The sequence below is a fragment of the Rhodobacter maris genome, assembly GCF_900217815.1.
GTDB classification, from domain to species: Bacteria; Pseudomonadota; Alphaproteobacteria; order Rhodobacterales; family Rhodobacteraceae; genus Rhodobacter; species Rhodobacter maris.
Genome location: NZ_OBMT01000015.1, coordinates 1 through 53,524 on the forward strand (window position 1 = coordinate 1; position 53,524 = coordinate 53,524).

At 65.4% G+C, this 53,524-nt stretch carries 59 protein-coding genes (1 of these 59 cut by a window edge); 46 read left to right on the forward strand and 13 right to left on the reverse strand.

The genetic code is table 11. The features are described from left to right. The 3 genes from CRO22_RS15450 to CRO22_RS15460 all read right to left on the reverse strand — a co-directional run. A partial coding sequence (locus tag CRO22_RS15450) for a ParB/RepB/Spo0J family partition protein (protein WP_176518664.1) occupies positions 1–926 on the reverse strand: 926 nt, incomplete at its 3' end. A gap of 188 nt (positions 927–1,114) precedes the next feature. Further along, on the reverse strand, positions 1,115–2,221 hold the full coding sequence (locus tag CRO22_RS15455) for a ParB/RepB/Spo0J family partition protein (protein WP_097071064.1): 1,107 nt from the start codon (positions 2,219–2,221) through the stop codon (positions 1,115–1,117). Beyond that, a complete protein-coding gene (locus CRO22_RS15460; protein WP_097071065.1) occupies positions 2,218–3,525 on the reverse strand; it encodes an AAA family ATPase in 1,308 nt (435 codons plus the stop codon). The genes CRO22_RS15455 and CRO22_RS15460 overlap by 4 nt, the downstream gene beginning before the upstream one ends. Positions 3,526–4,054: 529 nt before the next feature. On the opposite strand from CRO22_RS15460, the gene CRO22_RS15465 reads away from it, so the two are divergent. From CRO22_RS15465 to CRO22_RS15485, 5 genes are all read left to right on the forward strand, one after another. Further along, entirely contained in the window at positions 4,055–4,714 is a 660-nt protein-coding gene (locus CRO22_RS15465) for a DnaA N-terminal domain-containing protein (RefSeq protein WP_342745182.1), read from the forward strand. Positions 4,715–4,795: 81 nt separating this feature from the next. Beyond that, positions 4,796–5,038, forward strand: a complete 243-nt coding sequence (locus CRO22_RS15470) for a type II toxin-antitoxin system Phd/YefM family antitoxin (protein WP_097071145.1) — start codon at positions 4,796–4,798, stop codon at positions 5,036–5,038. Continuing rightward, positions 5,038–5,439: a type II toxin-antitoxin system VapC family toxin gene (locus CRO22_RS15475; protein ID WP_097071067.1), complete on the forward strand. Its 402-nt coding sequence runs from the start codon at positions 5,038–5,040 to the stop codon at positions 5,437–5,439. Before CRO22_RS15470 ends, CRO22_RS15475 begins: the two co-directional genes overlap by 1 nt. A gap of 542 nt (positions 5,440–5,981) precedes the next feature. Further along, entirely contained in the window at positions 5,982–6,209 is a 228-nt protein-coding gene (locus tag CRO22_RS15480; protein WP_097071068.1) for an AbrB/MazE/SpoVT family DNA-binding domain-containing protein, read from the forward strand. Continuing rightward, positions 6,199–6,594, forward strand: a complete 396-nt coding sequence (locus CRO22_RS15485) for a PIN domain-containing protein (protein WP_076367677.1) — start codon at positions 6,199–6,201, stop codon at positions 6,592–6,594. The genes CRO22_RS15480 and CRO22_RS15485 overlap by 11 nt, the downstream gene beginning before the upstream one ends. Before the next feature lie 121 nt (positions 6,595–6,715). On the opposite strand, the gene CRO22_RS15490 is transcribed toward CRO22_RS15485, so the two are convergent. Both CRO22_RS15490 and CRO22_RS15495 read right to left on the reverse strand, forming a co-directional pair. Beyond that, complete coding sequence (locus CRO22_RS15490) at positions 6,716–7,558, reverse strand: hypothetical protein (RefSeq protein ID WP_097071069.1); 843 nt, start codon at positions 7,556–7,558, stop codon at positions 6,716–6,718. Between the two features lie 238 nt (positions 7,559–7,796). Further along, positions 7,797–8,438: a hypothetical protein gene (locus CRO22_RS15495; RefSeq protein WP_097071146.1), complete on the reverse strand. Its 642-nt coding sequence runs from the start codon at positions 8,436–8,438 to the stop codon at positions 7,797–7,799. Positions 8,439–8,652: 214 nt separating this feature from the next. Between CRO22_RS15495 and CRO22_RS15500 the strand changes: the two genes are divergently transcribed. Beyond that, complete coding sequence (locus CRO22_RS15500; protein ID WP_097071070.1) at positions 8,653–9,906, forward strand: hypothetical protein; 1,254 nt, start codon at positions 8,653–8,655, stop codon at positions 9,904–9,906. A gap of 104 nt (positions 9,907–10,010) precedes the next feature. Continuing rightward, a protein-coding gene (locus CRO22_RS15505; RefSeq protein WP_097071071.1) for an IS5 family transposase occupies positions 10,011–10,762 on the forward strand; the annotation gives its coding sequence in 2 pieces (ribosomal slippage) (positions 10,011–10,341 and positions 10,341–10,762; 753 coding nt in all). A 519-nt stretch (positions 10,763–11,281) separates the two neighbouring features. Here CRO22_RS15505 and CRO22_RS15510 read toward each other — a convergent pair. Beyond that, positions 11,282–11,563: a hypothetical protein gene (locus CRO22_RS15510; protein WP_097071072.1), complete on the reverse strand. Its 282-nt coding sequence runs from the start codon at positions 11,561–11,563 to the stop codon at positions 11,282–11,284. A gap of 123 nt (positions 11,564–11,686) precedes the next feature. On the opposite strand from CRO22_RS15510, the gene CRO22_RS15515 reads away from it, so the two are divergent. The 7 genes from CRO22_RS15515 (at position 11,687) to CRO22_RS15545 (ending at position 18,334) form a co-directional block, all read left to right on the forward strand. Further along, positions 11,687–12,910 carry an NnrS family protein gene (locus tag CRO22_RS15515; protein WP_097071073.1) on the forward strand — a complete coding sequence of 408 codons (1,224 nt, stop codon included), beginning with the start codon at positions 11,687–11,689 and terminating at the stop codon, positions 12,908–12,910. A gap of 77 nt (positions 12,911–12,987) precedes the next feature. Next, entirely contained in the window at positions 12,988–13,443 is a 456-nt protein-coding gene (locus CRO22_RS15520; RefSeq protein WP_097071074.1) for a c-type cytochrome, read from the forward strand. Between the two features lie 12 nt (positions 13,444–13,455). Further along, positions 13,456–14,814 (forward strand): cbb3-type cytochrome c oxidase subunit I, encoded by a 1,359-nt coding sequence (locus CRO22_RS15525; protein ID WP_097071075.1) that lies wholly within the window; start codon positions 13,456–13,458, stop codon positions 14,812–14,814. Between the two features lie 5 nt (positions 14,815–14,819). Next, complete coding sequence (locus tag CRO22_RS15530; protein WP_097071147.1) at positions 14,820–15,629, forward strand: CbbQ/NirQ/NorQ/GpvN family protein; 810 nt, start codon at positions 14,820–14,822, stop codon at positions 15,627–15,629. 4 nt (positions 15,630–15,633) lie between these two features. Beyond that, positions 15,634–17,550, forward strand: coding sequence for a nitric oxide reductase activation protein NorD (locus tag CRO22_RS15535; RefSeq protein WP_097071076.1), 1,917 nt, complete (start codon positions 15,634–15,636; stop codon positions 17,548–17,550). Continuing rightward, on the forward strand, positions 17,547–18,092 hold the full coding sequence (locus CRO22_RS15540) for a cytochrome c oxidase subunit 3 family protein (RefSeq protein ID WP_097071077.1): 546 nt from the start codon (positions 17,547–17,549) through the stop codon (positions 18,090–18,092). Before CRO22_RS15535 ends, CRO22_RS15540 begins: the two co-directional genes overlap by 4 nt. Further along, entirely contained in the window at positions 18,089–18,334 is a 246-nt protein-coding gene (locus tag CRO22_RS15545; RefSeq protein ID WP_097071078.1) for a cytochrome C oxidase subunit IV family protein, read from the forward strand. The genes CRO22_RS15540 and CRO22_RS15545 overlap by 4 nt, the downstream gene beginning before the upstream one ends. Here CRO22_RS15545 and CRO22_RS15550 read toward each other — a convergent pair. Continuing rightward, a complete protein-coding gene (locus tag CRO22_RS15550) occupies positions 18,331–19,029 on the reverse strand; it encodes a Crp/Fnr family transcriptional regulator (RefSeq protein WP_097071079.1) in 699 nt (232 codons plus the stop codon). The two genes, CRO22_RS15545 and CRO22_RS15550, sit on opposite strands and share 4 nt — an antisense overlap. A 144-nt stretch (positions 19,030–19,173) precedes the next feature. On the opposite strand from CRO22_RS15550, the gene CRO22_RS15555 reads away from it, so the two are divergent. From CRO22_RS15555 to moaA, 9 genes are read left to right on the forward strand one after another with little or no spacing between them, the layout of a single operon-like run. Further along, positions 19,174–19,728 (forward strand): ferredoxin-type protein NapF, encoded by a 555-nt coding sequence (locus CRO22_RS15555; RefSeq protein WP_097071080.1) that lies wholly within the window; start codon positions 19,174–19,176, stop codon positions 19,726–19,728. Next, complete coding sequence (locus CRO22_RS15560; RefSeq protein WP_097071081.1) at positions 19,704–19,967, forward strand: chaperone NapD; 264 nt, start codon at positions 19,704–19,706, stop codon at positions 19,965–19,967. The genes CRO22_RS15555 and CRO22_RS15560 overlap by 25 nt, the downstream gene beginning before the upstream one ends. Before the next feature lie 15 nt (positions 19,968–19,982). Next, on the forward strand, positions 19,983–22,466 hold the full coding sequence (napA, locus tag CRO22_RS15565; protein WP_097071082.1) for a nitrate reductase catalytic subunit NapA: 2,484 nt from the start codon (positions 19,983–19,985) through the stop codon (positions 22,464–22,466). A gap of 30 nt (positions 22,467–22,496) precedes the next feature. Further along, entirely contained in the window at positions 22,497–23,336 is an 840-nt protein-coding gene (gene napG, locus CRO22_RS15570) for a ferredoxin-type protein NapG (protein WP_097071083.1), read from the forward strand. Continuing rightward, positions 23,333–24,208: a quinol dehydrogenase ferredoxin subunit NapH gene (gene napH, locus CRO22_RS15575; protein ID WP_097071084.1), complete on the forward strand. Its 876-nt coding sequence runs from the start codon at positions 23,333–23,335 to the stop codon at positions 24,206–24,208. Before napG ends, napH begins: the two co-directional genes overlap by 4 nt. Beyond that, a complete protein-coding gene (locus CRO22_RS15580) occupies positions 24,205–24,663 on the forward strand; it encodes a nitrate reductase cytochrome c-type subunit (RefSeq protein ID WP_097071085.1) in 459 nt (152 codons plus the stop codon). The genes napH and CRO22_RS15580 overlap by 4 nt, the downstream gene beginning before the upstream one ends. Positions 24,664–24,683: 20 nt before the next feature. Further along, the gene (locus CRO22_RS15585) at positions 24,684–25,385 is read left to right on the forward strand and encodes a NapC/NirT family cytochrome c (protein ID WP_097071086.1); all 702 of its coding nucleotides are present in this window, start codon (positions 24,684–24,686) and stop codon (positions 25,383–25,385) included. A 9-nt stretch (positions 25,386–25,394) separates the two neighbouring features. Next, the gene (locus CRO22_RS15590; protein WP_097071087.1) at positions 25,395–25,913 is read left to right on the forward strand and encodes a DUF2478 domain-containing protein; all 519 of its coding nucleotides are present in this window, start codon (positions 25,395–25,397) and stop codon (positions 25,911–25,913) included. Beyond that, positions 25,894–26,898 (forward strand): GTP 3',8-cyclase MoaA, encoded by a 1,005-nt coding sequence (gene moaA / locus CRO22_RS15595; protein ID WP_097071088.1) that lies wholly within the window; start codon positions 25,894–25,896, stop codon positions 26,896–26,898. Before CRO22_RS15590 ends, moaA begins: the two co-directional genes overlap by 20 nt. 580 nt (positions 26,899–27,478) lie before the next feature. Here the strand turns inward: moaA and CRO22_RS15600 are convergent. The 3 genes from CRO22_RS15600 to CRO22_RS15610 all read right to left on the reverse strand — a co-directional run bounded on the left by CRO22_RS15600 (position 27,479) and on the right by CRO22_RS15610 (position 29,641). Continuing rightward, complete coding sequence (locus CRO22_RS15600) at positions 27,479–28,228, reverse strand: hypothetical protein (RefSeq protein ID WP_097071089.1); 750 nt, start codon at positions 28,226–28,228, stop codon at positions 27,479–27,481. After that, positions 28,225–28,851 carry an RNA ligase family protein gene (locus CRO22_RS15605; protein ID WP_097071090.1) on the reverse strand — a complete coding sequence of 209 codons (627 nt, stop codon included), beginning with the start codon at positions 28,849–28,851 and terminating at the stop codon, positions 28,225–28,227. Before CRO22_RS15605 ends, CRO22_RS15600 begins: the two co-directional genes overlap by 4 nt. A gap of 274 nt (positions 28,852–29,125) precedes the next feature. Beyond that, on the reverse strand, positions 29,126–29,641 hold the full coding sequence (locus CRO22_RS15610; RefSeq protein WP_097071091.1) for an RrF2 family transcriptional regulator: 516 nt from the start codon (positions 29,639–29,641) through the stop codon (positions 29,126–29,128). A 126-nt stretch (positions 29,642–29,767) separates the two neighbouring features. Here CRO22_RS15610 and CRO22_RS18925 point away from each other — a divergent pair, with 126 nt between their 5' ends. The 9 genes from CRO22_RS18925 to CRO22_RS15655 all read left to right on the forward strand — a co-directional run bounded on the left by CRO22_RS18925 (position 29,768) and on the right by CRO22_RS15655 (position 40,328). Next, positions 29,768–30,211, forward strand: coding sequence for a hypothetical protein (locus CRO22_RS18925; RefSeq protein WP_097071092.1), 444 nt, complete (start codon positions 29,768–29,770; stop codon positions 30,209–30,211). After that, entirely contained in the window at positions 30,211–32,400 is a 2,190-nt protein-coding gene (locus CRO22_RS15620; protein WP_394341500.1) for a NosR/NirI family protein, read from the forward strand. Before CRO22_RS18925 ends, CRO22_RS15620 begins: the two co-directional genes overlap by 1 nt. Before the next feature lie 21 nt (positions 32,401–32,421). After that, positions 32,422–34,374 (forward strand): TAT-dependent nitrous-oxide reductase, encoded by a 1,953-nt coding sequence (gene nosZ, locus CRO22_RS15625; protein ID WP_097071094.1) that lies wholly within the window; start codon positions 32,422–32,424, stop codon positions 34,372–34,374. Between the two features lie 3 nt (positions 34,375–34,377). Further along, complete coding sequence (locus CRO22_RS15630; protein WP_097071095.1) at positions 34,378–35,697, forward strand: nitrous oxide reductase family maturation protein NosD; 1,320 nt, start codon at positions 34,378–34,380, stop codon at positions 35,695–35,697. Next, positions 35,672–36,559 (forward strand): ABC transporter ATP-binding protein, encoded by an 888-nt coding sequence (locus CRO22_RS15635; RefSeq protein ID WP_097071148.1) that lies wholly within the window; start codon positions 35,672–35,674, stop codon positions 36,557–36,559. The genes CRO22_RS15630 and CRO22_RS15635 overlap by 26 nt, the downstream gene beginning before the upstream one ends. Beyond that, positions 36,556–37,407, forward strand: a complete 852-nt coding sequence (locus tag CRO22_RS15640) for an ABC transporter permease (RefSeq protein WP_097071096.1) — start codon at positions 36,556–36,558, stop codon at positions 37,405–37,407. The genes CRO22_RS15635 and CRO22_RS15640 overlap by 4 nt, the downstream gene beginning before the upstream one ends. Next, entirely contained in the window at positions 37,404–38,054 is a 651-nt protein-coding gene (locus CRO22_RS15645; protein ID WP_097071097.1) for a nitrous oxide reductase accessory protein NosL, read from the forward strand. The genes CRO22_RS15640 and CRO22_RS15645 overlap by 4 nt, the downstream gene beginning before the upstream one ends. Continuing rightward, on the forward strand, positions 38,054–38,962 hold the full coding sequence (locus CRO22_RS15650) for an FAD:protein FMN transferase (protein ID WP_097071098.1): 909 nt from the start codon (positions 38,054–38,056) through the stop codon (positions 38,960–38,962). The genes CRO22_RS15645 and CRO22_RS15650 overlap by 1 nt, the downstream gene beginning before the upstream one ends. A gap of 160 nt (positions 38,963–39,122) precedes the next feature. Continuing rightward, entirely contained in the window at positions 39,123–40,328 is a 1,206-nt protein-coding gene (locus CRO22_RS15655) for an NnrS family protein (protein ID WP_097071099.1), read from the forward strand. A 7-nt stretch (positions 40,329–40,335) separates the two neighbouring features. Here CRO22_RS15655 and CRO22_RS15660 read toward each other — a convergent pair whose 3' ends face one another. Further along, positions 40,336–41,034, reverse strand: coding sequence for a Crp/Fnr family transcriptional regulator (locus CRO22_RS15660; RefSeq protein ID WP_097071100.1), 699 nt, complete (start codon positions 41,032–41,034; stop codon positions 40,336–40,338). Between the two features lie 177 nt (positions 41,035–41,211). On the opposite strand from CRO22_RS15660, the gene CRO22_RS15665 reads away from it, so the two are divergent. From CRO22_RS15665 to CRO22_RS15680, 4 genes are all read left to right on the forward strand, one after another. Continuing rightward, a complete protein-coding gene (locus CRO22_RS15665; RefSeq protein ID WP_097071101.1) occupies positions 41,212–41,655 on the forward strand; it encodes a hypothetical protein in 444 nt (147 codons plus the stop codon). 107 nt (positions 41,656–41,762) lie between these two features. Beyond that, positions 41,763–42,857, forward strand: a complete 1,095-nt coding sequence (locus tag CRO22_RS15670) for an ABC transporter substrate-binding protein (RefSeq protein ID WP_097071102.1) — start codon at positions 41,763–41,765, stop codon at positions 42,855–42,857. Further along, entirely contained in the window at positions 42,854–43,942 is a 1,089-nt protein-coding gene (locus CRO22_RS15675; protein ID WP_097071103.1) for a FecCD family ABC transporter permease, read from the forward strand. The genes CRO22_RS15670 and CRO22_RS15675 overlap by 4 nt, the downstream gene beginning before the upstream one ends. Before the next feature lies 1 nt (position 43,943). Beyond that, positions 43,944–44,714 carry an ABC transporter ATP-binding protein gene (locus CRO22_RS15680; protein ID WP_097071104.1) on the forward strand — a complete coding sequence of 257 codons (771 nt, stop codon included), beginning with the start codon at positions 43,944–43,946 and terminating at the stop codon, positions 44,712–44,714. A 47-nt stretch (positions 44,715–44,761) separates the two neighbouring features. On the opposite strand, the gene CRO22_RS15685 is transcribed toward CRO22_RS15680, so the two are convergent. Continuing rightward, the gene (locus CRO22_RS15685) at positions 44,762–45,187 is read right to left on the reverse strand and encodes a VOC family protein (RefSeq protein WP_097071105.1); all 426 of its coding nucleotides are present in this window, start codon (positions 45,185–45,187) and stop codon (positions 44,762–44,764) included. A 512-nt stretch (positions 45,188–45,699) separates the two neighbouring features. Then, entirely contained in the window at positions 45,700–45,975 is a 276-nt protein-coding gene (locus CRO22_RS15690; protein ID WP_245861004.1) for a hypothetical protein, read from the reverse strand. Positions 45,976–46,170: 195 nt separating this feature from the next. Between CRO22_RS15690 and CRO22_RS15695 the strand changes: the two genes are divergently transcribed. From CRO22_RS15695 to CRO22_RS15740, 10 genes are all read left to right on the forward strand, one after another. After that, positions 46,171–46,530, forward strand: coding sequence for a hypothetical protein (locus CRO22_RS15695; protein ID WP_097071106.1), 360 nt, complete (start codon positions 46,171–46,173; stop codon positions 46,528–46,530). A 130-nt stretch (positions 46,531–46,660) separates the two neighbouring features. Beyond that, positions 46,661–47,230 (forward strand): lytic transglycosylase domain-containing protein, encoded by a 570-nt coding sequence (locus tag CRO22_RS15700; protein ID WP_394341501.1) that lies wholly within the window; start codon positions 46,661–46,663, stop codon positions 47,228–47,230. After that, positions 47,227–47,517: a TrbC/VirB2 family protein gene (locus tag CRO22_RS15705; RefSeq protein ID WP_076367620.1), complete on the forward strand. Its 291-nt coding sequence runs from the start codon at positions 47,227–47,229 to the stop codon at positions 47,515–47,517. Before CRO22_RS15700 ends, CRO22_RS15705 begins: the two co-directional genes overlap by 4 nt. A gap of 24 nt (positions 47,518–47,541) precedes the next feature. Continuing rightward, positions 47,542–47,820 carry a type IV secretion system protein VirB3 gene (locus CRO22_RS15710; RefSeq protein WP_097071108.1) on the forward strand — a complete coding sequence of 93 codons (279 nt, stop codon included), beginning with the start codon at positions 47,542–47,544 and terminating at the stop codon, positions 47,818–47,820. After that, positions 47,810–50,194 carry a VirB4 family type IV secretion/conjugal transfer ATPase gene (locus tag CRO22_RS15715; protein ID WP_097071109.1) on the forward strand — a complete coding sequence of 795 codons (2,385 nt, stop codon included), beginning with the start codon at positions 47,810–47,812 and terminating at the stop codon, positions 50,192–50,194. Before CRO22_RS15710 ends, CRO22_RS15715 begins: the two co-directional genes overlap by 11 nt. Continuing rightward, positions 50,191–50,406: a hypothetical protein gene (locus CRO22_RS15720; RefSeq protein ID WP_076367614.1), complete on the forward strand. Its 216-nt coding sequence runs from the start codon at positions 50,191–50,193 to the stop codon at positions 50,404–50,406. The genes CRO22_RS15715 and CRO22_RS15720 overlap by 4 nt, the downstream gene beginning before the upstream one ends. A gap of 4 nt (positions 50,407–50,410) precedes the next feature. Further along, a complete protein-coding gene (locus tag CRO22_RS15725; protein ID WP_097071110.1) occupies positions 50,411–51,577 on the forward strand; it encodes a lytic transglycosylase domain-containing protein in 1,167 nt (388 codons plus the stop codon). Next, complete coding sequence (locus tag CRO22_RS15730; protein WP_097071111.1) at positions 51,574–52,371, forward strand: type IV secretion system protein; 798 nt, start codon at positions 51,574–51,576, stop codon at positions 52,369–52,371. The genes CRO22_RS15725 and CRO22_RS15730 overlap by 4 nt, the downstream gene beginning before the upstream one ends. 14 nt (positions 52,372–52,385) lie before the next feature. Further along, positions 52,386–53,033: a virB8 family protein gene (locus CRO22_RS15735; protein ID WP_097071112.1), complete on the forward strand. Its 648-nt coding sequence runs from the start codon at positions 52,386–52,388 to the stop codon at positions 53,031–53,033. Between the two features lie 11 nt (positions 53,034–53,044). Continuing rightward, positions 53,045–53,524: the 5' portion of a TrbG/VirB9 family P-type conjugative transfer protein gene (locus CRO22_RS15740; protein WP_097071113.1), read on the forward strand. The gene runs 219 nt beyond the window's last position; 480 of the gene's 699 nt are visible here — the first part of the coding sequence; the start codon lies at positions 53,045–53,047; its stop codon lies off the right edge, out of view.

Genomic DNA, 53,524 nt, shown 5'->3' on the forward strand with positions numbered 1-53,524 from the left:
GGCGCCGGATCGCCCGCCAGACGCCGCAGCCCGTGGCTGTAGCCATAGGGCAGATCGGTCGCCACCTCGATCCACTTCCAGCCCTCGGCGGCAAGAGCCTCGGCCTCGGCCTGAAGTTTCTCGGCGACCAGCCGGTCGAGCAGGGCAGGGGCCTCGAACCAGCCACCATCATCGCCTTGGAAGAGATCGCGCATCACGACACCGCCAGCGGCTTCATAGGCTTCGACGCCGACGAAGATCGCGCGACGATCCGAGGCGCGCACCGAAGTCTCGGTCAGCATGCGCCGGATCGTGTAGGGCTCCTTGTTCCAGGTGTTCTTCACCGCATCCCAGACCTGGACCTGACGCGCAGGATCGGGGTTCACCGTGAAGGCCATCAGCTGTTCGAGCGTCATGCCATCATCGGCGTAGACCTCGAGCAGGGCAGGGGCCACGGAGGCGAGTTTCAGGCGCTGCTTCACGATCTGCGGCGTGACGAAGAAGGCCGCCGCGATCGCCTCCTCCCCCTGACCTTTCTCGCGCAGAGCCTGAAACGCGCGGAACTGGTCGAGCGGGTGCAGGGCAACACGCTGCATGTTCTCGGCGAGCGAGTCATCCTCGGCAAGGATGTCGGAGGCGGCGTCGCGCAGGATGCAGGGGATCGGCGCGGTCTTCGCCAGCCGCTTTTGCTTGACCAGCAGCGACAGGGCCTGGAACCGGCGACCCCCGGCCGGGATCTCGAACATGCCGGTTTCGACACCTTCGGCATCGAGCACGGGGCGGACATTCAAGCCCTGCAGAAGCCCGCGGCGGGCGATATCTTCCGCCAGTTCCTCGACCGAAACACCCGCCTTGATGCGCCGGACATTGGACTGGCTCAACACGAGCTTGTCGAAGGGGATATCCCGCGAGGGGGACAGGGTGATTTTCTGGGCAGCTTTCGCCATCAGATCTTCTCCGCGACGGGCGCCGGAAGCCTCTCTCCCGATCTCACTTCCCGTCACCCCTCAAACAGCCCCTCTCTCACTTTCAACCCAGGTTGGAGCGGATCGTGAAACGAGATCGCCCGCGCGGATGCCAAAGAGATCGGCATTCGCGCGGGCGAAAAGGGTTGCGATCTTCCCCGCGGGGAAGATCAGGCGATGTCCCCGAGAAGACGGATCAGCGCCGCTTCCAGCTTGCGCCGATCAAGCGCCGAGAAATCACGGTCGAGCTTGATTTCAAGACGCCCATTCGCCGCCGTGCACTTTGCGGCCCCGAGCGGCGAGGCCACCTGAAACGTGGTCTTGGCGCGCGCCGCGGGCCGGGCCTTGGCGGCGCCGGTGCCCACCGGCAAAGCCCCCTGCCCTTCTGCATCGGCCTCCTGCCCCGCGGCCTTGCGCAGAACCTCCAGCTCGTCGGCCACCGAGCGGTTCTCCCAATCGCGCAGCACCGCGCTGATCTGCGCGACCAGTTCGGGCCGCTCCTCGATCGCCGCCGCGAGTTTCAACCCAAGCGCGCGCGGAATATGCGGCGCGAAGCGCAGATCGTCGCCCAGCCGATCCATCACCCGGATGAACTGCCGGATATAGCTGCGCTTCTGATAGCCCGCCGATTTGAACAACTCGGCCACGGCGCGATCTGCATCGCTCTCGGCCGTCTGCGGGTCGCGCGCATAGTTCAGCGCCAGCATCGCCATTTCAGCGAATGAAATGTCCTTGCGCACGAGGTTCTCGTCGACCATGCGCCGATAAAGCCCCTCCAGATCTTCCCCGCGGGGAAGAATGCCGGCGGGAATCCGGCCCCACCGCTCTGCGTCGCCGGTCTCGGCGAGAAGCGCCCTGTAGGCGGCCAGACGACGGAAGCCCTGCACCAGTTCGAACCGGCCATCCTCGCGCGCCTCGACGCGGATCGGGTTCGACAGGCCGATGTCGCGGATCGAGGCCACCAGCTCTGCCAGTTCGAGATCATCGCCCTTGGCCCGGTCGCGCACCAGCTTCCAGCAGTCGATCGCCTCGAGCGCCACCATGTCGACAATCAGACCGAGTCGCTTCATGCGCACATGCTCGGCGGCCAGCGCATCATTCTCCGCGCGGATCCGGTCTTCGAGCGCGCGCCGGTCGCGCAGCGCCTCGGCATTTTCGGAAATGGCAGCGGCCATGGGCGAGCGGCGCGGGGCAGGGGAGGGGGGCTGATCCTTCCCCGCGGGGAAGGTCTGCTCCTCCTCGGGCAGATCGATGTCGAAGGTGCGGCGCTTCTTCATTGCTCATCCTCCATCTTGTCCCATGCCGCCAGCATGCAGGATTTGAATTCCTCGTAAGCGCGATCAAAGGAGGCACGCGCCCGGCGCCAAGTCTCGCGGGTCATGGTGCGATAGTCGATCTCGTAGACCGACGAGAGGAACCGGCCCGATTGCTCGACCGCCCGCGTCATCTCGATCGGCTCCTTGCAGACGGTGTCGCCGAAAACCTTGCAGAAAGCCTCATACATCGCGCGGTGCAATTCGTTTCCCGGCTCGTAGCGCGTCATCAGGAAGCGCATGTCGATGAACGCCTTCGGCAGGCGCATCTTCCCCGCGGGGAAGGTGCCGTCGAACCCATGCGCAAGATCCTCGAGCGCCTCGGCCAACTGCCCGATGAACGAGGTGGTGCTGTCATATTCCCAATAGCCGGGGCCTGAGGGGATATAGAGCACATCGGCCGCAAAGACCGCGTTCATCGATTGATAGCCGATCGCAGGGGGGCAATCGAACAGGATGATGTCATAGGCGTCGCTCGACAGAGCATCGAGGTAGCGCGAGACGGCAGCGAAGAAGGACCAGTCCGGGTTCAGGTGTCGATACTGGGCGCTGGCGAATTCGACGAAGGCGGCGTTGGCGCAGCTGGGAACGATATCGATGGTCGGCCAGGCGGTGGGCCTGATGAAGTCGGTCACCCGAAGATCGCCCAGGCCCAGATCACGCACCGAAGCCGGCAGGCGGCGCTGGGGCAGGGCGGTGCCGCTCTCGGCGGCGCGGGGCGCGGCGTTCATCCGGTCGGTCTCATGCACGAGATCGCGCGCGATGATCCCCCAGACCGTCAGCTCTTCACTGACGTCATGCAGCCCCATCGAATGGGTCAGCGTGGCTTGCGGGTCGAAGTCCACGACCAGCACACGATAGCCATCCAGCGCCGCAGCATGTGCCAAATGCAGCGCCACGGTCGATTTGCCCGCACCTCCCTTGAAGTTCGAGATCGCCGCACGGATCGCACGCTTGCCGGCGGGACGTTTGGGCATGAGCGAGCTGCGGTTGATTTTCATCTTGCGCCGCAGCTCGTTGATCTCGGTCAGCGAGAACCAGCGCTGGCGCCCATCCTCCTCGACTTCCCCGCCGGGAAGGTCGGGGTCGGCGGCGAAGCGCCCGCGAAAGGTCGACTGGTTGATCTTGAAGATCAGCTCCGACACCTCCCACGACGAGAAGCGGCGCAGGGTCTTTTCATGCTCGGGCGAAAAGGTCTGGCGTCGAATAAAGCCCTGCATTTTCAGTGACTGCGCCTGAAGAGCGGCGAGATCTTCGTGGGTGTACATGCTCGGCTCCATTGTCTGGACGTAGATTGTTTGTGCTTTCTGAAATACGATGGATTTGCCAAAACATCAAAACCTAAGTTATGCTCGGATCACGTTTTGTCTCGACGCCGAAATCTCCTTGGTTTTTCGAGCCCTGAGCGATTCGGCATCGGTGCCCGAAGCCCCCAGGCAGGTTGGGTCAGGACCAGAGCGCGGGGGCAAATATTGGGGGGACATTCGGCGCCCCCATCCAAAGATTGAGGGGACATCCATACCCCGATAGGGGGACACTCTGGATGTCCCTCTATACCATTAAGAACCCTTTCTTTTTGATTTTGATCGCGGGTTCGAGACGTCCAAGCTGTGGACTGCGCAAGCCCCTCTTGACAGAATCGCCCGACAGGACGCTAATGCCGACAACGAAATGAAAAACGCTTGGCAGTGGCGTAGAGAGTGGAGAAGCAACGTTCTTCCGAACTCTTTGCAGGATAACAACGTGACTGCCAGTTCATGAGCGGTGGGGCATCGTCTCCGAGGGCAGGACATGTTGATGAAGAAGGCCGTCGGTCGCGGCGGGGCTACGCGCAAATACGATCTGCTGACGATTCTTGGCGTGCATGCGCTGTCGCAGGGGAAGACCTTGCAGAGGCAAACCCTGCGTCTCATCTGTCTGATCACTGCCCGCTACAATTGGCAAAACGATCATCTCTCTGTCGGTCAGAACGAAATCGCCCGGCTTTGGTCGGTCGATACCCGAACGGTCAAGCGCGAGATGGCTGCCTTTCGCGAGCGCGGCTGGTTGATCGAGAAGCGGCCAGCCGCGCGGGGGCGGGTGACCGTCTACGGTCTCGGGATTTCGCGCATTCTGGAAGACACGCGCGCGAGTTGGGAAATGGTCGGGCCCGATCTGGTCGAGCGGCTTGATGGCCCCGCACCCGAGGTCGAGGAGCGCAAGGTGATCCCCTTCCCGCAGGTTGCCTTGCCGGAAGGGCAGGGGGTCTGGCCCAGGATCGCGCGTCGGCTGCAAGAAGAGGATGCGAGTATTTACCGCGCGTGGTTTGCAGCACTCGAAGTGGAGGAGATGGCCGAAGAGCTGTGGCTACGCGCGCCGTCGGCATTTCATGCCGCATATGTGCGCACGCATCACATGTCCCGTTTGGAGGCTGCCCTGGCGCTGGAAGCGCCGGGGTATGGTCTGCGCCTCACCTGACGGTATTGGGCCGGGACACTTGACGAAATGCAGCAGCACTCATAGCTATATGTCTAGACAGGTGGCTAGATGGGTGCCTTAATGTGGACCGTTCAGGATGCCAAGAACAAGTTCAGCGCGGTGGTCGAAGCTGCGCTTGCGGGTCAGCCGCAAGAGGTGAGCCGTAGAGGCAAACCCGCGGTGGTGGTTGTTTCAGTAGAGGACTATCGACGACTTTTGGCCGGGGCGGTGAAAGCGCGCGAGAGCTTTGCGGATCATCTGATGGCGTTTCCTGGTAGCGATGTGCCCCGCGCCACTGTTGCCCCGCGCAATGTAGACTTCTGATGTACATCCTTGATACGAATGTCATTTCTGCTGTGCGTCGTCCCGACCGCGCCCCGAAGGTGGCCGCTTGGCTGCGCGAAAAGGCGGAGCAGGATCTCTTTTTGAGCGTCATCACGCTGGGCGAGATCGAGCGCGGCATTCGTTTGCAGGAACCGCGTGATCCGGACTTTGCGCGAGACCTTCGCGTTTGGCTGGATCGCACCGTTCTGATGTTTTCGGACCGCCTGCTTCCTTTCGAGGCGGAGGATGCGCGGATTTGGGGTCAGCTGTCCGCCGCCGTCGGACACAATGGCGCGGATCTCATGATCGCCGCCTCAGCGCTTCGCCACGGCGCAACGGTCGTGACCGGGAATGTCAGCGATTTCGCCCCGACCGGAGCCATGTTGGAGAACCCTTTTTAGGTGCCTTCATGGAATCGCGGTCGGGACGACGCGTGCTGTGCAAGCGACGTACCCGGCCCAACGCCGCCGGTCGCGCCTCCCGGCGAATGCCGCCGAAGCGGCCGCTCGAGCGCACCGCAGCGACTGGGGTGGTAGCCCAAAAAGGGCGCGCCCGCCGTGCGACGGCATCATCAAGGCGGCTTCATGAGCATGGTCCACCTTCCGAGCTCGGTGGGTTAGATGCCGAGCGATTTGCTTGTATGCAGGCTAGGGCGATCCTTGTCGAGAGCGGCTCACTCCACCCAAGCGCGATTATCGAGGATCGCCTGGCGCAGCGCAGCGCGCAAAAGCACGGGATCGGCCGGGACCTCCATCAAATCCCAAATCCGCGATCACGGTCTGCGCCAGATCAAGGTTGAGCAAAGCCGCCGCTTCGCCCCAATGGGTCAACCGCCGATCCGGGGTTCCTAGCGTACTATCCTGCACTCTCCGGCATCGGACCCCTTGCCCATGCAGCCAGAATGATATACATTATTGATCGTATATCCACGCAGGAGGCCACGATGCAGGTCGCAAAATGGGGCAACTCGCTTGCCGTCCGTTTGCCCGCGGAGCTTGTCCGGGAACTCGGCCTCAAGGAAGGCGATCAGATCGACCTGATCAAGGACGACGGCCAAGTCAGAGTCCGTCGTCTGGCGCGTGCGGATGAGGTGCTGACGGGGCTGCGCCGCTTCCGGGGCAAGTTGCCCGCTGCAGAACGCCTGAGCCGCGACGCCACGCATGAGCGCTGAGTTCGCGGACACGAATGTCGTTCTTTACCTGCTCGACGACAGCCCGAAGGCCGATCGCGCCGAGGTCATCCTGGGGCAGGGGCCCCGGATCAGCGTTCAGGTCCTGAACGAGGCGCTGGTGAACTGCCGCCGCAAGGCTGGCCTGAGTTGGGAGGAAGCAGGGGCGTTTCTCGAGGGCGTGCGTGCCTTGTGCCCTGTCGAAGACCTAACACTTCAGACCCATGACGTCGGTCGCGCCTTGGCGGAACGCTACGGCTTCTCGATCTACGACGCGATGATCGTGGCCAGCGCTTTGGTTGCGGGCTGTACCACGCTGTGGAGTGAGGACATGCAAGATGGTCTGCTGGTAGAAGGCCAGCTTCGCATCATCAACCCCTTTGGGTGAGCGGATAGTTTCTGAGCATGGCGCTGGCCAAAGCATTGTAATCCTTACATGTCGTGGGTGATTGCAACATAGCTCGGCCACTCCAGCAGCCCGAGCCGATCAGCCCGCTCCAGCAGCATCCTCACCGGTTGATCTCACCCGCCAGCACAGCCTGTCCGTGCACTGCGAGGCTGGCCGAGAACCTCGGGCATCCGAAGTCTCGAATGACCTCGAGGATGCGGGCCTCATAGGCCGCTTGTCCGATGAGACGGCACAGGTCTGACGCGTGAAACTGGCGATTCGAAGTTGGAGCTGCCTTGATCCGATCGAGCAACTCCTGCTCCTTCGGTTCCAACACCCGCGGTGGCAGAGATGGCGCTTCCGGACGAGGGGCCGGGCTTGGCGAGGTGCGCCATCGGCGCATGAAACCAAGCAAGAAACCCGCCGGTACCCTGTCATTACCGCGCGCCCGGTTGAACGCGATGAAACGGTCCCAGATCAACTGCGTATCGACGTTCCAGCAGGGCAGGGCCCTTTTGGCGGAGTTGATCGCGTCTGCCCAGCCATTTTGAAAGACGTTTGACGCCGCGACAATGGTGATTTGCCCAGAAAATATAGTTTTGTTAACTTTTTCTTTAGATAGTGTTGTGTCGCCTGTGGCTGACACAGCATCTTGAGATGCTGCCTCGTTTTCAAAAGCCGCGAAGCGAAAGAGCCAAGGCGCGAACTTACCGTTGCGCTTCTCGCGCTGCAGTTTCAAGCCGGATGCCCCGAGTTCATTTAGCAATTCGGTAAGGTACTGGCGCGAGATGCCCATTTTTGCTGCGAGATCGGTGAGGGTAAAAGCCGCTGTCCCGCGCGGCAGGCCGTTGAAACCATCCTTCCATGAAATGGCATCAAGGATGACAGTTGCCAGTTTGTGGGCGGAAACGGATAGTTCGGTCTGGGTGATCCTCCGCAGGATCAGGCCGGTTGTGGGTTCCATGGTCGGTGTCTCCTGAAAGAGACGAGGCCAAGCCGCAAGCAAACAACATTATTGCCAGCAAAACAACTTTGCTGGTTGCGGAAGTTTGGACAGTGCGCTAGAAGACCCTTGTTCACGGGATCTATCTCACGCGGCGTCAGGCTTCACGGCTTGGCGTCGCTTCCCTTTTGGGTTCGGTGCACGGTAAAAGGTGCAAGTTCATCGGGTGCGAGCCAAAATTCTGTAGGCAATCGCAGGTTCAGTAGCGGACTTCCTCGAAGCCGTAGTTTCCTTGGTGATCGCGCCAATCGACGAAGACCGAGCGGTAGTTCACACGGTTGCAATACCCGGTATCGGGTAACTTGGACGCGTTCGGTACTTTGGCCACGTTGGATCGCGCCCAGTGATAATCACCCTGGGTTCCATAGGAACCGAGCCGCGTGGCGTCTGAGGTGATGCACTCGCCGTCACGGTTGGTGCGCTGGCTGAACTGGATGTGAAAGACGCGGATGCTTCGGACAAAGTCGAAGGTGTTTCCCGAGATATCGATGTCAGCCTGTTCGTCAGACTGCACCCGAACCAGAGGCAACGGAGTCTGAAACGCGCTGCCAAACGCAACCTTGTGCAACCGTTCCAGCGGCGAGAGAGGGGCAGGGGCGTTGAACGCGGCCCCCATCGGACAGCGCCAGATTTGTAGCGGCGGCTCGATCGGCCAGGGGGTGATCCTTTGAATGAAAACTGCCCGCGCATGCGCACAGGGCGCCGAAGCTGGCCAACCGCCTGCAAGGCACAGCAAGATTGCGCAATCGACCTGATAAGCCTGCGCCGGCGCGATCGAACCTACGAGGCTCGATACGCTGATGGCTGCGGCAGCGGCCGCAGTTCGGACCCTGTGTTTCATACCGTCGAATCCCTCCATAATGGCTCTGCGATACAAAACAACACTAATGAGGGCAAGAAGATTTCCGCGCCGGGGCTGATTGCCGCTTCATCGAACAAGCCAAACGGCAACGCAAACACGACAACACGTGCTGGAAGTGGTATGTCGGCGGTGTCCTGTCTTCATTCTCATCTTCCCCCGTGCCATAGTTCGGCATAGGCGGAAGAGGTGATAAATGGCACGCAAGCCGACCCATGTATGGTCGTTCAGGCCCGGCATGCGTGCGGGCGCTTTCGGCTGGCGTGGTTCGGCGAAGGCGGCGGAGCGCCTGAAATCGGCGGGCGCCGAGATCATCGCCTTGCGCCGGACCGACCCGGTTACCGCAGCCGAGGGCGTGGTCGTGTTGGCCGAGCGGATCTGGCCCGCCTTCGAACATATCGATACATCCTCTGGCGCTCTTGGCTCGGCGGTGCGGCTAATCCTGGACAAACTCCTGCCGATCCTGATCGATGCCCCCGCCGACGAGAAAGCCCGCGCCAAGTGGCTCGATCGGCTGCGCACGGCGATCCTCGAGGACGGCGTGGACTACCTCGCGCCGATTTCGGATAGGTTCGGCGAGATCGCCGCCTTCCCCGCGTTAAAGAATGCTCATGCGGACCTCGATCTCGATCTGATCCATCGTGCGTGGTCGGATCATGAGCATTATTCCCATGTCCCCACGGCCACCCTTACGCTCTCTTGCCTACTGGAGGCCGGGCGTTTCGACGATTTGCTTGCCCTGCTCGCTGTGAAGAAGACTCGGCTTTGGTTCGATGAGAAATTCGCGGCCGAGGCCCTGCTGCGTCAGGGGCGAGAGGATGACGCACTTGCCCGAGCCGAGGCCCTTCTTGAGGGCAATCAGCGACCTTGGGACTACGGCGATATCGCACGTTTTTGCGAAAGTATCCTAGAGAAGCAGGGCAGGACGGAGGAGGCGTATTGCCGTTTCGGCCTGCCTTCGGCTGCCGGCAATACCTGGCTCGCAATGTGGCGCGATCTGGTAAGGCGCTATCCTGATCGCGATCCCCGAGAGGTGCTGCTGGATCTTGTCGCGCGGCAAGGGCGAAGGGGTAAATGGTTCGCAGCCGCCAAGACGGCCGGTTATCTGGATATCGCGCTCGACTGCGCCGCGGATAGCGAGGCAGCCCCCGCGACCCTCGTCCGCGCAGCGCGGGATTTCAGCGCGAAGGATCCCGCTTTTGCCGCGCGCGTTGCACTGTATGCCATCGCGCACCTGCTCGCCGGTGGTGGGTACGAGCCAAGCCCGCTTGATATCGACGATGCGGTGTCGCAGCTCATGGCGGCCAGCAGCCGGGTTGGTCAGGGGCAATGGGCTATCGACGAGATGCGCCGAATGTCGGAAGGGCAGGCGAGTGAAGATTTCTTGGCCCGCCGCCTGCGGGAAAAACTGGCGGCATTAGAGGAAGAGGCCTCTCGCGCATGCGGCTGAGGTAATTCGGACGTCTCCCGTGTTTCGTGCTAGGGTCTGTTGACGTTTGAGGATTCCCAAATCGGGTTCAGTCTGATTCAAGCTTGCCAACAGGGGAGGCAAACTTGATCCGCACCGTTCTGACCGACACCCAGTGGGCCGCCATAGCTCCGCATTGCCTTGGCCGAGAGTGCGATCCGGGACGCACCGGCCCCGATCCACGGCTTTTCGTCGAAGCGGTGCTCTGGATCGCCCGAACCGGCTGCCCTTGGCGCGACCTGCCGTCCGAATTCGGGAAGTGGAACACCGTGTTCAAACGCTTCCGCCGCTGGGTGAAGGCCGACGCATTCTACACCATGTTCAAAGCGTTAGCCGAAGACGCGGACTTTGAATACGTGATGGCCGATGGCACCATCGTCAAGGTCCACCGCCATGGCCAAGGCGCAAAAGGGGGACTGAAAGCCAGGCCATCGGGCGCTCTCGCGGCGGCGTGACGACGAAAATCATGGCGCTGACCGATGCGCTTGGCAACCTGATCGACTTCCGCCTGCTGCCCGGCCAGGCCCATGATCTGCGTGGCACCGCGGCGCTCATCGCGCGGCTCTCGGGCGGAAAGCTGCTTGCGGACCGGGCGTTTGACGCGAATTGGCTGCGCGAGGCCTTGGCCGAGGCGGCAACCGAGGCGGTGATACCGCCCAAGTCCAACCGACGCTTCCCAGCTGAATTTGACCGTGACACCTACAAGTGGCGCCACTTGATCGAAAACTTCTTCGGAAAGCTCAAGGAATACAGAGGGATCGCCACGCGCTGCTGCAAAACCGACACCAGCTTCACCGCGTTCATCGCCATTGCCGCAACCGTCATTCGTTTGCGGTGAACGTCAACAGGCCCTAGATCTACGAAGCCGCTACTCAAGCGCGCTGGAGCCCTTTGCCGTCGTTCGTGCAGATCACAGCGATAGTCCTAGCGCCGTCGCGGGGGGCGGTGAGCCGACCTTGATCTCGCGGCATTGCGGGCGCAGAAACCGGCGATAGCCGCCGTTCGCGCTGCGCCCCGGGCGCGGCAAGATGCGCAGAAAGGGGCAATTGTAACGTCATGGGATCGGGTTGCTCTGATCGGTAAGCTGGGCCCCGAGCTGCCTTTCGACCGTCCGGCCATTCCCACCGGAGCAGCCGTTTGAACGCTCCGTATTGGAACCGATCAGCACATTTCTTGATCATGCCCAGGCAGCTTCCAAGAATGAAATACAGGGGCCTATTCCCGCCCTCTCGAAGAAATTCGCGCGCAGGACTTCTCTTCCGACCGTCAGAATTGGGCACTTGGGGGCTCGGTTGAAAACAAGATGCCCCGACGGCACTCGTTCCGACCGATGCGCAGATTATTGGAAGCGGTCGCGTCAGAGCCCACCCGCTTCCGCCAGCAAGCTTCGAACCCAACGCGCGGCAAGAACACTGGCGTGAAGACCCAGCGGCAGTGCCCAAAGCAGTGCCGCGGTCGGAGAAAGCGCCGCAAAGCCAAGTGATTGCCCCATGAGGCTGAGCATGAACAGGTTGATCGCCACCGCCGCCGTGACGAACGGATAGAGCAGCAGCCCAAGGCGCGAGAGGCGCGGCAACCGATCTGAAGGTTCCGCGTCCTCGGGGCGGACGCCGCCGGCTGTGGGGGATGATGCCGTCATGCGGGCCTCCAATACCTTTCCCGTTTCCGGGATGCCCCGCGGCGCAGTGCCAATCCTTGACTTTCATCAAGGGGGCCGGGGCGCTTTGCAGCAAGTTGGGGCTTGATCGCGAAAGGACCTGTCATGACTGCCCTCAAACGCCTTTTCTCGGAAGGCTTCCGTGTGTTTTTTCTGCTGGCCGGGCTTTGGGGCACGGTCGCGATGCTCGTTTGGGGGCTTTGGTTGGCCGTGCATGGCTTGGGCGGAATGATGGATCTGCCCGCCGATCTGCCCCCGCAGTGGTGGCACGGCCACGAGATGATCTTCGGTTTCGGCACCGCCGCCGCAGCGGGCTTCCTGCTGACCGCGGTGCCGAACTGGACCGGCGCGCCCCCGGCGGGGCGGCGCTTCCTGATCCCGGCGGCGGCGCTTTGGCTGGCCGGGCGGGCGGGCCTGTGGCTCTGGGGGATCGTGCCGGGGCCGGTGGCCGCGGTGCTGGCGCTGGCGTTCCTGCCGGTTCTGGCGGCGCGGATCTGGGCCATGCTGCGGGCCGCACCGAAACCCGCCAATCTGATGGTGCTGGCGCTGGTCGGGCTGATCTGGCTGGCGCAACTTCGGGTGATGCTGGATGCGGTGGGCTGGGCGGGCGGCGATGCCCCGGCCGGGCTGCACGGGGCGATTGCCACGCTGATCGCGCTGATCATCGTCATCGGCGGGCGCATCACCCCGGCCTTTACCCGCAACGCGCTGGCGCGCAAGGCTATGCTGGCCGGGGCCGCCCCCGACCTTGGCACGTCGAAAGCCCCCGGCCTGCCGGTCAGCCTACCCATGCTGGAACGCACCACCCTTGCCGCCGCGATCAGTGCCGCCGTGGCGATCACCCTTGGCCTGCCTGATGCGGTGATCGGCACGGCCGAACTGACATTGGGCGTAGCGCAGCTGTTCCGCATTGCGCGCTGGCAAGGCTGGGCGGTTCGGGGGGAACCGATTCTGGCGGTGCTGCATGGCGCCATGGCGCTTGTGGGCCTTGGCGCGCTGTTGCAGGGCTTGGCCGCCTTCGGCATCGGATCCGAGATCGGCGCGATGCATTTTTCCGCCGTCGGCGGCATCGGTACGATGGTGATGGCGGTGATGAGCCGCGCCACGCTGGGCCATACTGGCCGCGCGCTTCGGGCCCCCTTCCCGGTCGCGCTGGCCTATGCGCTGATCCCGCTTGCCGCGCTGATCCGCTGGGCCGCCGCCGTCGGGCCGTTGGCGCTTTATTACCCCGGCACGATCCTTGCCGCGACGCTCTGGGCGCTGGCTTTCGCACTTTACCTGATCGCGCTGGCCCCCGCCCTTCTGGGGCCGCGCCGAATTCCTGAGTGATTGACTTTCGTTAAGGCGAGTCACCCTTCCGGCTGGCTTGGTGACGTCACCCAAGAAACCTCTGAAGGGACGGCGCAATGCGCGAAACCATGACCAAGAGCATGGCCCGCAACATATTTTATGGCGGATCACTGTTCTTCATTGCGATCTTTCTGGGCCTGTCGGCCCAGAGTCACCGCTACATCGTCACCACCTCCACCAATGCCGAAACGCTGACGCCCTCGGTCGTCGCGGGCAAGCGGATCTGGGAACAAAAGGCCTGCATCGACTGCCACACGATCATCGGCGAGGGCGCCTATTTCGCCCCGGAGCTGTCGAATGTGATGACGCGCTGGGGCATTGAACCGGGCGATCATGCGGGCGCCAAGGATGCGCTGGCGGCCTGGATGGGTGCGATGCCCTCGGGCGTCGAGGGGCGGCGGCAGATGCCGCATTTCGACCTGACCGACGCGCAATATCAAGACCTCGCCGATTTTCTGCTTTGGGTGGACACGATCGACACCCAGGGCTGGCCGCCGAATGACGCGGGCTGAGGGGGAAAGACCATGAAATACCAAACCCAGAAAATTGCGCTCGCCTATATGGGCACGGCGCTTGGCCTTTTCGCCATTCAGGTGCTGATGGGCCTGATCATCGGCTGGATCTATGTTCAGCCGAATTTCCTGTCGGAACTTCTGCCCTTCAACATCGGCCGGATGCTGCACACCAATGCGCTCATTGTCTGGCTGATCCTTGGCTTTTTCGGCGCCGCCTATTTCCTGATCCCCGAGGAAAGCGAACGCGAGATTCATTCGCCCTTCCTTGCCTATCTGCAACTGGCGATCCTTGTGGTGGGCACCTTGGGCGCGGTGCTGACCTACACCTTCAACCTGTTTGAGGGAAACATCCTTCTGGGCAAGGACGGGCGCGAGTTTCTGGAACAGCCGCTTTGGGTCAAGGGCGGCATCGTCGTCGCGGCGCTGATTTTCCTTTTCAACGTCTCGATGACGGTGCTGAAGGGGCGCAAGACCGCGATCACCAATATCCTGCTGCTCGGCCTCTGGGGTCTGGCGCTGTTGTTCCTGTTCGCCTTTTACAACCCCGGCAATCTCGCGCTGGACAAGCAATACTGGTGGTATGTCGTCCATCTGTGGGTCGAAGGCGTGTGGGAACTGATCATGGCCGCGATCCTCGCCTACCTGATGCTCAAACTGACCGGCGTCGACCGCGAAGTGGTGGAAAAGTGGCTTTACGTCATCGTGGCGCTCTCGCTGTTTTCGGGCATACTCGGCACCGGGCACCATTACTACTGGATCGGCACGCCGGGCTATTGGCAGTGGATCGGCTCGATCTTCTCGTCACTCGAGGTGATCCCCTTCTTCGCGATGATGGCTTTCGCCTTTGTCATGGTCTGGAAGGGCCGCCGCGATCACCCGAACAAGGCGGCGCTGCTGTGGTCGCTGGGCTGCGCCACGCTGGCCTTCTTTGGCGCGGGCGTCTGGGGCTTCTTGCACACGCTGCACGGGGTGAACTTCTACACACACGGCACGCAGATCACCGCCGCGCATGGCCACCTGGCCTTCTTCGGCGCCTATGTCTCGCTGAACCTTGCGATCATGTCCTATGCCTTCCCGATGCTGCGCGGGCGTGACCCTTACAACCAAGTGCTCAACATGGCCTCGTTCTGGCTGATGTCGGGCGGGATGGTGTTCATGACCTTCACGCTGACCTTTGCGGGCACGGTGCAGACCCATCTGCAACGGGTGATGGGCATGGCCTACATGGAGGTGCAGGATCAGCTTTGGCTGTTCTATGTCATGCGCTTTGGCTCGGGCGTGGCGGTGGTGCTGGGCGCTGGCCTCTTCATCTACGCGCTGGCGATGCCGCGCCGTGAAGTCGTCGCCCGTGCCGTGGCCGCGGAGTGATGCCGATGAACGCACATGTCACAGACTTGGAGGGGGCGGCTTCGGCCCCCTTCTACCTGCCGCAAGGCGATGAATGCACGGTCTTTGCCGCCGCCGCGACCGCTGATCTGCCGGTGCTTTTGAAAGGGCCGACCGGCGTCGGCAAGACCCGCTTCGTCGCCCATATGGCGGCGCGGCTGAACCGCCCGCTTTACACCGTCGCCTGTCACGACGACCTGTCCGCGGCTGACCTCATCGGGCGCTATCTTCTGAAAGGCGGGGAAACCGTCTGGGTAGATGGCCCGCTGACCCGTGCCGTGCGCGAAGGGGCGATCTGTTACCTTGACGAGGTGGTCGAGGCCCGCAAGGACGTGACCGTGGTGCTGCACCCGCTGACCGACGATCGTCGCATCCTGCCCATCGACCGAACCGGCGAGGAGTTGCAGGCTGCCCCGGGCTTCATGCTGGTGGCGTCTTACAACCCCGGCTATCAGAACGTGCTGAAAACGCTGAAACCTTCGACACGGCAACGGTTCGTTGCGCTCGATTTCGACTTTCCGGCCCCGGCTCTGGAAACCCGCATCGTGGCACAGGAATCCGGCCTGCCCGAGGATCGCTGCGCCGGTCTGGTCCGCCTTGCGGGCAAGCTGCGCGGGCTCAAGGGGCAGGATCTGGAGGAAGGTGTTTCGACCCGGTTGGTCGTCTATGCGGCCACGCTGATCGCGCAAGGAATGGGGGTCGATCGCGCCATCGAGGCGGCGATGATCGAGCCGCTCTCTGACGATGCCGACGTGAAACGCGGGTTGCGCGACCTTGTGGCCGCAGTGTTCGGGTAACGCCATGACCCGGATCGATTTCGAACCCTGGGAGCCCGAGGAAAGCGTCGGCAAGTTGTGGCACCGCTTCGCCTTGGGGCTGGATGCGCCCGTTTCGCATGACGCGGCAAGGGTCGATCTGACCGAGGTCGCTGGGCGGCTCGCCGTGCTGTATCGCGGTCTCGGCGGCGCGCCCGCCACCGAGATCCGCCCGGTGGCCGAGGAAACCAGCCGCCACCGGCTGTCCTTCCGCCGCCGTCTGGGGGTCGAGGCCGAAGCCACCCCCCGCGCTTCCTTCGATGGCGAGGCCTTGCGGCTTCCGGCCTCGCTTGCCCTTTTCCCGGCGCGAGAAGCCAACGCCGCCACTTACCTTTGGCTGGCCGCCTGCGCCGCCCTTGCCCCTGCGCCGCAAACACCGCCCGAAGACCCGCTGGCGGCCGATCTGTCCCGGATCGCCACGGCCCGCGCCATGGTCGCGGCGACGCTTTCCGAAGCCCCGGGCCTTGCGCCCCTTTACGCCGATCTCTGCGCCGCCACCTTGGCCACGCGACCCCGCCCCGCGCTGCCGCCCGTTGAAGCCGCGGTGGAAGCCCTGATCCGCGCGGAACTGGGCGACACCTCCCCCTTGCCCGCACTGGCCCTTGACCTGCCCGCAAAAGCCCCCCGCAGCTACCGCCTGGCCCGCCCGGTCACGCTTTGGCCCGATCTGCGGCCCCTGACCCTGTCGGACGGTTCCGGCGTCGAAACCCGCGATGCCGCCCCGGCTGATGAGGCGACAAGCGGAGAGGAAAAAACCCACCGCGCCCGGCGCCACAAAGCCGATCAGGCGGAACGCGCCGACAGTTTCATCCTGCACAAGTTCGAAGCGATCCTGTCCTGGGCCGAGTTTCTCAACCTCAACCGCCGGGTCGAGGATGACGAAAACGACGACGCGAAAAAGGCCGCGGACGATCAGGAAGAACTGGGGCTTGGCCAGATTTCCAAGGCACCGGCCACGCGGTTGAAGCTGCATCTGGACCTTGCCCCCGAGGATGCCGCGCGAGAACGGCTTTCTGGCCGCCATCTTTACCCGGAATGGGAGGTGCGGTCGGGTCGCTATCTGCCCGATCATTGCGTCGTGCTTGCAAGCCATGCCGAGCCCAGCGGAACGCCCCCCGCCTTTCGCACAGATCAGGCCTCCGCGCGCCGAATCCGCGCCGTGCGCGCGCAGTTCGAGGCGCTGCGGCCCGGGCGGATCTTCACCACCGGGCATCTCGACGGCGACGAGATCGACCTTGAAGCCACCGTCCGTGCCGCCACCGATCTGCGCGCGACGGGCACGGCTTCGGCGCGACTGTGGAAGCAATCGCGGCCGCAAAGGCGCGATCTGGCGGTGTCGATCCTGCTTGACGTGTCCCGCTCCACCGAAAGCGCGGTGGCGGGCCGGGCGGTGATCGACATTGAACGCGAGGCCTTGGCCGCCTTGGCCTGGGGTCTGGATGCCACGGGCGACGATGTTGCGATCAACGCCTTTTCCTCGCTCAAGCGCGACCGGGTTTTCCTGCTCACCTGCAAGGACTTCGGCGAGAAGATGGGGCCAGCGGTCGAAGCTCGCATCGCCGGTCTGCGCCCCGGTTTCTATACCCGTCTGGGCGCCGCGGTCCGCCATGCCTCGGCGGGCCTCGCCCAACAGGGGCGCAAACGGCGACTGCTCTTGGTCATCACCGACGGCAAACCGAATGACCTTGACCATTACGAGGGCCGCCACGGTCTTGAAGACAGCCGCATGGCTGTGCGCGAGGCGCGAATGGCCGGGCAATCGGTCTTTGGCATCACCGTCGAGCGCGAGGCGAAGGCGTCCTTTGCCCGCATCTTTGGCCAAGGCGGCTTTGCGGTGATCCCCCATGCCGATCACCTGACGGCAGCGCTGCCCGAGATCTGGCGCCATCTGGTGGGCGCATGAACGCGGATTCGTCGATCGACGATCTGCCCGGCGATCTGATGATCTGGGTGCTGATCGTCTCGGAACTGCTGGTCTTCGGCGCGGGGATGCTCGCCTTTCTGGCCGTGCGCCTGACCGATCCGGCAGGTTTTGCCGAAGCCCAAAGCCACCTGCACCGCACCGGCGCCGGGGTGAACACGCTTGTGCTCGTCACTTCGGGCTGGCTCGCGGCGCTTGGCGTGCAGGCGGCCGAGGCCGGGCGGGTGATCCGGTTGCGGCTATGCCTTGCGGCGGCCTCGGCGTTGGGGGGGATCTTTCTTGTCCTCAAGGCTTCGGAATACAAAGATCTTTTCGCCCAAGGCATCGGAACCGAGACGCATCCGTTCTTTACCTTCCATCTGCTGCTTACGGGCTTTCACGCCGCCCATGTCGCGGCGGGCATTCTTGTGCTGGCGCTGGTAGCCACGGCTGCTCGCCCCCGCGCCGTCGAAACCGGGGTCGCGTTCTGGCACATGGTCGATCTGGTCTGGGTGCTGCTGTTCCCGGTGATCTATCTGCTATGAGCCTGACCCGTACCTGGACCGCGCTGATCGCGGCGTCGCTCGCCTCCACCGCACTGGCGGCCTCGGGTCTGACCGGCCGGGCCTTCGCGCTGGCCGTGCTGGCGCTGGCCTGGGTCAAGGCCGAACTGATCCTGCGCCGCTATCTGCACCTTGCCCGCGTGCCTGCAATCGCGCGCGGCTTCAGCCTTGGGCTGGCGATTTTCCTGATGCTTGCGGCAGGTTTTGCGCTGATCCCGGCCTAGCGCGACCAAGACAGGCCGGGGTCTTCCTCGACATAGTCGCGCAGTACCGCGACCTCCTCGATTTCCGCCACCGACTGACGCACCTGCACGCCCTTTTCACGCAACCGCGCAAAGGCGCGGCTCAGGCTTTCCGGCTTCATCCCCAGACGCCCGGCAATCAGCACCTTGTCATAGGGCAGCACGACGGCACAGGGGCCGCGCTCCTCGGTTGCATGTTCCAGCAGGAATTCCGCCACGCGCTGCGCCCCCGAGCGTGCCTTCAGCTGCTCGATCTGCCCCACCAGCCGGTGCAGATGCGCGAAGGTCGCGGCCAGAAGCGACACCGCCAACCCCGGCTGCCGCTCGATCAGGCGCAGGATTTCCGCCGTCTCGATCCGCACCAGCACGACATCGGTCGCGGCTTCGGCGGAAACCGGATAGCTGCCGCCGGTAAAGGCCACCGCCTCGCCAAAACTGTCGCCGCGGGTAAAGACGCTCACCACCGCCTCCGAGCCGTTCGGCGCGACGCGGTAAAGCTTCACCCAGCCCTCGACCACGACATAGACCGAGTTCGCCTCTTCGCCCTGCAGGAAGATTGTCGCGCCGCGATCAAAGGCCCGCTCGCGCGCCGTGGCGAGGATCAGATCCTGCGCCGGTTTCGGCACATTGCCCAGAAGCAGGGATTTTCGGGCGATCCGGTCGGCATCGGGTTTCATCGGCGGCACTCTCCTTGACCGGGATATCGCAAGACCACTTGGCGAGCGGAAGTCAGAGGTGGCGAAAGACGCCGCCCGCCTAACCAAAGTCAAGGCAGCAGATCACCGAAGCGTGATGATGCGGGCAAGCGCAACGAGGTCGCAATGACACCGGGTTTGACCCCATCCCCTTCGACACAGGGCCCGCAGGCGGGGGCGTTCAACCGTCGCAACCTGCTGCGGGGCCGGATGCGGGCGGAAACTCTGCCGCGCCCGCCGGGGGCTGGGGCGACATTCGTGCGCGACTGCACGCAATGCGGAGACTGTGCCCGCGCCTGCCCGCCGGGGATCATCCTGCGCGATGGCGAAGGATTTCCGGTTCTGGACCTGCGGATTGGCGGCTGCACGTTTTGCGGCGCCTGCACCACATCCTGCGCCCCCGGGGCGTTGCAGCCGGGGTTTCCCTTCCCCTGGCGCGTCGCGGTGGGCGCGGGGTGCCTGTCAAGCGCGGGCACCGGCTGCCGGATCTGCGAAGACCAATGCGACGCCGCTGCGATCCGCTTCCGCCCCGCCCTTGGCGGGCGTGCGACGCCGACCATCGATCCCGCCGCCTGCACCGGCTGCGGCGCCTGCATCGCGCCCTGCCCAGCAGGGGCGCTTGCCCTTTCCCCCATCCCCACAGCGGAGCCTGCATCATGCACAACATCTGTGGCTGTCTGATCCAGACCGCCCCCGCCCTTGCCCCCGCGGCCCGGGTCGCAATTGCCGCCTCCGCGGGTTGCGAGGTCCATGCCGAAGATCGCGGCCGCCTTGTCGTGACCGTCGAGGATACGCCCGAGCGCCGCGCCGCCGACATCATCATGGACCTGCACCAGATCCCCGGCGTGCTCGGCGTGACCCTGACCTACCACCATTTCGAGGCGCTCGACGACGACGCGCCGCGCGCAACCGCCGCCTGATCCCGGAGACCCGCCATGACGCTGACCCCCTCTCGCCGCAGCCTGCTCAAGGCCACCGCCGCCGCCGCAACCGCCGCCGCTGCGGGCATTCCGTTGCCAGCCCTTGCACAGACGGGCGATGCCGACATCCGCTGGGACAAGGCCGCCTGCCGCTTTTGCGGCACCGGCTGTTCGGTGCTGGTCGGAACCAAGGATGGCCGCGTCGTCGCCACCCAAGGCGACCCGGAAGCCGCGGTGAACCGGGGGCTGAACTGCATCAAGGGCTATTTCCTGTCGAAGATCATGTATGGCAAGGACCGCCTGACGCAACCGATGCTGCGCAAGACGAATGGCGTCTACGACAAGGAAGGCGAATTCACCCCCGTCAGCTGGGATGAAGCCTTCGACATCATGGCCGAGAAATGGAAGGCGACGCTGAAGGCCAAGGGGCCGGACGGCATCGGCATGTTCGGCTCGGGCCAGTGGACAATCTGGGAGGGATACGCCGCGGTCAAGCTGATGAAGGCCGGGTTCCGCTCGAACAACCTCGACCCGAATGCGCGTCATTGCATGGCCTCGGCCGTGGCAGGCTTCATGCGCACCTTCGGCATCGACGAGCCGATGGGCTGCTATGATGATTTCGAACAGGCCGACACGTTTGTGCTCTGGGGCTCGAACATGGCCGAGATGCACCCGATCCTGTGGTCGCGCCTGACCGACACGCGGCTGACTAAGCCCGATGCGCAGGTGCATGTGCTTTCGACCTATGAGCACCGCAGCTTTGAACTCGCCGACAACGGGATGGTGTTCAAGCCGCAGACCGACCTTGCGATCCTGAACTTCATCGCCAACCACATCATCACCACGAACCGGGTGAACTGGGATTTCGTCAACGCGCATACGGTGTTTTCCAAGACCCAGACCGACATCGGTTACGGTCTGCGCCCGACCCATCCGCTGGAAGAAGGCGTGGACCCGAAGACCACCGGCAAGATGGATCCGATCGATTTCGAGACCTACAAGGCCTCGGTCGCGGCCTACACCGTGGAATATGTCTCGGAATTGTCGGGCGTGCCTGCCGAAAGCCTGATCAAGCTGGCCGAACAATATGCCGACCCCAATCGCAAGGTGATGAGCCTCTGGACAATGGGGTTCAACCAGCACACGCGGGGGAGTTGGGCGAATTCGCTGTGCTACAACATCCACCTGCTGGTCGGCAAAATCTCGGAACCGGGCAACTCGCCCTTCTCGCTCACCGGGCAGCCCTCGGCCTGCGGCACGGCGCGCGAGGTCGGCACCTTTGCGCATCGTCTGCCCGCCGACATGGTGGTGACGAACGAAGATCACCGCAAACATGCCGAGGAGCTTTGGGGCCTGCCCGCTGGCACGATCAACGAAAAGATCGGCGCCCATGCGGTGTTGCAAAACCGGCTGCTGAAGGATGGCAAGATCAACGCCTATTGGGTGCAATGCACCAACAACATGCAAGCCGCCGCCAACATGAACGAGGAGACCTGGCCCGGCTATCGCAACCCGGAAAACTTCATCGTCGTCTCGGACCCCTATCCGACGATCACCGCGATGGCCGCCGACCTGATCCTGCCGACCGCGATGTGGGTGGAAAAAGAGGGGGCTTACGGCAACGCCGAGCGGCGCACGCAATTCTGGCGCCAGCAGGTGGTGGCACCGGGCGAGGCGAAGTCGGATCTGTGGCAGCTGGTCGAGTTTTCCAAGCGCTTCAAGGTCGAGGAGGTCTGGCCCGAGGAACTGATCGCGCAGAAACCCGAGTTGCGCGGCAAGACGCTTTATGACGTTCTCTTCGCCAATGGCGTCGTGAACAAATTCCCGATGTCGGACACCTACAAGGGCTTCGAGAACGTCGAGTCGAACCACTTCGGCTTCTATCTGCAAAAGGGCCTGTTCGAGGAATATGCGAGCTTCGGGCGCGGCCACGGCCACGACCTTGCACCCTTCGACAGCTACCATCAGGCGCGCGGCCTGCGCTGGCCGGTCGTCGATGGCAAGGAAACGCTTTACCGCTTCCGCGAGGGCTACGACCCCTATGTGAAGCCCGGCGAGGGCGTGAAGTTTTACGGCAACAAGGACGGCAAGGCGAAGATCATCTTCGCCCCCTACGAGGCGCCGCCCGAAAGCCCGGATGACGAGTTTGACCTTTGGCTCTCGACGGGCCGGGTGCTGGAACACTGGCATTCGGGCTCGATGACGCGCCGTGTGCCGGAGCTGCACAAGGCCTTCCCGGCCGCGGTGGTGTTCATGAACCCCGACGATGCGATGGCGCGGGGGCTGAAACGCGGGCAGGAAGTGAAAATCTCCTCGCGGCGCGGTTCCATCGTCAGCCGCATCGAGACGCGGGGCCGCAACAAGCCGCCGAAGGGGCTCGTCTTCGTGCCGTGGTTCGACGAGGGGCAGCTGATCAACCAGCTGACCTTGGATGCGACGTGCCCGATCTCGAAGGAAACCGACTACAAGAAATGCGCCGTCAAGGTCGAGCGCGTCTGATCCAATCCCTTGTGAGATAAGGAGAAACCCATGCCCGCCCCCGGCTTTGCCTCGTCGCTTGACCGGCGCCGTTTCCTGACGGAAACGGCCCGGATGGCGGCGGGCTGCGCGGTGGCGGGAACGCTTTTGGCGAGCTTCGTCAGCCGCGCGGGGGCATTGCCCGCAACGGCCTTGCGGCCGCCGGGGGCTTTAGCCGAGGCGGATTTTCTGGCCGCGTGCAGTCGCTGCGGTCTTTGTGTGCGCGACTGCCCCTATGACACGCTGACCCTGGCGGTCCCGGGCGAGGATGTGGCGATCGGCACGCCGTTCTTTACCGCCCGCGAGATCCCCTGCGAGATGTGCGAAGACATCCCCTGCGTCGCCGCCTGCCCGACCGGGGCGCTGGACCCTGGCCTGACCGACATCGGAGACGCGAAAATGGGCGTCGCGGTGCTGGTCGATGAGGAACATTGCCTGAATGCGCTGGGGCTGCGCTGCGATGTCTGCTATCGCGTCTGCCCCGTGATCGATCAGGCAATCACGTTGGAAATGCGGCACAATCCGCGCTCGGGCCATCATGCGATCTTCCTGCCCGTGGTCCATGCCGAGTTCTGCACCGGCTGCGGCAAATGCGAGAAAAGCTGCGTCCTGCCCGAGGCAACGATCAAGGTTTTGCCGCTGCATCTGGCCCGCGGCGTGGCCTCGGATCACTATCGGCTGGGCTGGGAGGAGATGCAGGACAAGGGCGCCCCGGTGGTCGAAGGCATCGTCGATCTGCCCGACCGACTGCCCGGCCCCGGCACCGACAATCTGGCGACGCCGGGCGGCTTTGCGCCCGAAGGCGCGGGTGATTTCGCCCCCGCCTTCAAACTTCCGGGGGGCAAACCATGAGCGCCCCGAAAGGCCGGTTGGCTGCGCAGAAATGGCTGATCACCCGCCGCCTGTCGCAGCTTGGCTTTCTGATGCTGTTCCTCTCGGGTCCGTGGTTCGGCCTCTGGATCGCCAAGGGCAATCTGACCGGATCGGTGACGCTCGATGTGCTGCCGCTCTCCGACCCCTTCGTGATCCTGCAATCGCTGGCAGCAGGGCACATCCCCGCCACGACGGCGCTGATCGGCGCGGCGATCGTCACCGTCACCTATGCGCTGATCGGCGGGCGGGTCTATTGTTCCTGGGTCTGCCCGATCAACCCGGTGACCGATGTCGCGCATTGGGCTCACCGGCGGCTGAACCTGCCGAAAGGCTGGCAGCCAGCGCGCACGACGCGGCTCTGGCTGATGGTCACCGTGCTGGCCGTTTCGGCCGCAACCGGCACCGTCGCTTGGGAATTCGTCAATCCGATCAGCCTGCTGCACAGGGGCCTCGTTTTCGGGATCGGCTTTGGCTGGACCTTTGTGCTGGCCGTCTTCCTGTTCGACCTTTTCGTCTCGCGGCACGGCTGGTGCGGGCATCTGTGCCCGGTCGGCGCCTTCTATGGCCAGATCGGCCGCAAGCCGGTGCTGCGCGTTTCCGCCCGCGCCCGCGCCGTCTGCGACGATTGCATGGACTGCTTCACCGTCTGCCCCGAGCCGCAGGTTCTGACCCCCGCGCTGCGCGGCGCGACCGGCAGCACGCCCCTGATCCTCTCGCGCGACTGCACCAATTGCGGCCGCTGCATCGACGTCTGCGATCTTGACGTCTTCCGCTTCACCCATCGTTTCGACGCCACACCCGCGCCGGGCCGCGTCGCCTCGAAATCACGCCTCACGGAGCCCCAGCCATGAAAAAAGCCATTCTGATCAGCGCCCTCCTTGCGGCTGCCACGGCCAGCCTCGCGGGGTTTGCCGCCGCGCAATCCACCCTCGCCACGGCCCCCGAGACCGCCACCGTCAACTCCATTCGCGGCGTCGATCCCGAAACGCAGGTGACGGTGAACCCGGTCTATCATCAGGAAGAAGGCCGCAAGAACCGCAACTACCGCGCCCAGCCGCCGATCATTCCGCACACGATCGAGAAATATCAGATCGACCTGCATGCGAACGAATGCCTCGCCTGCCACGACTGGAAAAACGCCGCCGACCGCCGCGCGCCGACGCTGTCGATGACGCATTACACCAGCCGCGACGGCGTGCAGACCGACACCGTCGCACCACGGCGCTGGTTCTGCAATCAGTGCCACGTGCCGCAGGTCGATGCGCCCGCGCTTGTCGACAACCTTTTCAAGGGCTCGGAAGAGTAACCGGGGCAAGGGAGCATATCATGACCGACACCACCGATCCGAAACCCGGTCTGTTCCGCCGTTTCTGGACCCTGCTCTGGAGCCCGCCCGCCGCGATCTCGCTCGGCGTGCTGCTGATCGTGGGCTTTGGCACCGGGATTCTGTTCTGGGGGGGCTTTCACACCGCGCTCGAGATGACCAACAACGAGACCTTCTGCACCTCGTGCCACGAGATGCGCGAGAATGTTTACGCGGAATATCAAGGATCTGTGCATCAGAACAACGCCTCGGGGGTGCGGGCGACCTGCCCGGATTGCCACGTGCCGAAGGAATGGGGGCCGAAGATGATCCGCAAGATCCAAGCCTCGAAAGAGCTTTACGGCCATTTCATCTCGGGCTCGATCTGGACGCGCGACAAGTTCGTTGACCGCCGCATCGAACTGGCGAAACACGAATGGGAGCGGATGAAGCGCAATGACAGCCAAGCCTGCCGCAACTGCCACAGCCTTGTTTACATGGACTTCACGCTGCAGGAAAACCGCGCCGCCGAGAACCATCAGAAGGCGCTCGATCAGGGCATGACCTGCATCGACTGCCATCAGGGGATCGCGCATGATCTGCCCGACAATTACCTGACCGCCTATCGCGGCGTGGTCGAGCGGTTGCAGGCCGAGGGGGCGATCCCGGCGCCGAAACCGGTCGATGCGGCCGCGATCGACGGCTATCTGAAGACGACGAACTGAGAGGACGGGATGCGACTGGCATATCTGCAGGCCGAGGGCGGCGCGACGAACCGGCTTCTGGCGGGCTTCGCCGAAGCGGCGCGGTCGCGCGGCCTGCGGGTGATCGGCACGGTGCAGGTGAACACCGACAATCCCGGCACCGGGCGGTGCGACATGGATGTGACGGTGCTGCCGGGCGGTCCGGTCTTGCGGATCTCGCAAGATCTGGGAACGGGTTCGCAGGGCTGCAGGCTCGATCCCGCCGCGCTCGAAGAGGCCGTGGCGCGGACCGAGACCGCGCTGGCCGCGGGCGCCGATCTGCTGGTCGTGAACAAGTTCGGCAAGCATGAGGCCGAGGGGCGCGGGTTTCGCGCGCTGATCGGCGAGGCTTTGGCGCAGGGTGTGCCGGTCGTGGTGGGGCTGAACGGGTTGAACGCGGCCGCTTTCGCAGAGTTCGGGGCGGGGTTCGCGCAGCGGCTCGATGCGTCGCCCGAGGCGCTGCTGGGCTGGCTCGAGGAAGGCAAGAACGATGGGCACGCCGCTTTGTGACGGCTTCGGCCGTGATGTGCGTTACCTGCGGGTTTCGGTCACCGACCGCTGCGATCTGCGCTGTTCCTACTGCATGAAGGAAGACGTGACCTTCCTGCCGCGCAATCAGGTGCTGAGCCTTGAGGAACTCGACCGGCTCTGCTCGGCCTTCGTCACGCTTGGCGTGCGCAAGCTGCGGGTGACCGGGGGCGAGCCTCTGGTGCGGCGCAACATCCTCAGCTTCTTCGCCGCGATGGGGGCGCATCTGCGGGCCGGGCGGCTCGATGAACTCACCCTGACCACGAATGGCACGCAGCTCGCCCGCCATGCGCAGGCGCTGGCCGCGTGCGGGGTGAAGCGGGTCAATGTCTCGCTCGATACTTTAGACGCGCAGAAATACACCCGCCTGACCCGGCTCGGCCGGATCGGGCAGGTCTTCGACGGTATCGCCGCCGCGCAGGCCGCGGGGCTGCGGGTGAAGCTCAATGCGATGGCGTTGAAGGGCGTGAACGACGACGAGATCTTCGCGCTGACCGACTGGGCGGCGGGTCACGGCTGCGATCTGACCTTCATCGAGCTGATGCCGATGGGCGACATTCCCGCAGGCACGCGGCTTGACCAGTTCTGGCCGCTCGATGAGGTCCGCGCGCATCTGGAAACCCGGTTCCGGCTGATCGACAGCGCTCTGAGCACCGGCGGCCCCGCGCGCTATGTGACACTGGCCGAAACCGGGCAGCGGATCGGCTTCATCTCGCCGCTCAGCCACAATTTCTGCAACAGTTGCAACCGCGTGCGCCTGACCTGCAAGGGCGAGCTTTACACCTGCCTTGGGCAGGAAGGGTCTACCGACCTTCGCCCCGTCCTGCGCGCGGGCATCGAGGGCGCGGCGCTGGCGCGCGAGATCCGCGCCGCGATTGCACGCAAACCCGCGGGCCATGCCTTTGGCTACGGCCCCTGCGCCGTCGCCGGGCAAATGGCGCGCGGCATGAACCACACCGGAGGCTGAGAGGATCGACCTCTACGCGACGCCCGTGGCGGGCATCGACAGTCGGAACGTCAGCCGAGCGCATTGACAATGGCAGCCATCTTCCAGTGGCAGGACGTCGTTGGCGCGGTCAAGGAGACGGTCAAAGTACCCTTCACGTAGAAACCGAGTAGCCCATCGCGATCCTCACATCGAAACCGTTCCGAGGACGGAGCCGCGCGTCTGCTATCCCGGTGCTCTTCAGATGCAAGGCAACAACTTCACATGCTGCAAGCCCACCCTCTTGATCGGGCCCGCAGCAATGCTGCATCGCGCAAAAGGGGCCGGAATGGGCTGCTCGGCCTTACGCTGCGGCGCGATCGAGCGGCCGCTGTCGCGGCATCAGCTGGAAGGGCCGACCGGCCGGTAAGGGCCGCACGTGGACCTGCGCAGCTTGGTGCCGGGGCTCTGCTACGGCGGCTCCCTGTGCATTGATGCCGTTCGTCCAAGGCGCTGCAAAAGTCGGCTTGCCCGAGACCTAGCGCGGTTGGCCGTTGTGGCGCTGACCCGGCGGCTGACATCGCTGGCCAAACCCGTCAGCTGAGCAAGCGGAAAACCGGCCTTACAGCTGAATGTGGATGTGATCGACATGCCGGGCGGCGGCGCAGCCCTGAAAGCGGATCTTCGCCGCGCCGGACCCGAATTTCGCCGCCAGATGCGGTTCAAGGAAAACCTTGCCGATCCGCGGATCGCGCGACAAAAGCCGCAGCGCAAGGCGCATCCGTTCGGGCTCGGGGGCATAGTCGGGCCAGAGCGGTTGCAGCCAGGGCAGATCCCAGCGCAGCGTTGGAAAGCGCGGCGGGCAGGTGCCTGGCCCCGGCTCGAAGGCGAAATAGCCCAAGGGCGAGCGAGTTTGCCCCGGCAGGTAGCGGCCGTGATCGGCGTAATAAAGCGCAAGATCAAGCTTGCGGCCATCCTTGTGCGACAGATGCGGCAAAAGCGGAAATCCGTTCAGAAACGGGAAGTTGCCATCCAGCGCAAGGGTCACGGTGCCGGGATGGGTCTGCGCCATCTCGGACGCCATGTCCTCGGCGGCGGATTTGAGATCGGGGGCGACGTAATTGCGGTTCGCAAGGCAGAAGACCCACGACCGCATCACCAACGGGCCGTCGCCGTGACAGGCGATCGGCACCCGCCCGAACAGCGGCGCGATCATCAGCGCGCCCAGCCAAAGCCCGCCATAAAGCAGCGCAAAGGCAAGGAACTTGCGGCGAAACAAACGGCTGATCAGCCACGCCAGCCCGCCCAGCTGCGTCAGCACCGTCAGAACAGCGGCGAGCGCCAGATGCAGGGCCGCGCGTCCGGTCCTCATGCGCTCTTCAGCCCGTTCGGCACAAGCGCCGCCTGCATCCAGTGCGTTTCGCTTTGCACATGGCCCGCGCGGACATATTTGCCCATCCGGCGCGGCATCTCGGCTTCGGGGAAAGCCCCCGCCACGCGCACGACGAAACCCTCCTGCCGGGCCAGATCAAGCCCCGCCGCGATGGTCTCGAATAGCCCCGCCCGCCAAGGTCCGCGCCAAAGCGTCGGCACCGGGGTGATGCCCAATTCCTCGAACCGCATCAGCGTCAAATCCCAGGGCTGCACCTCGTCGTCGAGGATCCAGGCAAAGCCCAGAAACCACGCGGGCAGCGCGTCATAGCCCACCGAATGGCGCGCATAAAGGTTCTCGCCGACGATCCGCTCGCCCTCGGCCAGTTGCGGCGAGATGCCCGCGGCAAAGGCCTTGAGCCAGTCGCGCGAGGGGTGGTTGCGGCTGTCGGGGCTGCGCGCATGGCAACCGCCGCGGTGCAGCGTGGTGTTCTCGCCATCCATCTTTTCGGTGATCACCAGATCGTCGCAGATCAACCCCTCGAGCGAGGTCATGATCTTGTCGTCGCTGCTGGCGCCGGGCGAGATCGGCAAATGAAAGGTGCGGCCATACTTCTTCGACATTCGGCAACATTATCCGGGCACCGCTCCGCGGGAAAGGGGCGCCAGACGGGCGCAAGCGTGGCAAGGAACCCCGGTTCGGGGAGGGCGGAGAGCGGTCGGTGATATTGCGGCACTGCACCCGCGGCAAACAGCTATAGCAGTCGTTGGAGCGCGCTTCAGAGAGAGCACCGGGCATCGGCGGCGCGAGGGGCGGGCGCTGGAGCGGCGCGGTCGTCGTTGTGCTCGGCAGGTTGGCGCAGAGCCATGCCCGACTGCCCTTGGCGTGGCGCGGCGCTCAGGCGTCCTGACCGCTGCCCGACCGCTCTGCCGGGGCCTCGGCGGTATCGGGCGGGGCCTGTGACAGACCACGCAAAGGTTGCGGCCCGTCGGGCGCCTGCGCAAGGAAGTATTTCGGCCGCACCATCGCATCGGCGAGCGTGTATTTGCCCAGCACGGCCAAGAACGCATCGAGCGCCTCGTTCGCCACGTTCGGCAGCCGACAGGGGCGCGAGATCCGGCAGGCATTGCCGCTCAGATAGCATTCGAAAAGCCCGAAATCGGGCTCGGTCACGCTCACCAGATCGGCCAGATTGATCGCTTCGGGCGCGCGCGCCAGCACGAATCCGCCGTGGCGCCCCTTGCTCGAAACCAGAAACCCCGCGCGCGACAGCGTCAGCACCACCTTCTTCACATGCGCGCGCGAGATCGCGAACCACTCCGCGACCTCGTCGATCGTCACCCGCTCGCCCGACCTCGCCGCCGTGTAGATCAACAGCCGCAAGGCATAATCGGTAAAGGTCGTCAGGCGCACGGGCCACCCCTCTCAAGATGCAGATATTCTTACCTGAAATCGGCCTCGGGTCGAGGTGGATTAAAAAGGATATTCTACATGACTTAAATCAAGGCCGGGGGTAGGCTCGGTGCTTAGGGAGAGATCATGACCTGCACCGCGCCCCTTTCGCGGCGAATTTCGCCGCTGGCCGCCCCGGCCCTAGCCATGGCCCTGCGCCTGAGCCTTTGCCTGGCTCTGGCGCTCACGGGGGCTTGGGGGGCTGCGGCCTGCGCGGAGCAAGCGGGGCTGCGCCCGATGGTGATCTGCGCCAGCGGCGGCGGCACCGAGACCCTCTGGCTCGATGCCGCGGGCAACCCCGCCCCCGGTCCCGCCTCGGGTTCGGGCCCCGGCCGTTGCGACGCCTGCCCCGATTGCCTCGCCGCCGGTTCCGGCGCGGTGCTGCCCGAGCGCCTCGCCGCGACGCGCGCGCTCGACACCCGTTTCGACCCGCTCTGGATCGCCGCCGCGGTGGAATTGCCCGGCCTGCCCGATCCCGCCCCCGCTGCCCGCGGCCCCCCGCGCGCGGCCCCTGACCGGATGATCTCCTGATGCACAGATGTTCTCATATCTTCGCCCTGGCATGGATGGTGTGCGGCGCGCTTTTCCTCGCGCTGGCAGGCCCCGCGGCGGCCGAGGCGACGGTTCTCGAAAAATACCTGCCGCAGGTCGCGCCAGCCGATCTGGTTCCCGGTGCCGACAGCTTCGGCCCGCAAAAGCCCGATCTGGCGGTGGCGCCGGTGATGCAGGGCACGACGCAACGCGGCTGGGCTTTCGTCACCTCCGATTTCGTCGGCACCACCGGGTATTCGGGCAAGCCCATCCATGTGATGGTGGCGCTCGACATGGCCGGCAAGGTGCTTGGCGCGCGGCTGCTCAAGCACTCCGAACCCATTGTTCTGGTTGGCATTCCCGAGGCCAAGGTGAAGGCGCTCGTGGGCTCTTATGTGGGGGTCGACCTGACCCGCGCCGCCATCGACAAGGCCGCGGCGCATGATTTGCAGATCATTTCGGGCGCCACCGTCACTGTGATGGTGATCGACGATTCGATCCTGCGCTCGGGCATCAAGGTCGCGCGCGCGCTCGGCCTTGGCGGCATGCGTGCCGAAAAGGCCACCGGCCCGAAGGCCGAGATCGACCCCGCCGCCGTGGCGCCCGAGGGGTGGCTCGCGATGCTGGGCGATGGCACGGTGCGGCGGCTCTCGCTCGATGTGGGTCAGGTGAACGAGGCTTTCGCGGCGCTGCCCGATCCGCGCGCGGTGCCCCATGCGCTGCGCGAGCCGCCGCAGACGCCGTTCATCGACCTCAACCTCGCGCTCGTGTCGGTGCCCGGCATCGGCAAGGCGGTGCTGGGCGCGGCCGAGGCGGCGAACCTGCAAGCCTGGCTCAAGCCCGGCGAAAGCGCGGTGGCGATCGCGGCGAACGGGCTTTATTCCTTCAAGGGCTCGGGCTATGTGCGCGGCGGCATCTTCGACCGCATCGTGCTGGTGCAAGACGACGTGACGGTGCGGTTCCATGACCACGACCATCGCCGTCTGGTCACGCTGGGGGCCAAGGGCGCGCCGGGGTTCACCGAAGCCGACCTGTTCAAGATCCCCGCCGATCTGGGCTTCGATCCGGCGAAACCGTTCCGGCTGCAACTGCTGGTGCAGCGTCCGGTCGCCGCGACGCAGAAGCTCTTCACCACTTTCGAGCTCGGCTATCAGCTGCCCGGCCATTACCTCAAACCCCTTGCGGTGGCGGCGCCCGCGCCGGTGGTCGAGGAGACCGACGCGCAGGCGAATCTGTGGCGCTCGATCTGGGCGGGCAAGAAGCCCGAGATCGCCGTCACCGCGACGATGCTGGTGGTGCTGACGCTGGTCTTCTTTTTCCAGAACGCGGTGACGCGCAATGCCCGCGCCTTCTTCTGGTTCCGCATGGGCTTTCTGACCGTGACGCTGGGTTTCCTTGGCTTTTACGCCAATGCGCAGCTCTCGGTCGTCAACCTGATGGCGCTCTTTGGCGCGCTGACCACGTCCTTCAGCTGGCAGGCCTTCCTGCTCGATCCCTTGACCTTCATCCTGTGGTTCGCCGTCGCCGCCGCGCTTCTGTTCTGGGGGCGGGGCGCTTATTGCGGCTGGCTTTGCCCCTTCGGCGCGTTGCAAGAGATCACCAACCGCATCGCGCGCGCGCTCCACATCCCGCAATGGACCCTGCCCTGGGGCCTGAACGAGCGCCTCTGGCCGATCAAATACATGATCTTCCTCGGGCTTTTCGGGGTGTCGCTGGGCTCGATCGAACAGGCCGAACATCTGGCCGAAATCGAGCCCTTCAAGACCGCGATCATCCTGAAATTCGTGCGCGCCTGGCCCTTCGTCGCCTATGCGGCGGCGCTTATGATGGCGGGGCTCTTCGTCGAGCGGTTCTATTGCCGCTACCTCTGCCCGCTTGGCGCGGCACTCGCCATTCCGGCGCGGCTGCGGATGTTCGACTGGCTCAAACGCTACCACGATTGCGGCAACCCCTGTCAGGTCTGCGCGCATGACTGCCCGGTGCAGGCGATCCACCCCACGGGCGAGATCAACCCGAACGAATGCGTCACCTGCCTGCATTGCCAGGTGCTTTACCAAAGCCACACCACCTGCCCCGTCGTGATCCGGCAGGACAAACGCCGCGCCGCCGTGGCGCCGGCCTCAGCCCAGAACGTCGCCGCAACCGCGGTCCCGCGCGATCTGCGCAACCATCCCCATACCCCTCACTGAACGGAAAGAAGGAGTTCAACCATGACCGAAGAGACCAAAGCCGGCATCAGCCGCAGGATGCTTCTGGGCGCAAGCGCGGGCGGCGCGGCGCTGGCGGGCACGCTTGGCGGGCGCCTCGCGCTGGGCACGGGCTTTGCAGGCGCGACGCTGGCCGCGACCGGCGCGGCGCGGGCCGAGGGGGCCTCGGGCGGGTTCGAAGTGCCGCCCGGCCAACTTGATGAATATTACGGCTTCTGGTCCTCGGGCCAGACCGGCGAGATGCGGATTCTGGGCATCCCCTCGATGCGCGAGTTGATGCGCGTGCCGGTGTTCAACCGCTGCTCGGCCACCGGCTGGGGCCAGACCAATGAATCGATCCGCGTGCATCAACGTTCGATGCTTCCCGAAACGAAGAAATTCCTCGAAGCGAACGGCAAGAAAATCCACGACAACGGCGATTTGCACCATGTTCACATGTCCTTCACCGAGGGCAAGTATGACGGCCGCTTCCTCTACATGAACGACAAGGCCAACACCCGCGTCGCCCGCGTGCGCTGCGACGTGATGAAATGCGACGCCATCCTCGAAGTGCCCAACGCCCATGCGATCCACGGGCTGCGGCCGCAGAAATGGCCGCGCACCAATTACGTCTTCTGCAATGGCGAGGACGAGACGCCGCTCGTCAACGACGGTTCGACGATGGATGACGTGAGCACCTATGTGAACATCTTCACCGCGGTCGATGCCGACAAATGGGATGTGGCCTGGCAGGTGATCGTGTCGGGCAACCTCGACAATACCGACGCCGATTACGAAGGCAAATGGGCGTTCTCGACCAGCTACAACAGCGAAATGGGGATGAACACCGCCGACATGACGGGGGCGGAGATGGATCATGTGGTGGTGTTCAACATCGCCGAGATCGAAAAGGGCATCGCGGCGGGCGATTATCAGGAGCTCAACGGCGTCAAGGTGATCGACGGGCGCAAGGGGTCGAACAAGAAATACACCCGCTACATTCCGGTCGCCAACAACCCGCATGGCTGCAACATGGCGCCCGACAAGATCCACCTCTGCGTCGCGGGCAAGCTGAGCCCCACCGTCACGGTGATCGACGTCACGAAGCTCGACACGATCTTCGAGACCGACGCCGACCCGCGTTCGGTCGTGGTGGCGGAGCCGGAACTGGGGCTCGGGCCGCTGCACAACGCCTTTGACGGCAAGGGCAACGTTTATACCTCGCTCTTCCTCGACAGCCAGGTTGTGAAGTGGAACATCGATCTGGCGAAACGGCTTTACGCGGGCGAGAAGGTCGACCCGATCCTCGACAAATGCGACGTGCAATATCAGCCGGGGCACCTCAAGACCTCGATGGGCGAGACCCTCGAGGCCGATGGCAAGTGGCTGGTTTGCCTGTGCAAATTCTCCAAGGACCGGTTCTTGAACGTCGGGCCCCTGAAGCCCGAGAACGATCAGCTGATCGACATTTCGGGCGAGCGGATGAAGGTGATCCACGACGGGCCGAACTTCGCCGAACCGCATGACGCGATCGCCGTGCATGCCTCGAAGATGACGGGCATCAAGTCGATCTGGGACCGCAACGACCCGTTCTGGGCCGAGACGCGGGCGCAGGCCGAGGCCGATGGAGTCGATCTTGACGACGAACAGGCCATCGTGATCCGCGACAAGGCCGACCCCGGCAAGGTGCGCGTCTACATGTCGGCCATCGCGCCGAACTATGCGATGGAAAGCTTCGAGGTGACCGAGGGCGACGAGGTCACCGTGGTGATCACCAACCTCGACGACATCGATGACCTGACGCATGGCTTCACCATGGGGGGCCACGGCGTGGCGATGGAGATCGGGCCGCAGGCGACCTCGTCGGTCACCTTCGTCGCCGCCAATCCGGGCGTCTACTGGTATTACTGCCAGTGGTTCTGCCACGCGCTGCACATGGAGATGCGCGGCCGCATGTTCGTGCGTCCGAAGGCGTAAGCGATGCGGCTGCCTTGTCTTTTTCTTGCGCTGAGCCTGCTTGCACACCCCCTGCAAGCCGAGACGGTGCCGGTTTCTCCGGGCGAGGCAGCCCTGCGCCGCGCGATCGCCGCGGCATCGCCCGGCGACGTGCTGCGCCTGACGGCGGGGCTTTACGGTCCCGCCGTCATCGACAAGCCGCTGACGCTCGAAGGGGCGGGGGCGGCGGTGATCGACGGCGGCCACCGGGGCACGGTGCTGCGCGTCACCGCCGATGACGTCACGCTGCGCGGGCTGATCGTGCAGGGATCGGGCGCGCGCAACGAGGATATCGACGCCGGCATCAAGGTCATCAAGGGCGTGGCGCGCACCCGCATCGAGGGCAATCTTTTGCGCGACAACATGCATGGCATCGACTTTCACGGCGCCATCGACGCGCTGGCGCGGGGCAATACCGTGCTGGGCCGCCGCGACGCGCAGATGAACGCGCGCGGCAACGGCTTTTACGTCTGGAACGCGCCCGGCGTGGTGATCGAGGACAATGTGGTGCGCTGGGGCCGCGACGGCATCTTCTCCAATACCTCGCGCAAGGACATCTTCCGCCGCAACAGATTTAGCGATCTGCGCTTTGCGATCCACTACATGTATACCAACGACAGTGTGGTCGCCGACAATATCTCGATCGGCAACCACCTTGGCTTTGCCATGATGTATTCGCGCAGGTTGCAGGTGACGGGCAACATCTCGCTGTCCGACCGCGACCACGGGGTGATGCTGAATTCCACCAACGACGCCGATGTGATCGGCAATCTGGTGATCGGCGCGGCGAAATGCACCTTCCTGTACGATGCCAACAAGAACCTGATCGCCGGCAACCGGTTTGAGGGCTGCGGCATCGGCATTCACTACACCGCCGGATCGGCGCGCAATGCGGTGACCGGCAATGCCTTCATCGGCAATCGCACGCAGGTGAAATATGTCGGCTCGCGCGATCTGGAATGGAGCCTCGAGGGGCGCGGCAATTACTGGTCCGACCTTGCCGCCTTCGATCTGAACGGCGATGGCCGCGCCGATCAGGCGTTTCGCCCCAATGACCTGATGGACCATATCCTGTGGTCGCAACCCGCGGCCGCGCTGCTGACCGGCGCGCCCGTGGTGCAGCTGATCCGCTGGAGCCAGGCGAGTTTCCCCGCCACGCTGCCCGGCGGCATCCTCGACAGCCATCCGCTGATGGCGCCCATCGACATTCCCCTCCCGCCCGATCTGGCGGCCCGCGCGGCCGAACCGGTCCGGCGCTGGGCCGAAGAGACCGGAGACGATGCTGAACCTGACCTCTCTCACTAAGCAGTATGGCGCCTTGGCCGCGCTCAGCGCGGTCAGCTTCGAGGTCGCCCCCGGCGAGCGGGTGGCGCTTCTGGGCCATAACGGCGCGGGCAAATCCACGCTGATGAAGATCGTGCTGGGGCTGATCCCGTTCGATGCCGGGCAGGTCTCGGTGCTGGGTGCGGCGCCGGGCTCGGCGCAGGCCCGTGCAGGCGTGGCCTATCTGCCGGAGAATGTCGCCTTTCACCCGGCGCTGACCGGTGAAGAGCAGATCGGGCTGTTCCTGTCGCTGCGCGGCGAAAGCCCGGCGCGGGCGCGCGATCTGCTCGGCCGGGTGGGCCTGCATGATGCGGCGCGGCGGCGGATCGGCACTTATTCCAAGGGGATGCGGCAGCGGGTGGGGCTGGCGCAGGCGCTGATCGGGCGGCCGAGGCTGTTGATCCTTGATGAACCGACCTCGGGCCTCGACCCGGTGTCGCGGCGCGATTTCTACGCGCTTTTGGACGATCTCGCCGCCGAGGGCGCGGCGATCCTGCTGTCGTCGCATGCGCTGACCGAGGTCGAGGCGCGCACCGACCGGATCGTGATCCTGTCGGGCGGGCATCTGGTGGCGCGCGGCACTCTCTCCAGCCTGCGCGCCAAGGCCGATCTGCCGGTGACGTTGCAGATCACCCCGGCGCCGGGGCAGGAGGCGCGTCTCGCCGAGGCCCTGCCCGAGGCGGTGCGGGTCGGCGGGCAACTGCATCTGAGCAGCGCGCAGGGGCAGAAACTGGCGGCGCTTGCCCGCGTCGCGGGGCTTGGCGCGATGGTCGCCGATCTCGATCTGATCCCGCCCTCGCTCGAGGATATCTACAGCCATTTCAGCCGGAGGGACGGCCAATGAGCGCGACGCTTGCCCCCGCAAACCTTGCCCCCGCCATCCTTGCGCTTGCGAAAGCCGAATTCCGCATCGCCACGCGCAACCGCTGGCTTGCCATCGCCGCGGGGCTGATGGTGATCTTCGCGCTGATCCTGACCGCGGCGGGCTCGGGGCCAAGCGGCAGTCTCGGCACCGACCGGCTCTCGGTCACGGTGGCGAGCCTGACCAGCCTCTCGGTCTATCTGGTGCCGCTGATCGCGCTGCTGTTGTCCTTCGACGCGGTCGCGGGCGAGGCCGAGCGCGGCACCTTGCCCCTGATCCTCACCTATCCGATCGGGCGCGGGCCGATCCTTGCGGGCAAGGCGCTCGCCCATCTCGCCATCCTCACGCTGGCGCTGATCGCGGGCTATGGCACGGCGGGGGTGGCGGCTGTCCTGCTCGATCCGACCTCGGGCGCGGGGCTTGGCGCGCTCTTGCGGCTGATCTGGACCTCGGTCGCGCTCGGCGCCACCTTCCTCGGCCTTGGCTATGCGATCTCGGCCCGCGCCAAGCGCCCCTCGGCGGCGGCGGGCGGCGCGGTCGGGCTCTGGCTTCTGGCGGTGGTGCTTTACGACCTTGCCCTGCTCGCCGCGGTGGTCGCCGACAATGGCGGCGCCTTCACCACGCAGGTCTTCCCGCTCACCCTGCTCGCAAACCCCGCCGATGCGTTTCGCCTCTTCAACCTCGCCGCGGCGCAGGCGGGCGCGGCGGCCTCCGGCGTCGCCGCCGCCGCGGGCGCGGTGCCGCTTTGGCAATCCGCCGCCTCGCTTCTGCTGTGGCCCGCCCTCGCCGGAGCCCTTGCCCTTGTCTCTTTCCGAAAGGTAACCCCATGAAACGCCTGCTTTTGTCCCTGTGCCTGCTGGCAGCCTGCCGCGACGATGCAGCGGTGCCGCAACCGGTTTCGCTCAGCGCCGATGCGGTGGGCTACTTCTGCCAGATGAACATTCTCGACCACGGCGGCCCGAAGGCGCAGGTGCATCTTGATGTCGCCCCCGGCAAGCCCTTGTTCTTCAGTCAGGTGCGCGATGCGCTGGTTTACCTGAACATGAGCCAGAAGGAGGGGCAGGTGCAGGCCACCTATGTCACCGACATGGCGGCGGGCGATTGGGATGCGCCCGCGACGCTTCCCTGGATCGCCGCCGATCAGGCGATCTATGTGGTGGGCTCGTCGCGGCTTGGCGGCATGGAGGAGGCCGAGACGGTGCCCTTCGCCACGCCCGAAGCGGCGGCGGCGTTCATCGCGCGCTATGGCGGGCAGGCGCTGCGGCTTGCCGAGATCCCCGCCGCGATGCTTGCCCCCGAGGCGCCCGTGGCCGAGGCGGGCGATGAGGCCGGCTACGCGGCGCGGCTCAAGGCCCATGCGGGGCATGACATGGGGGCCACCATGGGGGCGAACATGGGGGCCGAGATGGGCGGCAACATGGATCACGACATGGGCGCCAGCATGGGGCATGCCGGTCATGCGATGGGGGACATGTGATGGCCCGTCTCACCCGTCGCAGGTTTCTGACCATCACCGCCGGTCTGGCGGGCCTCGGCCTTGCGCCCGCCCGCGCCGAGATCCACGAATGGCGCGGCATTGCGCTGGGCGCCAGCGCGCGCATCCTGATCGCCCATCCCGAGGCGGAGGCGATCACCGCCGCCGCCGCCGCCGAGATCGCGCGGCTCGAGACGGTGTTTTCGCTCACCCGCGCCGACAGCGCGCTGATGCGGCTGAACGCCAGCGGGCGGCTCGACGATCCGCCGTTCGAATTGCTCGACTGTCTGGCGCTTTGCGACGCGGTCCATGCGGCGACGGCGGGGGCCTTCGATCCGACGGTGCAGCCGCTCTGGGCGCTTTACGCCGAGCGGTTCAGCGCCGGTCGCGCCCCGAGCCGGGCCGAGATCGCGCAGGTTCTGCCGCGCATCGGCTGGGGCAGGGTCGAGGTCGACAGCAGCTGCGTCACCCTTGCGCCCGGTCAGGCGCTGACGCTGAACGGCGTGGCGCAGGGGGTGATCGCCGACCGGGTCGCGGGCCTCTTGCGCGCGCGCGGCCTGAGCGACATCCTTATCGACACCGGCGAGTTTCACGCGCTGGGCGGGCGCCCCGGGGGCGGCGGCTGGCCGGTGCGGCTGGCGGCGGGGGGCGAGGTCGAGCTGACCAACCGTGGGCTCGCAAGCTCCTCGGCGCTGGGCACCAGTTTCGACGCGGCGGGCCGCGTGGGGCATATTCTCGACCCGAGAACCGGCCAACCGGCGCCGCCGCGCTGGCGCCTCGTCACCATCACCGCGCCGCAGGCGGGCCTCGCCGATGCGCTCTCGACCGCCGCCTGCCTGATGCCCGAGACTGCGGATATCCTTGCCGCGCTGGCAGGGTTCGAGGGCGCGCGGCTCGAACATCTGGCGTGACGGCGGCGCGGGCCGCGCGCGCAGCGGTTATCCCCGATGCGACGCTTCGGCCCGGCGGGTCTTGACTTTCATCAAGGGGGCGGCGGCCCGCCGGGCCGATGGTCGGCACGGACAAGCCTGCCCCCGAATGCCCCCCCGGACTGCCCCCGAAAGGACCGCCATGACCGCCCTCACCCGCCTCTTCAGCGAAGGTTTTCGCATCTTCTTTCTGCTCGCCGGGCTCTGGGGCGCGCTGGCGATGCTGGTCTGGGGGCTCTGGCTTGGCCTGCAGGGCTGGGGCGGGATGATGGATCTGCCCAACGATCTCGTGCCGCAGTGGTGGCACGGGCACGAGATGATCTTCGGCTTCGGCTCTGCCGCCGCGGCGGGGTTCTTTCTGACCGCGGTGCCGAACTGGACCGGAGCGCCCCCGGCGCGGCCGCGGTTCATCGTGCTGGCGGCGGTGCTCTGGGCGGCGGGGCGGGTCTCGGTCTGGCTTTGGGGGACGGTGCCCGGCCCTGTCGCGGCGGCGGTGACGCTTGCCTTTCTGCCGATGCTTGCGGGACGGATCACGCAGCAATTGCTGGCGCGGCGCAACGGGGCGGACATCATGTTCCTTGGCCTTCTGTCGCTGATGTGGCTGGCGCAGATCCGGGTGATGCTTGACTTTCTGGGCCTGCCCTTGGGCGATGCGGGCGCGGGGCTGCATGGCGGCATCGCGGTGCTGATCGCGCTGATCGTGGTGCTGGGCGGGCGGATCACCCCGGCCTTCACCCGCAATGCGCTCGGCCGGGCCGCAAGCGCACGCGGCGTCGTGGCCGCGCCCGAGACGCTGCCGGTGCAGGACAAGACCACCGACCGGGTGGCGATCGGGGCCGCGATCCTCGCCGCTGCGGCGATCACCCTTGGCCTGCCCGCGCCGTTTGCGGGCGCGGCGCAGATCGTGCTTGGCCTTGCGCAGCTTTGGCGGATGCGGCGCTGGCGCGGGCTTGCGGTGCGGCGCGAGCCGATCCTTGCGGTGCTGCATGGCGCGATGGCGCTTGTGGGCCTGGGCGCGCTCTTGCAGGGCCTCGCCGCCTTCGGCCTCGGATCTCAGATCGGCGCGTTGCATTTTTCCGCCCTCGGCGGCGTCGGCACGATGGTGCTCGCGGTGATGAGCCGCGCCACGCTCGGCCATACCGGCCGCCCGCTCCTCGCCCCTGCCCCGGTCGTGCTTGCCTATGCGCTGATCCCCGTGGCGGCGCTGATCCGCTGGGCTGCCGCGCTTGGCCCGCTCGCGCTTTACACCCCCGGCACGCTCCTTGCCGCAAGCCTTTGGGTGCTGGCGTTCGGGCTTTTCGTGCAGGCCCTCGGCCCGGCGCTTCTCGGCCCCCGCCTGCGCCCCTAAGCCCGCGCTAACGCGACCACGACAGGCCGGGGTCTTCCTCGACATAGGCGCGCAACACCGCGACATCGGCGATTTCCGCGCGTGACTGGCGCACCTGCACCCCCTTTTCGCGCAGCCGCGCAAAGGCCCGGCTCAGGCTTTCGGGCTTCATCCCGAGACGCCCGGCGATCAACACCTTGTCGTAGGGAAGCGTCACGGCACAACCACCGCTTTCCTCGGGCACATGTTCGAGCAGGAATTCCGCCACCCGCTGCGCCCCCGAGCGCGCCTTGAGCTGTTCGATCTGCCCCACCAGCCGATGCAGATGCGCGAAACTCGCCGCCAGCAGCGCCTCGGCCAGACCGGGCTGCCGCTCGATCAGGCGCAGGATTTCCGCCGTCTCGATGCGCACCAGAACGGCATCGGTCGCCGCCTCCGCCGAGACCGGGTAGACGCCGCCCGCAAAGGCCACCGCCTCGCCGAAACTGTCGCCGCGGGTGAACACGCTCACCACCGCCTCCGAGCCGTTCGGCGCGACGCGGTAAAGCTTCACCCAACCCTCGGCCACCACATAGATCGACCGCGCCTGCTCGCCTTGCAGAAAGATCGTCTTGCCGCGCTCGAAGGCGCGGTCGCGCGCGGTCGCAAGGATCAGATCCTGCGCCGGTTTCGGCAGCGCGCCCAAGAGCAGGGATTTCCGGGCGATCCGGTCGGCGTCAGGTGTCATCGGGGTCTCCTTGGCCGGGTTATGCCACGCCCGGGCCCGCAGCGGAAGCCGCGCGCGTTTCGCCGCGTTACGGCTCCGGGCAAGGGCCGGGGGCGACCGGACAGAATGTCGCGGATTTTCTGGATCGCTTGACCAAGATCAAGTATCACGGGGCTGTGATCCGCTAACCAGACGCCGATGCGCCTGACCTCGCCCCTTTCCGTCCCGCCCAGCCGCCGCCGCGTTCCGCGCGCGGGCGCAGGCCTTGCGCGGGCGGTGCTGTCGGGGCTTTTGCTGCTTGCGCTGGTTCTGGCCGGGACGGTGCCGCAGGGGATGATGCGGGTGGTCGATGGCGCCGGGCAGCGGCTGGTGCTGTGCACCCCCGACGGCCCGCGCGAGATCTGGATGGGCGCCGATGGCGTGGCGCAAGACCGCGCGCCCTTGCCCGCGCAGAACCGCGAGACCGGCAAATGTCTGTCTGTCACGCTGGCGCTGGTGGCGGTGCAGGGCGATCTGGGCACCACCGCCGAGCCCGCGCAGTTCGACCGCTTCCGCCCCGATCTGACCGCGCCCCGGCCCGCCGCGCCGCCGCCGCAACACCGGCCCCAGCCCCGCGCGCCGCCCGTTTCCCGTCTCTCCTGACCTCTTGCGGCGCTGATCGTCAGCGCCCGCCCGCGCGCGCCCCTGGCCGCGCCGATGACCCGCGCCCGCGCGCTTTGCGCTGGCCCGTCAAATCCCTGGAGATACGCATGAAACTTGCTCCCCTTGCGGCCGTGGCCGCGCTGTCGCTTGCCCCCGTCCTTGCTCAGGCCCATGAGATGATCACCGATCTCGATGGGCGCAACGTGATGATCCACGCCACCCCCGAACGCGTCGCGCTGGGCTTTTACTACGAGGATTACCTTGCCGTGACCGGCCCCGAGGGCGCGGCGAAGCTGGTGTCACTGTCGCGCGCCCCTTGGGCCGATTGGCGGCCGGGGCAATGGGCGGCCTATCGGGCGGTCTTCCCGAACCTCGAGACGCTGCCTGATTTCGGCAATGCCGATGACAACAGCTTTTCGATCGAGGCGCTGATCGCCTCGAAACCCGATGTGGCGATCCTGTCCACCTGGCAGACTGCGGTGATCGGCGCGCCGGGCGTGAAGCAGATCGAAGACGCGGGCATCACCGTGGTGGCGATCGACTACAACGCCCAGACGCTGGAGCGGCACCTGCTTTCGACCCGCGTTCTGGGCGCGGTGATGGGCCAGCCCGAGCGCGCCGAAGCCTTGGCCGCGATGTATGAGGCGAAGACCGCCGATACCGCCGCGCGCATCGCCAAGGCCGGGCCTTCGGGCAAGAAGATCTATGTCGAACTGGCGCAAAAGGGCCCGGGCGAGGTGGGCAACACCTATGGCAAGGGCATGTGGGCGGGGGTGATCGACCTCGTTGGCGGCACGAATATCGCCTCGGGGCAGATCGAGAACTGGGGGCCGCTTTCGCCCGAATATGTGATCGCGACGCAGCCCGATGTGATCTTGCTGGCCGGGTCGGAGTGGAAGAACAAGCCCGAGGCGGTGCTGCTGGGCTTTGGCGAAACCGATGCGGCGGCGCAACCGAAGATGGCGGCCTATGCGGCGCGGCCGGGCTGGGCCGATCTGCCCGCGGTGCAAAACCATCAGGTCTACGGCATCTATCACGGCGGCAACCGCACGCTGTCGGATTTCGTCTATGCCCGCACCATCGCCAAGGCGCTTTACCCCGAGGCTTTCGCCGATGTCGATCCGGCCGCCGAGCTGGTCGAGTATTACAAGGCCTGGCTGCCGGTCGCGCCCGACGGCACGTTCGTGACGAAACTGCAATGACCGCGCGGCCCGGTCCCGTCTCCGGTGCCGCCCCAGCTCCCGCGCCCGTTTCTGCGCTGGAGCGGTGGCGGGCGCGGGCGGCCCGGCAGGGGGCGGCGGTGCTGATCGCCGCCCTCGCGCTCGCCGCTTTCGCGCTGCTCGATCTGATGACCGGTCCCTCGGGCATGACACCGGGGGCGCTGTTGCAGGCCGCGCTTGCAGGCCCCGAGGGCTCTGAGCGCGCCGCCGCGACGATCTTCTGGCAGATCCGCCTGCCGCAGCTGTGCATGGGGCTGATCGTCGGCGCCTCGCTGGGGCTGGCGGGGCTCTTGATGCAGACGATCCTCGCAAATCCGCTCGCCTCGCCCTTCACGCTGGGGTTCTCCGCCGCCGCGGGCTTTGGCGCGGCGCTGGCGATCATGGGCGGCGCGCTTGTGCCGCTGCCGCTGCCGGGATGGCTGCTCACCCCCGCACTCGCCTTCGCCGCGACGCTTGCCGCCACCGCGCTCGTCTGGCTGGTGGCGCGGCTGCGCGGCACCGCGCCGGAAACCCTCGTCCTTGCCGGCATCGCGGTGATGTTCTTCTTCCAGTCGGCGCAATCGCTGATGCAATTCATGGCCTCGCCCGAGGTGCTGGCACAGATCGTGTTCTGGCTGTTCGGCTCGCTTCTCAAGGCGAACTGGGTCGCGGTCTCGGTCTCGGGCACGATCCTGCTCGCCTGCCTGCCCTTTCTCGTGCGCGATCTCTGGGCGCTCACCAGCCTGCGTCTGGGAGAGACCCACGCCGCCGCCCTCGGCCTCGATGTCGCGGCGCTGCGCCGCCGTGCCTTCCTGATCACCGCGCTTCTGACCGCCGGCGCGGTCAGCTTCACCGGCACCATCGGCTTTGTCGGGCTGATCGCGCCCCATGTCGCCCGCGCGCTGGTGGGCGAGGATCACCGGCTCGGCCTGCCCGCCGCCGCGATCGCGGGCGCGCTGATCCTGATCGCCGCCTCGGTCACCGGCAAGGCGCTGTCGCAAGGCGCGGCGATCCCGGTCGGCATCGTCACGGCGGTGGCCGGGGTGCCGATGCTGCTGGCGGTGATCCTGACGAAGAAGGGGGTGTGACATGCCCGAAAGCCTCGAGATCACCCTGCCTGCGCTCCATCGCGGCCGCGCCAGAGTGCTGGCGCCCTGCCACCTCAGCCTTGCACCGGGCGAGGTGGTGGCGCTGGTCGGCCCCAATGGCGCAGGAAAAACCACGCTGTTGCAAGCGATTGCCGGGCTTGCCCCGGAACGCGCTCGACTGTGTCTGGGGGGACGGGCGCTTGATCGCGCCGAGATCGGCTTTCTGCCGCAGGCCTTTGCCGTGCGCGCGGGGTTGAGCGTGCTCGACTGTCTGCTTCTGGGGCAGCGCGAGGCGCTTGGCCTGCGCGTGGCGCCGCGCCTGATCGCCGAGGCCGAGGCGCTGCTGTGCCAGCTTGGCCTTGCCGATCTGGCTGACCGCGCGATGCACGACCTTTCGGGCGGGCAGCAACAGCGCGTGCTGATCGCGCAGCGGCTGTTCCGGCGCCCGAAACTGCTGGCTCTCGACGAGCCCACCTCGGCGCTCGATCTGCACCATCAGCTTGAAGTGATGGCGCTTCTGCGCACCCAAGCGCAGACCACAAGCGCGCCGGTTCTGGCGGCGCTGCACGACCTCAGCCTTGCCGCGCGTTACGCCGACCGGGTGCTGGTGCTGGCGGGCGGGCAGATCGAGGCCGACGGCGCGCCCGAGGCGGTGCTGACCCCGGAGCGTCTCGCGCAGCACTGGCGCATCGCCCCCGAAATCCTGCGCGCGCGCGACGGCAAGCCGGTGATCGTGCCGCATTTGAGCCCCGCCTTGGTGCCAGACCGCTGAGGCTGGCACCCGTTCGATCTGACGTGGCCAAACCTGCGGGCGGCGCATCAATCCTCCGGCGGCAGCCACTCCGGGTTCCAGACGATTTCCCACAGATGCCCGTCGGGATCGCGAAAATAGCCCGCATAGCCGCCGTAAAACGTCTCCTTCGCGGGCTTGATCACCTCGGCCCCGGCGCGCGCGGCGGCCTCCAGGCACGCATCCACCTCTTCGCGCCGCGCCACATTATGCCCGATGGTGACGGCGGTCGGGCTGACCGGCTGCACCGGCAAGCCGGTATCGTGTGCGATGTCCGCCTGCGCCCAAAGCGCGAGCTTCACCCCGCCCGGCAGGTCGAAAAACGCGACCGCGCCATGCGCGAATTCCTGCCCGACGATGCCTTTCGTCGGCAGCCCAAGCCCGTCGCGATAAAAGGAAAGCGCGCGTTCAAGATCCGCAACGCCCAGTGTCAGAACCGAAAGCCTCGGTTTCATGTCCTCGCCCCCCAAACCGCACCTGACCTGCGCAGATAGCCCCGCGCCGCCCGTTTTCAACGCGGGCGCCGCAAAGCGGGGCCGGGCCTCGCGCGCCCCGGGTCTGACCTGCGTCGGGCCCACAGAGAGTTGGTCGGGGATCGCAGAGGGCCAAAAGACCCAATCGCCCAAGGCTCGGCCATTCGCACCGGAGGCGAGGCCTTGCGGCGCGCCCCACACGAGCGGCGGAAAGGGGCTGCGAGCGCCTCTCGCGGCGTCGTGCCTCAACGGCTGGTTTGGCGGCATGCGCCGGGTGGGCCGAGAGGCCGGAATGGGCCGACCACGAGAATCCGCGCGATCGACACTGGGGTTATGCAAGGGCGGCTTTCGGTGCCGTGCGTCGCCGCCAAGGTGGCCTGCCAACGGTAGCCATCGCAAGTTTCTGCGGCTGCAATGGTGCCGCATCACTTACCTCCCACCCTACAACAGATTGCTGATCTCCGCCCGAAGCAGATGGCTACGCGGCACTGGTCCTACTCAAGCGCATCCTGGAACCGCACGTAGTCCTCGCTCGCCTCTTTCGCCTCGACAAAGGTTCGCGAGCGCTCTTCATCCATGCAGCGAAAATAGTCCTGAACTTCAGCGATATAAGTCTCGAAGTCCCCTCGGATCAGATCTGCATAGAGGCGCATGTCTTCTGTGGATGCGGGAAGAAACGGTCGCTCGGGCGGGGAACAGGCATGCGCCGGAGTAGCGGCCGCGATCATGGCGATCATCAGCGCAAGGGGCGTGTTGCACGCATAAGTCATGAGAGGGGCTATACTCCTTTGCCGCCTTTGAAATCATAAGTTTGTCAGGTATCACCGTTATCGGAGCAAGACGATCTCCGTCAATTCGTTAAAATTGTCTTGCCTTCGTTCATGTTGTTTTGTATCGCCCGCGGTATTGCGACCCCGTGGGCCCGATACTGCACCTCAGGCAGAAGAAGGATCCATGGGAAGGCCATGATAGAAGAAGCACCGAATGTGGTTACAGAAGACGGGCTGCGCGGCCTCCTTGGCGAGGGCTATCTCATCGAGGTGGTCTGCAGGGAAGGGGCTGAGAAGCGCCACAACAGCTGGTACGGCGTGTGGGTCATCCGGGCCGTTGCTCCCGACGGGCGTGACGACAAGATGCTCGTCACCAGCCGCAGCGTTCTCAAGCTGCGCGATTTCAAGACGATCGTCGGCCTTGTCAGCTTCCTTGCCGATATGGGTTGCACGACCGCGAGCATCCCGCTCGTCGAGGGGGCTCGCGAGCGTCATGCTGCCCCCGGGCGCGCGCCCGAGCCAGAAACCGGCCCGGTTCTGGTCAAGGACAACTGACCGCGCTTTTGCGCTCGTCGTGCTAATCGGTACAGGCGTTTGTTCCGCGCCCTTGGCCTTAGCCGACGGTTTCATCTTCGAGGTCAGCCCGGATGGTCGGCTGATCGACACGGCAGAAACGACGCGCCACATGCGCTCGTTCACCGCCGGAAAAGACGCCCAGGAGGGGCCTCTTTCAGATCGTCTCTTTCTTTTTGCGGCACCGCAGTCCAGCGGGGATGATGATCGCCTCAGCCTCGTGTCTGCAGCTGCACCCCGTGCGGCCCACGCCGCCCCGAACATCCTTCATGCCATTGAGAGCACGGCGCTGCGCTACGGTAGCCATCGTGCCCTCCGCGACGCAGGTCTCTCCGTCACCGATTGGGCGCTCTTCTACCGTGCAAATATCGAGGTCGAGAGCGGCTATAATCCGCGGGCGCGCAGCCCGGTCGGGGCCATTGGCCTTGGTCAATTGATGCCCGAGACCGCGCGCGATCTCGGCGTCGACCCCAATGACATCGCCCAGAACCTCGACGGCTCGGCGCGCTACCTTCTGATGCTGCTCGATCAGTTTCGCGATCCTGCGCTGGCTCTCGCCGCCTATAATGCCGGCCCCGATGCGGTCACCCGCCATGGCGGCATTCCCCCCTTCCAAGAAACCCAGGGCCATGTGGCCCGCGTGACAGCCGTGTTCCAGCGGCTGAAAGGAGATTTGTCGTGACGTCCAAACCTTCCCTCATCGTGCTCGGCGCGATGACGCTCATCGTTCTGGCCAGCCCCGCGCTGGCGCAAAGCATCGACCTTTCGCCGGTGCAGACGCTGCTGCAAGGCATCGTCGACGCGATCACCGGCCCCTTGGGCATTGTGATCGGCACGCTTGCCCTGATCGGCGTGTTCCTCTCCTGGCTCTTCGGGATCCTCGATTTCCGCCAAGCGCTTTGGGTCGTGGTCGCGATCGCGGGCATCGCTGCGGCCCCCACCATCGTCGCCGCGATCTGGACGACCTGAGCCAAAGTTCCCGGAGGTCCTGTCATGTCCGACCAGTCCCGCGTGTTCATCGGCCTTCTTAGGCCACCCAAGCTGATGGGCTTGCCGATCATGTACGCCATGGTCTGGCTCTTTGGCTCGACGCTGCTGTTCCTCTGGATGCAGAGCGGGGTGGTGGCTGTCGTCGCGGGGCTGGCGTGGCCCGCGCTTTGGAAGGCTGCGGATTGGGATCCGAACTTCCTCGATGTTCTGGTGATCACCTTGCAAGAAACCCCACCCACGGCGAACCGCAAGTTTCATGGGGGCGACAGCTATGCCCCGTGATGGATGTGTCGACGAGGTGGAAGATGCGCTCGATCCGCTCACGATGATGCCCGCCTGGGTCAAGAGCGAGAAGCGGCTTTCCTCCATGCTGCCCTATGTCAGTCTCGTCACCGACCGCACGATCCGGACGCGCGGCAATGAGCTGATGCAATGCATTCGGCTTGAGGGGGTGAACAGCACCACAAGCGAAGACACCCATCTCGACCGGATCGGCGGGCTTCTGGCAGGCATCGTCGCGCAGGTCGGCACGGAGTTTTCCTTTTACCTGCACAAGGTATCGAAAGCGGTCGATGTGACGCTGCCGCCCATCCCGGGCGATGCGTTCGCGGCCGCCGTCGATCAGCGCTGGCGCGCGCATCTTGGGCAGGCGGGTCTGCGCGACAAGACCTTGACACTGACGGTGCTGAAGCGCCCGGAAACCGGCAGTCGTCTGCCTTTCGGCCTGAGGGCGTCGCGCGCACGTCTCGCGGCCGACACCACTCGGCGCTTGCGCAAACTCGACGAGGTGGTGGGGTTTCTACTGTCGTCCTTCGACGCGCTCAAACCCCGCTTGCTCGCGGCGAGCACCGGTGAACTTTTGGGATTTCTGGGCGCGCTGAACACTGGCGAGGAGCATCCGCTCTTCGCGCGGTCGCGCTTGGGCGTGATCGCCGAGGATGTGGCCAATACCCGCGTCACTTTCCGAGGCACGACGATCGCGCTTTCCGATGGTGCCGTGGGCGACAAGCTCGGTGCAATCTTCGCGGTTAAGAACTATCCCGCCAAGACCGACGCCCTGATGCTCGACGAGTTGAACCTGCCCGTCGACATGGTGGTCACGCATTCCTTCGTTCCGATCAACGCCAACATCATGGCGGGCCGGATCAAGCGGCAGTTGCGCCTGATGCAGGCCGCCAATGACGGGGCGGTCAGCCTTGCGCAGGAGCTGGAACTGGCGCAGGACGATCTGGAATCGAAGCGCCTGATCTTTGGCGAGCACCACATGACGGTGGCCGTCTATGCGCGCACCCAAGCTGCGCTTGACGACATTGCCGCCGAGATCCGCAACATCTCAGCCACCTCGGGCATCAACCTGATCTCGGAAGGTTTCGGGGCGCGGGCGCATTACATGGCGCAGCATCCCGGGAACACCGGCGCGCGCAGCCGCAAGGCGGCGATCACGAACCACAATTTCGCCGATCTTGCCACCTTCCACCGCACGCCGCTCGGCAAGACCGGGCCGGAAGTGCCTTGGGGTGTGCCGATCACGCTCTTTCCGACGCCCGAGCGCAGCGGCTTCCGTTTCAATTTCCATGAACAGGGCGCTCCGGATCGCGAGCCCACGGGGGGCCACACGTTGATCCTCGGCCGTCCCGGCTCAGGAAAATCCGTGCTGGCGGCGTTCCTGATGACGATGGCCCGGCGCGCGGAGGCGCGGATCTTCGTTTTCGACTATCGGGCGGGCATGGAAATGGCCGTCCGCGCGCTCGGGGGCAGCTATTCGACGGTGCGCGCCGGGCGCCCCACGGGGCTCAATCCATTGCAGACGGAGATTGACCCGCGAGGCCAGGCCTGGCTTGCCGACTGGCTTGCGAGCCTTCTTGAGCGCCGCGATCGACCGCTCACCCCGGTACAGACCAATCGTCTGCAGGAGGTCGTGCGGCAGAACGCGAGCGCTGGCCACGCCGGCCTCCGAAACTGGTCGGATTTCGCCTCGCTTCTGGTCTCGACCGATGACGAAGGCGATCTCTTCGAGCGGATGCAGGAATGGACGGCAGAGGGGCGTTACGGCTGGATCTTCGGCGCGAATGCCGAGGACAGTTTCAGCATCGAAGGAGATGTTGCGGGTTTCGATCTGACCGGCATTCTCGATTCCGAGAGTGAGCGGGAGCGCATGGCGGTCCTCTCTTACCTCTTCCGTCGCGTCGAGCGAGTGATCGAAGACCGCAAGCCCACGATCATTGTGATCGATGAAGCCTGGAAGGCGCTCGACAATGCCTATTTCGCGGAGCGGCTCTCCAACTGGCTGGTGACCGCCCGCAAACAAAACGCCGTCGTCGTGATGATGACGCAATATGCAAGCCAGCTCGAGCGCTCGCGCACCGGCAAGACGATCGTGGAAGCCGTGCCGACGCAGGTGCTCCTGCCCAATATCCGTGCCTCGGCGAGCGACTATGCCATGCTCGGCCTGAGCGACAAGGAACTCGACGTGCTTTTGGGCGTCGGTTCCGCCTCTCGTCTTGCACTTGTGCGCGATGACCGGGGCGCGGTGGTGATCGATGCCGATCTGAGCGCGCTTGGCCCCCTCGTGACCATCCTTGGCGGCATGGAAAAAGGCGAGGCCCTGGTTGGCCCTGATTACCGCGACCGTCCCGATTTCTGGAGAGTGACATGACCCCTATCATCACCCGCAGCCTCGCGGTGCTCAGCCTCGGCCTGACGCTTGCGGCTTGCACGCAGCACGAAGCGCCAAAGGCCAATTGCTTCAACTTTCGTCAGACGCAGCCGCAGGCCGGCGAAGCCGCGACCCGGCTCTCGACCAAAGGTGTTGAGGTGGCAGATCGCGGCAAGGCCTGCGAATTCGTGTTGCCGGGGACGGACGACTGAGCGCATGCGGAACTGGCTTCCCCTCTCGATGGTCGGACTTGCGTTGGCAGGCCCCTGCACAGGGCCCGTGGGAGCGCAAGGCGTGCCGACATTCGACCCGCGGCTCTTCGCGGAGCGGCAGGCGATCATTGAGCAGACCGATCAGGATCTGGCGCTGCAGCAGGATCGGCTGACGCGCGAGGAGGAACTCGCGGAGATCGAACGGCAGCAAATCGCTTCGCTCGATGGGGTGCTTGATGCCATGTCGCTTCGATCCGGCGATGTTGCGGGGACCGTGGCCGGCCTGGAGGCGGGGCAGGGGGCTCTTGAGGGCGTCGAAAGTGCTGCGGCGAGTCTTTACGCGCCAGAGGACAACAACCCGGCTGCCGCGAGGATGTTCGGCGATGCCCGCGAGGGCGTTGAAGAGTTGATCATCCGCGCGGCGCGCGACACCCATAGCTTGCCCGGTGTCAGCCGGGCGGGTCTCTCGCTCGTGCAATGGCGCTGCCTGTTGCAGGCGCTGATCTGGCAAGAGAGCCGCTTTCAGATCGGGGCGCGCTCGCCCGTGGGCGCCTTCGGACTGACCCAGATCATGCCAGGCACCGCGACCGATCTCGGGATCTACCCGGCCTATTACGACGACCCCTATCTGCAGGTCGCCGGCGGTGCGCGATATCTCGCGCAGATGCTGAACATGTTCGGCGGCAACATCATCCACGCGCTCGCAGCCTATAATGCAGGCCCGGGCAATGTGCAAAACCACGGCGGCGTCCCGCCCTTCGCCGAGACCCAGAATTACGTCGTGGTGATCCCCCAGCAATACAACAGCTACCTCGCCAAAGTCGGCGGCATCGACGCGCTCGGCACCATCGATCCCGTCCTTCTGGCCAATGCGAGCTTCAGCCTCTCAGCCCATGGCGCGGGCGTCTATGGCGATTATTCGCTGGTCTCGGTGCGCGCGGCCGCCTTGCGGGTGAAGGACATCATCACCCGCATCGGCGAGACCAAGGACATCCACGAGGCCGTCGCGCTCAACACCTATGCCCGGGCCGAGCTTGCCCGGCTGGTCGCGATCCGCACCCGGATCAAGGCCGCCCACACCCAGCCGCTCAGCGAGGAACAACTCGCGATGGCCGCCGCCCAGGCCGCCGAGCGGCAGTTCATGGATTTCACCTTGGAGAATTTGCAATGATCAGGCGCTTGTCCCGTTCCCTTGCCACGGGTGTTGCGGCCCTCGCACTGTCCACCAGCCTCGCGGGGCCCGCCACCGCGCAGGGCGTGCCCACGGTCGACACCCAGAACATCGCTCAGGAGATCCGCCAGCTTCAGCAGATGCTGCAGGATTTCGGGATCCAGACCGATCTTCTGGAAAATGCGCTGGCGCAACTCGACATGCTGCAACAGCAGTTTGACCAGCTCAAAGAGATGTATGCCTCGCTGACCGGACCGCGCAGCATCATTGGCTTCGCCATGGGCGGTGATCTCGACAAGCTTCTGCAGGCCAATTTCGAAGACATCCCTGGCCTGATCCGCGGCATTCAGGCAGGCGACTGGTCGAGCCTCATCGGCCCCAATGCAGGGCCGTTGCGGACGCAGATGGAACAGGCGCTGGCGAGCGCCGGGTTCGATCAGGATTCTCTGCGCGAGATCGCCACCAGCGGGAAGCCGGGCGCTGAAGGGGTCGCATCCCGCGCGACGACTGGCGCGGTGATGTCAGCCGCAGCGCAGAACAGCCATGCCGAAGCCGCCCAGTCGCTCGAGCGTGTCGAAAAGCTTGTGGCCAAGATCCCCGACATGAAGGACCTCAAAGAGTCGATGGACCACAATACCCGCGTCACGGCCGAACTCGCCATTGCCATGACAAGGATGTGGGAACTTGAGGCGATCCAGACCCTCGGCGCGGGCAATGCGGGGGTGGTCGATGCCGCCACCATTGCCGAAGAACGCCGCTACATGGACTTCACCTTGCCGGATCTGCAGCCGTGAGCGGGGTAGGGGAGATGAGTGCGCGCGAAATCGTGGAAGAGGAACTTGTTTACGGTGCGCTGCGCCGCGAACAGCAGTGGCGACTGATCGGCCTTGGCGGTGCCGGCTTCGGCGTTTTCGGCTGCCTCGCGGCCGCGGCTATCGCCCTGATGGTCGAGACCCCGCCGCCGGTCGTCGTGCCTTATGACCCAGCGACGGGTCTTGCCCTGCCGAATGCCACGGTCGAAACGGTGCGGCTTTCCGAGCGTCCCGCGATCATCGAGGCGCAGATTTACCGCTACGTGCTTGACCGGGAAGTTTACAATCAACTCGACAACGACCTGCGCGTGCGTCGCGTGCTGTCGCAATCGACGGGAGCGGCCGAGGCCAGCATGCGCGCCATGTGGACCTCGGGGCAACAAAACTACCCGCCCACCCGCTACGGCCCCGCCGCCGAAATGTCTGTCGAGATCGCCTCGATCACGCTGATCGGCGAGAACCGGGCCCAGGTGCGGCTGAGAAAGCGCCTGACCGGCCCGCAGGGCACGCAGGAAGGCCTGTTCAGCGCGACTTTGATGTTCTCTTTCCAACCCGAACGGACCCGCTCGATCGACGACGTCTGGCAAAACCCCTTCGGATTCACCGTCACCCAATATGCCATCCGATCGGATCGTTCCGAATGACCCCTGTTTCCATGCGTTCCACTCTTCCCACCCTTTTGCTTGCCGGTGCATTGGCGCTCGCGGCGAGTGCAGCCCTTGCCGAGGCCACGCCGCGCGCGGGCTCTCATGACAGCCGCGTTCGGGTCGCGGCTTGGACCGAGGGGCAGGTTTATCGCATCGTCACGACCTTGACGCGCGTGACCACCGTCGAGTTTGGCGAGGGCGAGACCATCCGCTCGATCATCGCGGGCGACACGGTAGGCTTCCAGTTCGACGGTGTCCCCGGCGGGCGCGCCTTCGCGATCAAGCCCGCCGCATCGGGCGTGGCGACCAATATCACCGTCTATACCAACCGCCGCTCCTATTATTTCCACGTCGTCGAGGCGCGGCAGACCCCGCATTATGTCGTGCAGTTCCGCTATCCTGAAACCCGTGCGCAACCCAATCGTGCGGTCGCGGCCGATGCGCCGAACGCAAACTATGCGGTCAGCGCGCGCGAGGCGTTCACGCCG

What these genes read in the sequence shown, in the direction of transcription:
- CRO22_RS15635 (WP_097071148.1), top strand. Translation starts at nt 35,672, where the DNA reads ATGCTGAACCTGACCTCTCTCACTAAGCAGTATGGCGCCTTGGCCGCG.
- CRO22_RS15695 (WP_097071106.1), top strand. Translation starts at nt 46,171, where the DNA reads ATGATAGAAGAAGCACCGAATGTGGTTACAGAAGACGGGCTGCGCGGC.
- CRO22_RS15710 (WP_097071108.1), top strand. Translation starts at nt 47,542, where the DNA reads ATGTCCGACCAGTCCCGCGTGTTCATCGGCCTTCTTAGGCCACCCAAG.
- CRO22_RS15480 (WP_097071068.1), top strand. Translation starts at nt 5,982, where the DNA reads ATGCAGGTCGCAAAATGGGGCAACTCGCTTGCCGTCCGTTTGCCCGCG.
- CRO22_RS15725 (WP_097071110.1), top strand. Translation starts at nt 50,411, where the DNA reads ATGCGGAACTGGCTTCCCCTCTCGATGGTCGGACTTGCGTTGGCAGGC.
- CRO22_RS15530 (WP_097071147.1), top strand. Translation starts at nt 14,820, where the DNA reads ATGAACGCACATGTCACAGACTTGGAGGGGGCGGCTTCGGCCCCCTTC.
- CRO22_RS15515 (WP_097071073.1), top strand. Translation starts at nt 11,687, where the DNA reads ATGACTGCCCTCAAACGCCTTTTCTCGGAAGGCTTCCGTGTGTTTTTT.
- CRO22_RS15455 (WP_097071064.1), bottom strand. Translation starts at nt 2,221, where the DNA reads ATGAAGAAGCGCCGCACCTTCGACATCGATCTGCCCGAGGAGGAGCAG.
- CRO22_RS15655 (WP_097071099.1), top strand. Translation starts at nt 39,123, where the DNA reads ATGACCGCCCTCACCCGCCTCTTCAGCGAAGGTTTTCGCATCTTCTTT.
- CRO22_RS15535 (WP_097071076.1), top strand. Translation starts at nt 15,634, where the DNA reads ATGACCCGGATCGATTTCGAACCCTGGGAGCCCGAGGAAAGCGTCGGC.
- CRO22_RS15550 (WP_097071079.1), bottom strand. Translation starts at nt 19,029, where the DNA reads ATGAAACCCGATGCCGACCGGATCGCCCGAAAATCCCTGCTTCTGGGC.
- CRO22_RS15665 (WP_097071101.1), top strand. Translation starts at nt 41,212, where the DNA reads ATGCGCCTGACCTCGCCCCTTTCCGTCCCGCCCAGCCGCCGCCGCGTT.
- CRO22_RS15585 (WP_097071086.1), top strand. Translation starts at nt 24,684, where the DNA reads ATGACCGACACCACCGATCCGAAACCCGGTCTGTTCCGCCGTTTCTGG.
- CRO22_RS15715 (WP_097071109.1), top strand. Translation starts at nt 47,810, where the DNA reads ATGCCCCGTGATGGATGTGTCGACGAGGTGGAAGATGCGCTCGATCCG.
- CRO22_RS15600 (WP_097071089.1), bottom strand. Translation starts at nt 28,228, where the DNA reads ATGAGGACCGGACGCGCGGCCCTGCATCTGGCGCTCGCCGCTGTTCTG.
- CRO22_RS15465 (WP_342745182.1), top strand. Translation starts at nt 4,055, where the DNA reads ATGAAGAAGGCCGTCGGTCGCGGCGGGGCTACGCGCAAATACGATCTG.
- CRO22_RS15545 (WP_097071078.1), top strand. Translation starts at nt 18,089, where the DNA reads ATGAGCCTGACCCGTACCTGGACCGCGCTGATCGCGGCGTCGCTCGCC.
- CRO22_RS15730 (WP_097071111.1), top strand. Translation starts at nt 51,574, where the DNA reads ATGATCAGGCGCTTGTCCCGTTCCCTTGCCACGGGTGTTGCGGCCCTC.
- CRO22_RS15510 (WP_097071072.1), bottom strand. Translation starts at nt 11,563, where the DNA reads ATGACGGCATCATCCCCCACAGCCGGCGGCGTCCGCCCCGAGGACGCG.
- CRO22_RS15690 (WP_245861004.1), bottom strand. Translation starts at nt 45,975, where the DNA reads ATGACTTATGCGTGCAACACGCCCCTTGCGCTGATGATCGCCATGATC.
- CRO22_RS15645 (WP_097071097.1), top strand. Translation starts at nt 37,404, where the DNA reads ATGAAACGCCTGCTTTTGTCCCTGTGCCTGCTGGCAGCCTGCCGCGAC.
- CRO22_RS15660 (WP_097071100.1), bottom strand. Translation starts at nt 41,034, where the DNA reads ATGACACCTGACGCCGACCGGATCGCCCGGAAATCCCTGCTCTTGGGC.
- CRO22_RS15685 (WP_097071105.1), bottom strand. Translation starts at nt 45,187, where the DNA reads ATGAAACCGAGGCTTTCGGTTCTGACACTGGGCGTTGCGGATCTTGAA.
- CRO22_RS15500 (WP_097071070.1), top strand. Translation starts at nt 8,653, where the DNA reads ATGGCACGCAAGCCGACCCATGTATGGTCGTTCAGGCCCGGCATGCGT.
- CRO22_RS15605 (WP_097071090.1), bottom strand. Translation starts at nt 28,851, where the DNA reads ATGTCGAAGAAGTATGGCCGCACCTTTCATTTGCCGATCTCGCCCGGC.
- CRO22_RS15485 (WP_076367677.1), top strand. Translation starts at nt 6,199, where the DNA reads ATGAGCGCTGAGTTCGCGGACACGAATGTCGTTCTTTACCTGCTCGAC.
- CRO22_RS15675 (WP_097071103.1), top strand. Translation starts at nt 42,854, where the DNA reads ATGACCGCGCGGCCCGGTCCCGTCTCCGGTGCCGCCCCAGCTCCCGCG.
- CRO22_RS15525 (WP_097071075.1), top strand. Translation starts at nt 13,456, where the DNA reads ATGAAATACCAAACCCAGAAAATTGCGCTCGCCTATATGGGCACGGCG.
- CRO22_RS15495 (WP_097071146.1), bottom strand. Translation starts at nt 8,438, where the DNA reads ATGAAACACAGGGTCCGAACTGCGGCCGCTGCCGCAGCCATCAGCGTA.
- CRO22_RS15630 (WP_097071095.1), top strand. Translation starts at nt 34,378, where the DNA reads ATGCGGCTGCCTTGTCTTTTTCTTGCGCTGAGCCTGCTTGCACACCCC.
- nosZ (WP_097071094.1), top strand. Translation starts at nt 32,422, where the DNA reads ATGACCGAAGAGACCAAAGCCGGCATCAGCCGCAGGATGCTTCTGGGC.
- CRO22_RS15520 (WP_097071074.1), top strand. Translation starts at nt 12,988, where the DNA reads ATGCGCGAAACCATGACCAAGAGCATGGCCCGCAACATATTTTATGGC.
- CRO22_RS15490 (WP_097071069.1), bottom strand. Translation starts at nt 7,558, where the DNA reads ATGGAACCCACAACCGGCCTGATCCTGCGGAGGATCACCCAGACCGAA.
- moaA (WP_097071088.1), top strand. Translation starts at nt 25,894, where the DNA reads ATGGGCACGCCGCTTTGTGACGGCTTCGGCCGTGATGTGCGTTACCTG.
- CRO22_RS15735 (WP_097071112.1), top strand. Translation starts at nt 52,386, where the DNA reads ATGAGTGCGCGCGAAATCGTGGAAGAGGAACTTGTTTACGGTGCGCTG.
- CRO22_RS15580 (WP_097071085.1), top strand. Translation starts at nt 24,205, where the DNA reads ATGAAAAAAGCCATTCTGATCAGCGCCCTCCTTGCGGCTGCCACGGCC.
- CRO22_RS15560 (WP_097071081.1), top strand. Translation starts at nt 19,704, where the DNA reads ATGCACAACATCTGTGGCTGTCTGATCCAGACCGCCCCCGCCCTTGCC.
- CRO22_RS15640 (WP_097071096.1), top strand. Translation starts at nt 36,556, where the DNA reads ATGAGCGCGACGCTTGCCCCCGCAAACCTTGCCCCCGCCATCCTTGCG.
- CRO22_RS15720 (WP_076367614.1), top strand. Translation starts at nt 50,191, where the DNA reads ATGACCCCTATCATCACCCGCAGCCTCGCGGTGCTCAGCCTCGGCCTG.
- CRO22_RS15460 (WP_097071065.1), bottom strand. Translation starts at nt 3,525, where the DNA reads ATGTACACCCACGAAGATCTCGCCGCTCTTCAGGCGCAGTCACTGAAA.
- napG (WP_097071083.1), top strand. Translation starts at nt 22,497, where the DNA reads ATGCCCGCCCCCGGCTTTGCCTCGTCGCTTGACCGGCGCCGTTTCCTG.
- CRO22_RS15470 (WP_097071145.1), top strand. Translation starts at nt 4,796, where the DNA reads ATGTGGACCGTTCAGGATGCCAAGAACAAGTTCAGCGCGGTGGTCGAA.
- CRO22_RS15475 (WP_097071067.1), top strand. Translation starts at nt 5,038, where the DNA reads ATGTACATCCTTGATACGAATGTCATTTCTGCTGTGCGTCGTCCCGAC.
- CRO22_RS15620 (WP_394341500.1), top strand. Translation starts at nt 30,211, where the DNA reads ATGCACAGATGTTCTCATATCTTCGCCCTGGCATGGATGGTGTGCGGC.
- napA (WP_097071082.1), top strand. Translation starts at nt 19,983, where the DNA reads ATGACGCTGACCCCCTCTCGCCGCAGCCTGCTCAAGGCCACCGCCGCC.
- CRO22_RS15680 (WP_097071104.1), top strand. Translation starts at nt 43,944, where the DNA reads ATGCCCGAAAGCCTCGAGATCACCCTGCCTGCGCTCCATCGCGGCCGC.
- CRO22_RS15590 (WP_097071087.1), top strand. Translation starts at nt 25,395, where the DNA reads ATGCGACTGGCATATCTGCAGGCCGAGGGCGGCGCGACGAACCGGCTT.
- CRO22_RS18925 (WP_097071092.1), top strand. Translation starts at nt 29,768, where the DNA reads ATGACCTGCACCGCGCCCCTTTCGCGGCGAATTTCGCCGCTGGCCGCC.
- CRO22_RS15540 (WP_097071077.1), top strand. Translation starts at nt 17,547, where the DNA reads ATGAACGCGGATTCGTCGATCGACGATCTGCCCGGCGATCTGATGATC.
- CRO22_RS15670 (WP_097071102.1), top strand. Translation starts at nt 41,763, where the DNA reads ATGAAACTTGCTCCCCTTGCGGCCGTGGCCGCGCTGTCGCTTGCCCCC.
- CRO22_RS15650 (WP_097071098.1), top strand. Translation starts at nt 38,054, where the DNA reads ATGGCCCGTCTCACCCGTCGCAGGTTTCTGACCATCACCGCCGGTCTG.
- napH (WP_097071084.1), top strand. Translation starts at nt 23,333, where the DNA reads ATGAGCGCCCCGAAAGGCCGGTTGGCTGCGCAGAAATGGCTGATCACC.
- CRO22_RS15700 (WP_394341501.1), top strand. Translation starts at nt 46,661, where the DNA reads ATGCGCTCGTTCACCGCCGGAAAAGACGCCCAGGAGGGGCCTCTTTCA.
- CRO22_RS15555 (WP_097071080.1), top strand. Translation starts at nt 19,174, where the DNA reads ATGACACCGGGTTTGACCCCATCCCCTTCGACACAGGGCCCGCAGGCG.